Raw genomic sequence first — 56,508 nt, forward strand, 5'->3', positions numbered from 1 at the left:
CTTCCAGGTTTAGTCTCACCGCATTCCCCCCGTGTATAAAAAAACTCAACAAGATGGCAAAAATTCTGCGCTATCTTTGAAATTGCCCCCTGTCTACCCTGCATTTTATCGGCTTTGCATTACAGCGGTTAATTCGCAGTAGGATTGGGAAAGTAAATCATGTCTGAATTTCAATTACTTGATAAAGATAACTCCGCGCTGATTTTTATCGACCACCAGCCGCAGATGACCTTTGGCGAGGCTAATATTGATCGTCGGCTACTGAAAAACAACGTTGTCGGTTTGGCCAAAGCCGGCAAGATCTTTAACGTTCCGACGCTGTTCAGCGCGGTCGAAACCGAGCGTTTCAGCGGCGCTATTTGGCCGGAACTGCTGGCGGTTCGCCCTGAGATCGCCCCCGTTAAGCGCACCACGATGAATGTCTGGGAAGATGCCGCTTTTGTCAGGGCCGTCGAGGCCATCGGCCGCAAGAAGCTGGTGATTTCCGCGCTGTGGAACGAGGTCTCTCTGACCTGTCCGGCATTGATGGCACTGGAAGCCGGTTATGAAGTTTATGTGGTTACCGACACTTCCGGCGGCAGTTCGGTCAATGTGCATGATCGCACTATCGATCCCATGGTCCAGGCCGGTGCCACCCCGGTAACCTGGCAGCAGGTACTGTTGGAATATCAACGTAACTGGGCGCACAAAGAAACCTACGACGCGGTGATGGCGCTGGTGCGTGAGCACGGCGGCACTTACGACATGGGCGTTGACGACGCAGCCTCTCTGACGCCCCTTGCACCGCTGCGAGTGATGAAATAATTGCCCGCCCCGGCCGCGCCGGGGTCTTTTTTGGAGTCGACTTAATGGTTCATCAGCAGCACGTCACGTTAGTGATCACTCATCGTCTGGCACCGGGTCAAGAGCAGACCTACGAGGCTTGGCTGAAACGCATTATGCCGGAAGCCGCCGGCTTCGCCGGCCACCTGGGCGTTAACGTGATCCGCCCGACCGGCAGCGAGCAGGTCTATACGATATTGGTGCGTTTCGACAGCATCGACAATTTGAACCAGTGGAACAACTCGCCACTGCGCAAGAAATACATCGAAGAAGTGGCGCCGCTGTTGCTGGAAGACGACCACGTAGATATTCGCCCCGGCGCGGAATTCTGGTTCACGCCGCCGAGCGCCACGACCCGGCCACCCGCCAAGTGGAAACAGTTTTTGATCACCCTGCTGGTGATCTTCCCCTCCACCAATCTGGTGCCCTGGTTCTGGGGCAAGCTGCTGCCGCAATTGGTCGGCACGCTGCCCGGCCATTTTCTCAATGACGCTACCGTGGTCGCCCTGGTGGTTTTCCTCTGGATGCCGATCGTGACCCGCGTCTTTCATCAATGGCTTATCCGCCACTAGGCCGTCCGGCAGGAGAGCAGCGAATGGGCATTAGCCCGGATTGACATTGAGGGGGGGGGTTACGCCGTCGGCGGCTTGGGGCGCGTTCGGTTGTTCATGCCCGGCGTTTCAATCATATCAAACTACCAACTTAATAGCTTATTAAGTTAGTAGCTTATGAAGTTGGTAGCTGATTAACATCCTAAGCTATGGCGCCTTCAGCCTGAGTGCGCCATAACCCGCCGCCTAGTCGCGATTGATATCGAGCCAGCGGCGCTGCTCGGCGGAGGCGGCTATCGCATCCAGCACGCAGGACACTTTCCAGCCTTCCTCGAAATCCGGCCACATGCGATCGCCGGCGGCAATGCCGTTGACCAGATCGCGGATCTCCACGGTTTTCTGATCGTTAAAACCGATGCCGTGCCCGGCGCTGATGCAAAACGCCGCGTAGTCCGGGTGCTTCGGCCCCACCAGCAGCGTTTTGAAGCCCTGCCGCTCTGCCGGTTCGTCATGACGATACAGCTTCAGTTCCGCCATCCGCTCCTGGGTGTAGCTGAGCGTGCCTTTGGTGCCGGTCACCACGTAGGTCAGCCCCATCTTGCGCCCGCAGGCAATGCGCGAGGTTTCGATAGTGCCCATGGCGCCGCCGGCAAAACGCACCAGCGCACTGGCCTGATCTTCGTTTTCCACGTCGTGCATCACCGTCGGGTCTTTGGCATCCGGCCGCCGTTTGATGATGGTCTGCATGTCGCCGGAGACCGCCACGATATCGCCCACCAGGTAATGAGCCATGTTGACGATGTGCGCCGCCAGATCCCCCAGCGCGCCCAATCCGGCGCTGGCCTTGCGGCAGTGCCAGTCTATCGGGGTGCGCGGATCGGCGAGATAGTCCTCATTGTGGGTGCCGTAGAAATGCACCACCTCGCCAATCTCGCCGTTGGCGATAATTTCGCGCGCCAGCTGGCTGGTCGGGTTCTTCATGTAGTTGAAACCCACCAGCGTTTTAACCCCTTTGGCGCGGGCGGCCTGCACCATTTCGGCGGCATCATTGGCGTCCAGCGCCAGCGGTTTTTCGGAATAAACATGCTTGCCGTGGCGGATCGCCTCCAGCGCCATCTCCTTGTGCAGGAAGTTTGGCGCGCAGATATCCACCACATCAATGGCCGGATCCGCCACCAACTGCCGCCAGTCGCCGGTAGAGCGTGAGAAACCAAATTCGGCGGCGCGCTGTTGCGCCAACTCCGGCGTCACTTCCGCCAGCATTTCCAGCACCAGTTCGCCTTTCAGTGGAAATACCGTGGCCGCCTGCGCATAAGCAATGGCGTGGCACCGCCCAATGTAGCCGGTGCCGATTAACCCAACGCGTACCTGTTTCATCACTTTCTCCCCTGCCGATATCCATAATATGACCGGCGCGCCGCTCAATGAAACGCACCATCTGATACAAGGTTATATGGAATATAAATTTCAATAACAAGTCAGGAGAAAAATAAAACTCATATCCGTGATGCCGTTCATGAAACCCTGCAGGCCATGATGCAACGGCGCGACGATCGCGATACGCTGCACCCGGCAGTGAAGAACGCACGAATAAAATGGATATTTTATTTCATATCACGGTAAACCGTTGGCGCCATACAGCAAGAACCCCGGCCGTTGCTTAAGCCGTTGCAGATACGCATTCAGCCCCGGGTAATCCGGGCGCGAGAACGGCGTCATCAACCAGCGGTTCAACGACAGCCCGATCACCACGTCCGCCAGGCTAAAAGCCGCACCGGCCATATAAGCCTGGCCCTGCGTCAGGTGCTGCTCCAGTATGCCCATCAGCCGGTTCCACTCCCTTTCGGCGTCCGCCAATCGGGCCTGATCCTGATAAGCGGCATCCTGGCGCACCCGCGACATGAACACGTAGCGCCAGGCGTTGTTCAGATCGGTAGCCTGCCAGTCCATCCACATCTCGACCCCGGCACGCGCACCCGGCTCCAACGGCAGCAGATCCTGGCGCCCTTCGCGGCCCACCAGGTAGCGGCAAATCGTATTGGATTCCCACAACACCCGCTCGCCGTCGATCAGTACCGGCACCAGCCCGTTGGGATTCAACGCCAAAAACGCCGGTTCCTGGGTGGAGCGAAAACCGCTGCCCCAATCCTCCCGCTGTAATGCCACCTCCAGTTCATGGCAGGTCCACAGCACCTTGCGCACGTTAATCGATGACGCCTTACCCAATAACTTCAGCATGCCGTTTCCTTTTATTCCAGCCAAAAAGGTTTACGCCCTTCCCGCCGCGCATCGGCGCGCGTCAGACCGACATCCGCCAACTGCACATCGTCCAGCAGCAACAGCGATTTACGCGTACGGTGGCGTTGCAGGTACAAACGCCAACGGAAAAAGAGTAACCGGCTCCGCGCCGGCGCGCCATCTGCAAACAGGGTCATCATTACGTTCTCCTTCGGTTTAGCCTCGACGTTAATGATGCGACGCGGGGGTAAAGCGGTACAGATTCAAGACGGTGGTATTTTTTCCATACAAAAGCTGTCTCTGCGTATCTGAATGGTCTAATTTAATCCCATCTGTGCCGGTATTTTTCTCATTCACTCTCATTTTGGGTATCTGTATGACACGCTATGCCACGCTGGCCGCCATCCTCAGCCAACGCATCGAACAGGGGCTTTATCCGGCCGGCGATCGCCTGCCGTCGGTACGTACGCTGAGCCAGGAACACGGCGTCAGCATCAGCACGGTGCAGCAGGCTTATCGCCTGTTGGAAGAGAGCCAACTGGTGGAAGCGCGGCCGAAATCGGGCTACTTCGTGCGGGGCTTGCACACCTTAGCCGAACTGCCTGCCGTCACCCGCCCGGTGCAGCGGCCGGTGGACATTTCGCAGTGGGAACAGGTGCTGGAACTGATCCGCACCAAACCGCGTGAAGACTTGGTACAGCTGGGGCGGGGCATGCCGGATATCAGCGAACCGACGCTGAAACCGCTGGTGAAGGTGCTGGGGCATATGGGCCGCCACGGCGATCTGCGCAGCCTGTATTACGACAATATTCAGGGCGTGATGGGATTGCGTGAGCAAATCGCCCGCCTGCTGCTGGATTCCGGCTGCCAGATAAGCGCAGATCAGTTGGTGATCACCACAGGTTGCCATGAGGCGCTGTCCGCCGGGCTGCGCGCCGTGTGCCAGCCGGGGGACATTGTGGCGGTGGACTCCCCTTGTTTTCACGGCACCATGCAAACGCTGAAAGGGCTGGGCATGAAAGCGCTGGAAGTCCCTACCGATCCGCTGACCGGCATCAGCCTGGAAGCGTTGGAAATGGCGCTGGACCAGTGGCCGATCAAGGCAATTCTGCTGACGCCCAACTGCAACAACCCGCTGGGCTACATCATGCCCGAGGCGCGCAAGCAACGGTTGCTGACGCTGGCGCAGCGCCATGATGTGGCGATCATCGAAGATGACGTCTACGGCGACATCGCTTATCAGTATCCGCGGCCGCGCACCATCAAGTCCTTCGACGACGATGGCCGCGTGCTGTTGTGCAGTTCCTTTTCCAAAACGCTGGCGCCCGGCCTGCGTATCGGCTGGATTGCCCCCGGCCGTTATCTGGAGCGCGTGCTGCACATGAAATATATCGGCACCGGCTCCACCGCCACTCAACCGCAGTTGGCGATTGCCGACTTTATCCGCCACGGCCATTACCTGCAGCATCTGCGGCGCATGCGTACCCGCTATCAGCAAAACCGCGATCGGATGACCGGTTGGATCATGAAATATTTCCCGCCCGGCACCCGCGTCAGCCAGCCGCGCGGCGGTTTTATGCTGTGGATTGAACTGGACGACGAATTTGATACCCTGCGGCTGAACCGCTATCTGGAGCAACAGGGCGTGCAGATTGCCGTCGGCAGCATTTTTTCCGCCTCCGGCAAATACCGTAACTGCCTGCGCATTAACTACGCCCCGAAACTGACGCCAGAGATTGAACAGGCGGTTAGCCGGGTCGGCAAGACCATCCAAAGGCTACTGTTGGCGCCGGTAGCCGACATCGAAAGCGCCCAGGCGCTGCGGGATTAAAGCTTGTCGCAATCGGATTATCCGTGCCTGCCCTAACCTTTTACACTGGAACCTTTCTCAACAGGCAGCCAAAGGAATCATCATGAGCAGCGATCAAATTCCGGTTTCCGGCGCGCTGGCGGTTCGCTTCGCGGCGCTGGGGGTGGATATTGAACAGGTTAGCCAATTGGCCGGCCTTCCCGGCGGGTTGCTCAGCGACGGACGCGAAAAAGCCAGGCTTTCCACCCACCAGTATTTTGAAATCTGGCGCGCGCTCGCCAAACTGACCAATGATGCCGCATTCGGTTTACGCCTCGGCGGCGACGTGGCCCCGGAGCACTACGATATCGCCTCGGTCGCGGCGCTGCATTCCGCCACCTTGGGGGAAGCCTTGCAGAAGGTGGCCCGCTATAAGCGGCTGGTGTGCCCGGAGGAGCTGGTGCTGACGGAACACGGCCACGGCGTACGGCTGCATACCCGCTGGCTTATGGCCGAAGGCCACGCCCCCGATCTGCTGATTGACACCATGTTTGCCTACATCACTACCCTGTGCCGCCGTGGTACCGGCATGGCGATCCAGCCCCGGGCGATCGAGCTGACGCGCCGCCAGGATCCCGCGTCCCCGCTGCTGCGCTATTTTTCCTGCCCGATCCATTTCAACGCGCCGCTGGACGTGCTGGTGTTCGACCGCGCGCTGATGAAGCAGCCGTTTATTACCTATAACCAGGACAGTCTGGCCGTTTTGCTGCCCGGCCTGGAAGCCGAGCTTGCCAGGGCGCAGCAGGATGACAGCCTGCCCGCACAGGTGATGGCGATCCTCGCCCGCAGCATGCGTGGGCAACGGCCCAGCGTGAACAGCGTGGCCGCCGAACTGTACATCAGCCCGCGCACCCTGCAACGACGGCTGCAACAACAGGGCTACAGCTATCAGCAATTGCTGGACAAAACCCGCCACCGTACCGCCTGCCACCTGCTGTCAGACACCGATCTGGAGCCGGGCGAGATTGCCTTCGTGCTGGGATTTGAAGAGTTGAATTCGTTCAGCCGCGCCTTTATGCAGTGGGAATCGCAAACGCCTAACCGTTGGCGCAGCCGGCGCGTGAGCGCCCGTCAGGAGAACAGATGATGAGAGTGATAATTTTCGGTGCCAGCGGTATGGTCGGCCAGGGTGCGTTGCGCGAATGTCTGCTCGACCCGCAGGTCACAGAAGTGTTCAGCGTCGGCCGCAGCCCGCTGGCGCAAAGCCACGCCAAACTCCGGCAGTTGACGACGCCCGCCCTCAACGACCTGTCGGCGCTGGAACCGCAGTTCGCCGGCTATGACGCCTGTTTGTTTTGCCTCGGCGTCTCGTCCTTCGGCATGAGCGAAGCCGACTATCGCGCGGTGACCTACGATCTGACGCTGGCCGCCGCCCGTCCACTGGCGCGGCTGAACCCGGCCATGACTTTTATCTACGTTTCCGGCGCCGGAACCGACAGCAGCGAACAGGGCCGCAGCATGTGGGCCAGGGTCAAGGGGGCGACCGAAAACGCCCTGCTGGCGCTGCCGTTCCATGCGGTGATGTTCCGCCCCGGCGCTATCATTCCGTTACACGGCATCCGTTCCAAAACCCGTGCTTACCATTTGCTGTATACGCTGTTTAAACCGCTGTGGCTGGGTGCCTTGCGGCTGTTCCCCAATCAGGTCACCACGACCGAAAGGATCGGGCTGGCGATGCTGGCGGTTGCGAGGCATACGACGCCGCTGCCAATCATCGAACCGGCAGAGATTAACCGGTTGGCGCTGCCATCGGCAGTATGATTCTGCTATGTTAAAGCCGCGCGTGCGGGCTGTTTGCCCGCGCTTTCGCCCCTGTGACAGAAGACAGAGCTCATGCCGTCAAAGATTTTATTCAGCGCCTGCCTGGCCGGTTTTAAAGTTCGCTATAACGGCTCCGACAAACCGCTGGTCAACGCGATCCTGCAACGCTGGCAGCGCGAAGGCCGCCTGGTGGTTTGCTGCCCGGAGTTGGCCGCCGGTTTTTCCACCCCGCGCCCCAACGCAGAAATTACCCCGGCCGCCAATGGCGCCACCGTGCTCGCCCAGCAGGGGCGAGTGATGGAGGCCGGCGGCGGCGACGTCACCGACAGCTATCTGCTTGGTGCCCATCTGGCGCTGGAAACCGCGCGGCGGCACGGCTGTCGCTTTGCGCTGCTCACCGACGGCAGCCCGTCCTGCGGCAGCCAGTTCATCTACGACGGGTCTTTCAGCGGCCAGACCAAACCCGGCAGCGGCGTTACCGCCGAGTTGCTGCGCCGGCATGGCATTGAAGTGTTTTCCGATCGCCAGCTCGCGGCGCTGATCGCCCGGGTTGAGGCGGTGGAACAGAGCTAGCGGCGCAGATACGCCGCCAGCCGCTGCTGCAGGTGCGAAATGCCCTGCGGATGCTCGATAAAGCGGTCGATGGCCATCATCTGCCAGCATTGCCCCTCATCGCCAAAGCGGATGGAGGCAATTTGCGCCGGCGTGATTTCGCCCACCATAAACCAGGTGGGCGGATAGCCGGCCAGAATACCCTCATAGCGCTGTTGCCGCCTCACCTGCCGAGCGGCAATACGCAGGCCAAATTCCTCGAAGGTTTCGCGTTGCACGCATTGCAGCGGCGTTTCATCGCCCTCACGCCCGCCGCCGGGCAGATCCCAGCAGCCGGGCCAGGGGATACCGGTTTTGTCGTCACGCCGATAGGTCAGCAGGCTATCGCCGCACAGCAGCGCGATTTTGGCGCCGCCGAAGCTGTTGTTCTCCATTAGGCCTCATGATTATCCGCCCCGTTTGCCAATCATCTTACCTCATCCTCCCGCCCTCTGGTGTATAGTGAAAATCCGTTTTCACAACAGGCGAACAATAGCGATGAACTCTCCGTTTCTGGTTACTCCACAATGGCTTGCGCAGCATATCAACGATGAAGATCTGGTGGTGGTTGATGTCAGGATGTCCCCGGTCGGCCTGGTGCCGAAAAAGGATATGATCGCCGAGTTTGAACGCGGCCATATACCGGGTGCGGTGTACTTCGATATCGACGACGTAGCCGACAAAAACACCGCCCTGCCGCACATGTTGCCGACGGCGGAAGCATTCAGCGCGGCGGCAGGCAAGCTGGGCATCAACGATAAGCACACCATCGTGTTTTATGACGAGGGCAATCAGTTTTCCGCACCGCGCGGCTGGTGGACCTTCCGTAACTTTGGCGCGCAGCAGGTTTACGTGCTGGACGAAGGCCTGAACGGCTGGAGCGCATTGGGCCAGGCGCTGGAAACCGGCCCGGCACGGCCTGAACCTCAAACCTTTAACGCCCGCTTCAACGCCGACGCCGTCGTGAATATGCAACAGGTGGAGCAGGCGCTGAACACGGAAGTACAGATTTTGGACGCCCGCGCCGCGCCGCGTTTTTACGCCCAAGCGCCAGAACCGCGCCCAGGACTGCACCGCGGCCATATCCCCGGCAGCATCAATATTCCTTATGGCGAGCTGCTGGAAAACGGCCGCTTCAAATCGCTGGAAGCGCTGAAGAAAACCTTCAGCGATAAAGGGGTGGACATCAACGGACCGATCGTCACCAGCTGCGGCTCCGGCGTCACCGCCGCGGTGCTGGCATTTGGCCTGCTGTCGCTCGATGCCCCGCAGGTGAAGCTGTATGACGGCGCCTGGACCGAATGGGGTGCGTTGAGCGGCAACCAACCGATCGAACAGGACTAACCGTCGATCCGTTCGGCCACGATCTGCGCCAGCCGTCCAATCGCCGCAGAGGGGTTTTCTTCGGCGCGGTGCAATACCACGCCGATGTGACTGAGCGCCGGCAAAGCGCCGGGTGCCAGGCGGAGTAATCCCGAAGGCAGCCCGGCGTCGGTACGTACCGTGACCCCCAGCCCGGCGCTGACCGCCGCCCAGACGCCGTTCAGGCTGCGGCTGGTGAAGGCGATGCGCCACGCGATACCGGCACGATCCAGCGCGTTGGTCGCCACACTGCGCATCAGGCAGGGGGCGTCGAACATCACCAGCGGCAAGGGTTCATCACCGCCCTGCCACTGGCTCAAATCGAAGTTCGGCGAGGCGATCCAGTGCATCATGCGGCGGCCCAAATCCTGCTGAAACGGCGTGCTGATGCCGCCGTCCCACGCCAGCGACAAATCCAGCTGCCCTTTCAGCACCCAGTCGATCAATTCGGCGTTGCGGGCGATGCGCGCCTCTATGCGCACCTTCGGATGGGCGCGGGTAAAACTGCCCAGCACCTGGGGCAAAAAGGTTTCACCGAAATCTTCCTGCAGCCCAAGCCGCACGGTTCCTTGCAAATCCAGCCCACGCACCGCCGCGGCAGCCTCGTCGTTCAGTTCCAGCAGCCGGCGGGCATAGCCCAGCAGCGTTTCACCGGCCTCGGTCATCACCATACCGCGCCCGGATTTTCGCAAGATCGGCGCGCCGATCTGCTGCTCCAGTTTTTTCAGGTGCGCGCTGACCGCCGAGGTCGATCGCCCCAACCGTTCCGCCGCCCTGGCGAAGCTGCCCAACTCAATGCCGGTAACGTAACTGCGCAGATCGTCGAGATCGAAGGTGACTCGCCCCATACTGACCATCCCGTTTTCAAGAACCATTAATCAAAATAATGCCGATTTTACTGATAAAGATGGCGTGTCATGCTCGCCGGGTCAATGCCTTTCAGGAGAATCATCATGCTTGCCATGCAATACAACTTCGCTCTGCCCGCCGATTACGATATGGCGATTATCCGCGACCGCATCGCCCGTTTTGGTCACCTGCTCGATAACTGCCCGCAGTTATTGATTAAAGCCTATCTCTATGCGCAGAAAGGCGAGCACAGCGGCGAAAATCTCTATGCGCCGTTTTATCTGTGGAACAGCAGCGCCGGCATGAGCGATTTTCTGACCGGCGACGGCTTCAGGGGCGTAAGCCAGGCCTTTGGCTGGCCGCAGGTGACCCATTGGTTGCCGTGGCTGGCGCATTTTGACCGCCAAAGGCTCGCCGAAGCCACCTGCGCCACGCGTCAAACGCTGCCGATTGCGCCTTACAGCGATCTGGCTGCGTTGCGCCGCCAGCAGCAGGCCGATCCCGCCGCCCTGGCCAGTATAGTGGCGTTTGATCCCGCTGCCTGGCAGCTGGTGCGGCTGCATCTGTGGCGGGAACTGCCGCTGGCGCCGGAACCCGGCACCCAATGCTACCGGGTTGGCCACCTTTCCGCCCCCTTTGACCACACAGTACTGCGGGTTGACAGCCAGACTTGATATTGATAATCATTATCAAATAAAGTCATTCAATTACGATCCGCAGGATGCGGATCGTCAGGGCCAACCGCTATGTCACAGTCGCCTATCACACCTTACGCCACCTCTTGCTGCATTGTCGGCGGTGGCCCCGCCGGGCTGATGCTCGGCTACCTGCTGGCGCGGGCGGGGATTAACGTAACGGTGCTGGAAAAACACGCCGATTTCCTGCGAGATTTTCGCGGCGATACCCTTCACCCTTCCACGCTGGAAATCATGCATCAGCTTGGCCTGCTCGATGAGCTGCTGGCGTTGCCGCACCAACGCGCGGAGACGCTGCAGGCCGAGATCGCCGGGCGCGATATCACGCTGGCAAACTTCACCCGGCTGCCGACGCGCTGCAAATTTATCGCGTTCATGCCGCAGTGGGAGTTTCTCAATTTTCTGGCGGAAAAGGCGGCGGCCTTTCCTGAATTCACGCTGATCAAATCGGCGCAGGCGCACCAGTTGCTGTACGATCGCGGTCAGGTATGCGGCGTGCTGGCGGATACGCCTGAAGGCCCGATCCGCGTGCACTGTCAGTTGGTGGTCGGTACCGACGGGCGCAACTCGGTGGTGCGCGAACAGGCGGCGCTCGGCAGCCGCGCGTTTGGCACGCCGCGCGATGTGCTGTGGCTGAAGCTCGATAAAAAGCCCGGCGACCCGGCCTGGTCCATGGGCCACACCGGCCCGAAGCAGAACTTCATCATGATCGACCGGGGCGAATATTGGCAGTGCGGATATTCCATCGATAAAGGCAGTTTCGAGGCAATTCAGCAAGACGGCCTGGAGAGGTTTTTGCTGCACATCGCCGAAGTGGCGCCGTTTCAGGACGATCGCCTGCAGGACATCCAGAGCTGGCAACAGGTAAAGCTATTGAGCATTCGTATCGACAGACTCGATAGCTGGGCCAAACCCGGCGTGCTGTGCATCGGTGACGCCGCACACGCCATGTCGCCGATTGGCGGTGTCGGGGTGAATCTGGCGATTCAGGATGCGGTCGCCACTGCCAACAGCATCATTCCTCCGCTGCGCAGCCACAGCCTGCAACTGAAACACCTGCAGCAGGTACAGCGCCGGCGCAATTTCCCCACCAAAGCCACCCAATTCCTGCAGATCAAGATGAGCCAACGCAGGCCGAAAAAACGCCGCACCGGCGGCAGTTCCAGCCTGATGATCCGCATCGGCAACAGCCGCTGGCTGCCGCACCTGTTCGGCCGTATTATCGGGCTGGGGTTCCGCCGGGAAACGCCGAAGCATCTTGACGGGTGAATCACTACTGCGGGCTGGAAACTTGACGAAAATGGACGACAGAACGCATTACTCTACAGATCCGGCGGATTGTGCCAAGTCTGGGTTACGTCAATCCTCTTCCAGAAGGGTAATCCCCATTTGATCCGCCAATTGCAGGAGATGTATTACCACTTTTCTATCCGTTACAGGCAGGGTTTCCCCCACAATAGATAATGCGTTTTCGCTCAAGCGATCGCCAAAAAACACGTATGCATTGCCAGGATGCTGTTTTGATGGCCAGACCAACCCCTGGACTTCTTTATGCTGTTTGTGAATAGCCTCAGCCCATTGGCGGGTAACGCCATACTGTGCAGCATCGCAATGGGTTACCTTTTTTGATGCCCGCATCTTGGCTAAACCGGGTTGATCCAGTTCGGCCAATTCCAATGCCTTATTGACCACCAGTTCGGTGTGAACCAGCCCTGCAAGCCGTGCAGTAGCGAACTCAACTTTTACTTGAGAAAAATCAACATCGTGTAACGGGACTTCACAAAAGGCTACCTTGGTGCTGTCACCGGCATAAGCCGTGGCAATAACTCTGCTGTCCTCATTAACTATCGGGCTGAATCGCGCGTCTCCTTGTCTGCTGTCATTAAAGGCGTCACCGGCATATTTTTCCCTGTGAATACGATAAAGCGGCGTCCCTGCCTTTAAAATACGCTTATTGATATTGATCTTTGCAGCCGGTGGCACCAAATCATCAGCCATGCTGTGCCCCCTCCTTCTCTTTACGAGCGGCATGCAAAACGGCTGCGGGATCTTTCTGCAAGAGGTCTTTAGGTTTTTTCCCGTCAAGCCAGGTGTTTGCCGTCCCCATCCAACTTGCCATTGACCACGGACTTCTTGTTCCCTCAAAAACGCTCAATATCTCTTTAAGGACTTTTAGCGGCTGATAAGCCTCATCAAGAGCGTAAGCAGGATAACGATCATGGCCTTCAACGTTGATCGCGAAAATTTTTCCGCGCTGCTTCCACCCGTTCGGGCCGGCACTGCGATTACGGTTGCTGAACCCGGCCTTATCGGAAAGATCGGATGAGGTCAGCCAGGTGGCATCTGCTAGTATGTACTGGCGAAGATCCTGTTTTCTGACTTCATTTCTGCCACGGAATGCTTCAAAACCATCAAAAATACTGGCTTTTGATCCTCCACCAGGAGTAGACGTCTCAACAGGCTCTTCTGCTACTGGCCGTTTCATCCCCATCTCCCTAGCAATCTCCAACATTTGCATTGCCGCGCTGGGATCCAGGGTGGGGTCGTTTACAATGGCTACTAATTTTTCCCGCAAGGCCGCATTCCGGGCGGTATCCTTATCACCGCGTTTTGCTTTATTGTTCCCGGCATCGACTTCAATAACCAAATACCGAGTCGTGTGCTTACCCGGTTTAAAATGTTGTAACTGATCGGCAGTCAGCATTTGCATTGAAACGCGCTGGCCTGAACGGCGATAAGTCTGTTCTTTAGTCGTCATATTGCCCCCATATACAGATATTGAGTATATTGAGTATATCTCGTATGGAATTGAGTGTCTAAATTTCCACCACTAACCTATCGCCAGTATTTTGGCCATAACCCACAATGAGGCCCCCTATGTTCACTATCCGCCAGGCTTTGATCGGTGATTTATTGCTGGTTCGCGATGTCGGCATTCGTACCTATCAGGCGCATTTCGGCGAACTTTGGCACTATAAAGAGGAGCTGGACGCTTTTTTGGCGCAAGACTTTGCGGTTGAGGCGTTAGAAAAAACGCTGCAGGATCCGGAAGTTTGCTGGTTGCTGGGTTATGAAGGCGAGGATCTGGTGGGCTATGCGCGGCTGAATTTCAACAGCCTGCTGGCGCCGACGCAAACCACCGGGGCAGAGCTGCAGAAAATCTATTTTCTGCCGGAATACGCCGGCCGGGGTTACGGCCAACTTTTCTTTGAGCAGGTACAGCAACGGGCTGTAGAAAGGCAACAACCCATGCTGTGGCTGGAGGTGTTGCAACGCAATACCAGCGCCCAGCGTTTTTATCAGCGCCAGGGGTTGAGCCTTTGCGGCGAGACCTGCTACACCAGCGCGCAAGGTTCCATCGGCATCTGGTATATGAACAAAGCGCTGTAAACACAGCGCTTGCCCCGCCCTATCAGGCCGGAAACTCCAGCGCGTCGGTCAAATCCCCCAGCGGTTTTTGGCCGCGTGCCGCCATCGCTTTATCGCGTTCAACCAATCCTTCCAGCGTAGGCAGATCGAATACCCGGCTGATCAAGCGCAGGATCGAGCCGGTATCGTATACCTTGTGATCGACATAGCCTTTACGGGCGAACGGCGAGACGATCAACGCCGGAATGCGCGATCCCGGCCCCCAACGATCGCCCTGCGGCGGCGCAACGTGATCCCACCAGCCACCGTTTTCGTCGAAGGTGATCACCACCACGCTGTTGTTCCACTGCGGGCCGTTACGCAGGCTGTTGATGATATGGGCGATATGACGATCGCCGGCTTCCACATCGGAATAGCCGGCATGCATATTGAGGTTGCCTTGCGGCTTGTAGAAAGTTACCGGCGGCAGCGTGCCTGCCTCTACCGCCGCCAAAAAAGCGTTGGTGGCCGGTGAGTCGCCAATGCCGCCGTCGCGTAAATGGGCTTCGCGGGCCTGTGGGTTGCCCGGCCCCAGATTTTCAAAGTAATTGAACGGCTGATGGTGATACTGGAAGTCCGGCGCGCCGGGGAAATCGCCCTGATCCTTGCGGTTGTCCAGCGCATACTGCCAACCGCCGGCGTACCACGCCCAGTCTACGCCCTTCTGATTGAGCAAGTCGCCGATGTGCAGGTGCTTTTGCGGCGGCAACACATTGGGCTGGGCGGCATCCGCCAGCGTAGGGTCTTTTTCATCCCGGGTCCACGACGGCCAATACGGCGGCGCCATGGTGTTTACCGCATAGCCGTCCGGCGTCAGCAGGCTCTTGCCAAACAGCGGGATGCCGAACGACGCGCTGACCGGCGAATCGCCCAGCGGCTTCAGGCGCGGGTCGGCCGCGTCATCGCTTTCAAGCTGGGCAATGCCCTCTTTGGCGATGGAGTTTTGTACGTCGGGGTAAAACGGCGGGCGGGCGCAGACCAGATACTGATGATTAAGGAAGGAGCCGCCAAAGGCGCCCTGGAAAAAGTTGTCGCACAGGGTAAATTCCTGCGCCAGCGTCCACAGCCGCAGGTTATAGGCGCCGTCACCGTAGTAGCCCATGGTCAGCGCGCCGGAATCCGCCCAGGCGACAAACTTGTCGTTTTTGCCGCCGTTGATCTGCATCTGGTTTTGATAGAACACGTGCCACAGATCACGCGTCACCACGCCGTGCGGCAGGTTCTCCCCTTGCGGCCCGGTCAAGACAAACGGCTGATTCGGCAACTGATTGGTGAATACCGCATCCTCGCCAATGCTGTAATTAACGTGCCCGACTTCCTGCGCCTTCGGTACCAACCCTTTCCAGATTGGCGGCAACGTATCCAGCAGCCGATCGTCGCGGTCACGCTGCTGGTACTCTTCGGGCTTGAGCGCCGACAGCGGTTTTTCCACGCCGGGGAAATTGGCGAACAGGTTATTGAAGCTGCGGTTCTCGGCATAGATCACCACCACGTTTTTCACATGGCGGCGCAGCAGCGGGTTTTGCGCACCTTCCGGCAGGCCGCTCAACAGCAGTTTCTTATTGCCTTCACCGGCAGCATTGGCCAGCGGCGCAAGGGTGGCGCCGACGCTCAACGCCGTCGCCCCCGCCAGAAAACGGCGGCGCGCCGGGTTAGCGGGTTGTTGCTCGTTGTCGCCCGCAGCCGGCGGCAGATCGTTATGCGGTTTATCGCTCATGTGCCTTCCCTCTAAAATTTTAACCTGTTGATTTGTTATAAATTTATTTAAGAGACATTATGCTAGGGCACAGTTATGAACGAAATGTGACAGTGGGCGACAGGTTAGCATTTGGCAACAATTTCGCGAGGATTGCCGCAGTTTAATCACTCGCCCGCCTGGCTGCCGGCTCAGCGCGCGTCCCGTTGCACCATCAGCAGCATCAACGCCAGCGCGTTGGGCAGCATATACAGCAAGGCGCCCAACTGCACCGCCAGCGGGTTGTCCCTGGCCTGCCAGGCCATAAACCAGTCGCCGGCCACCACCATAAAACCGAGGCCCCACACCGCGATCGCGCAAAGCGCACCCAGCATCGCCCAGGCCTTGCCTTTGGCAAACGCCGCATAAGGGTGGCCCAGGTGTTTCACCATCAATACCATGCCAAAGGATGCCGTTATGCCGGCCAGGGATTCCAGCAGGGTAATCAGCGCCAACCCGACCACCCCGGCCCAGGGTGCGGTAATGGCGCGCCACATCAGCCCAGGCACCTGATAGGTATCCTGCATACTGAGCAGCGGCGCTACGGCATGCCGGGCGGTTCCGGCAAAATCCGCCGTATTGTTCAACAGGCTGAAAATGCCCCACAGGGCCGGGAACAGCGACAGGACGATGCAAGACAGGCGTGACACCGTGATTTCGTTCATAATTATCCTTAGATCTCCTTTTCAAAGGGTATATTAAGAACCCATCTTACCTTAGGCCACAATATCGGAATGGGGAGAACTCCCCTCCTTGCTAAAACCCTCACAGCCCATTATTTAGATCGCCACCAGCCCGCGCACCCCGTTCTGCTCCATCGCGCTGCCGGCCCCGCGCTGTACGATGCTGCCGCGCGACATCACCAGATAGCTGTCTGCCAGCTCGGCGGCGAAGTCGTAGAATTGCTCCACCAGCAGGATCGCCATATCGCCGCGCGCCGCCAGCTGTTTGATCACCGCGCCAATCTCTTTGATCACCGAAGGCTGGATCCCCTCCGTCGGCTCATCGAGGATCAACAGCTGCGGCCGGCAGGCCAATGCGCGGCCAATCGCCAATTGCTGTTGCTGCCCGCCGGAGAGATCGCCGCCGCGCCGATCCTTCATCTGCCGCAGTACCGGGAACAGCTCATAGATGTTCTCCGGCACCCTGCGTGCTTCGGCGCCGGAAAAGCGCGCCAATCCCATCAGCAGATTCTCCTCCACCGTCAGACGTGGAAAGATCTCCCGTCCCTGCGGCACATAGGCCATGCCCGCCTGCACCCGCTGATGCGGTTTTTTGCCGTTGATCACGCTGCCCTGCCAATGGATGGTGCCGCTCTTGGCCGGGATCAGCCCCATCAGGCATTTCAGCAGCGTGGTCTTGCCCACGCCGTTGCGCCCCAGCAGGCAGGTCACTTCGCCGATATTGGCCTCAAACGACAGGCCGCGCAGAATGTGGCTGCCGCCGTAGTATTGATTCAGTTCGTTTACTTGCAACATAGTGATTCCTCAGCGTCCCAGATACACGTCGATCACCTGCTCATTGGCCTGCACCTGCGCCAGTGAACCTTCCGCCAGCACCTGGCCCTGATGCAGCACGGTGACGTGGTCGGCGATGGTTTCGACAAACCCCATATCGTGCTCCACCACCATCAGCGAATGCTTGCCCGCCAGCGAGCGAAACAGCTCGGCGGTGTACTCGGTTTCCGCATCGGTCATGCCTGCCGCCGGCTCGTCGAGCAGCAGCAAATGCGGCTCCTGCACCAGCAGCATGCCGATCTCGAGAAACTGCTTCTGCCCGTGGGACAGCAGCCCGGCAGGCCGGTGCCGTTCATGGCTCAGCCGCAGGGTTTGCAACATTTCATCGATACGATCGCGCTGTTCGCTGCTCAGCCTGGCGCGCAGGCAGGCCCACACCGACTTCTGGGTTTTCTGCGCGATCTCCAGGTTCTCGAACACCGTCAGCGCTTCGAACACCGTCGGTTTCTGGAACTTGCGGCCAATGCCGGCCTGGGCTATCTGCATCGGATCCAGCGCGGTCAGATCGACGGTTTGATCGTAAAACACGCTGCCGCTGTCCGGCCGGGTTTTGCCGGTGATCACATCCATCAGGGTGGTTTTGCCCGCGCCATTGGGCCCGATCACGCAGCGCAGCTCACCCACGCCGATCTGCAGTGAAAGATCGCTCAGCGCGCGAAAGCCGTCGAAGCTGACGTTGATGTTATCGAGCACCAGCACCGGGTCGGTTTGTTGGCGATGCTTGTCGGCAGGCAGCGGCTGGGTAAACAGATCGTCGGTCATTTGCAGCGAATTCATTGCGATTTCCCCTTGCGCAACAGGCCGATAACTCCTTTCGGCAGGAACAGCGTGACGAGGATAAACATCAGGCCAAGGAAGAATTGCCAGTATTCCGGGATCGCCACGGTGAACCAGCTCTTGGCGCCGTTGACGATACCGGCGCCGAGCAGCGGGCCCACCAGCGTGCCGCGGCCGCCCAGCGCCACCCAGATAGCGGCCTCGATCGAGTTGGTCGGCGACATCTCGCCCGGGTTGATAATGCCCACCTGCGGCACATACAGCGCCCCGGCCAGCCCGCACAGCACCGCCGACAGCGTCCAGACAAACAGCTTGAAGCCTTTGGGATCGTAACCGCAGAACGTCAGGCGGTTTTCCGCATCGCGCACGGCGGTCAGCACCCGGCCGAACTTGCTGCGCGCCAGGGCAAAACCGATAGCCAGGCTGACGGCCAGCAGCAGCACCGTCGCCAGAAACAGCGCCACCCGCGTGCCGGTAGCGGTAATCGGGAATCCCAGGAGCGTGGTAAAACCGGTAAAGCCGTTGTTGCCGCCAAAGCCGGTTTCGTTACGGAAGAACAGCAGCATGCCGGCGTAGGTCAGCGCCTGGGTCATGATCGAGAAATAGACGCCCTTGATTTTTGAACGGAAAGCGAAGTAGCCAAAGACAAAGGCCAGCACGCCGGGCACCAATATCATCAGGCACAGCGCCCAGGCGAAATACTGGGTGCCGCTCCAGAACCAGGGCAGCTCGCTCCACGACAGAAATGACATGAACGCCGGCAGGCCGTCTCCCGCCGCCTGGCGCATCAGATACATGCCCATCGCATAGCCGCCGAGAGCGAAAAACAGCCCGTGCCCCAGCGACAGCAACCCGGCATAGCCCCACACCAAATCGAGCGCCACCGCCACCACGGCGTAGCACAGGATTTTGCCCGCCAGCGTCAGGGTATAGGTGGAGATCGCCAACGGATGGTCCGCCGGCAACAGTGCGAGAAACGGCATGATTAACAGCGCCAGCAACGCCAGCCCGCCGATGCCCAGCGCCAATCGGGGTGCCTTCTGCACGCCGGTGAGAGTTAATGGTTGGCTCATCAGTCGATCACCCTGCCCTTGAAGGCGAACAGCCCCTGAGGACGTTTTTGAATAAACAGAACAATCAGCGCCAGGATCAGGATTTTACCCAGCACGGCGCCAATCTGCGGTTCAAGAATTTTGTTGACGATGCCGAGGCCAAAGGCCGCCACCACGGTGCCGGCCAGTTGCCCCACGCCGCCGAGCACCACCACCAGGAACGAGTCGATGATATAGCCCTGGCCCAGCTCCGGCCCCACATTGCCCAGTTGCGACAACGCCACCCCGCCCAGCCCGGCGATGCCGGATCCCAGACCGAACGCCAGCATGTCGACACGCCCGGTGGGCACGCCGCAACAGGCGGCCATCGCACGGTTCTGCGTCACGGCGCGCACGTTCATGCCAAGCCGGGTTTTGTTCAGCAGCAACCAGGTGAGCGCCAGCACCAGCACCACAAACACGATCACCGCGATGCGGTTCCACGGCAGCACCAGGTTAGGCAGCAGTTGAATGCCGCCCGACAGCCAGGCCGGGTTGGCAACCTCCAGGTTTTGCGCACCGAACAGCACCCTCACCCCCTGGATCAGCACCAGGCTGATGCCCCAGGTCGCCAGCAGGGTTTCCAGCGGCCGGCCGTACAGGTGACGGATCACCGTGCGCTCCAGCGCCATGCCGATGCAGGCGGTAATGGCGAACGCCACCGGCAGCGCCACCAGCGGATACAGCGCCAGCCACTGCGGCGCAAACTGTTGAAACAGCCCCTGAACCAGGTAGGCCGAGTAGGCGCCCAGCATCAGCATTTCGCCGTGCGCCATGTTAATCACCCCCAGCAGCCCATAGGTAATCGCCAACCCGAGCGCCGCCAGCAGCAGGATCGAACCGAGCGAAAGGCCGGTAAACGCCTGGCCGATCAGATCGCCAATCATCAGCCGGTGTTTCACGCTGGTCAGGCTTTTCAAGGCTTCGGCACGCACTGCGGCGTCCGGTTCGTGGGCGGCGTCGGTCAATGCCTGTAACCTTGGCTGCGTCTCAGGCGAGCCCGAGCTGCCCAGCAGCCGCACGGCGTTGAGGCGCACCTGCGGGTTGGCGTCGGCCAATTGCAGATTCGCCAGCGCAATGCTCAACGCATCATGCACCTGGGTGTTTTTTTCCTGCGCCAGCCGCCGGGCCAGCAGCGGCAGTTGATCGCTTTGCGCCTCGCGTTGCAGGGCCTGCGCCGCCTGTAAACGCACCGCAGGATCGTCGCTAACCAGCCGATGCGCCGACAGTGCGTTGGCGATCAGAATGCGCAGCCGGTTGTTCAACCACACTTTTTTCGGTGTGCCGACCGGCGGGGCAACGCCATCCAGCGGGCGATAAGCTTCGCCCTGCTGGATAAAGGCATGTTTGGCCTCGTCGATCACCACGTTTTCCTGCTTCAGCCCCTGCAATAACGGCAGGCGCGCAGCGTCCGGCGCGGTCGCCCACGCCTGCAACAACTTGGCCTGCTGGGTGCGGTTGGCCGCAGCAAAGTCATCGGCCGGCCCCGCCTGCGCGAACATCGGCAGGCAGCACAGCAACCAAAACCAGGAGCGGAAATGGAACAAGAATGGGGATTGCATCAGCGGCCTCCTCTGTAGGGGCCGGGTATGCCCGGCCCCTACCGTTACGACGGGCGCAGCCTGCGGCGCCCCTACGGGAATGCGACGGTTACTTGCCGCCTTTTACCGGGTGATCCGGTTTTTTGTCGTTGCCGGCGATGAACGGGCTCCACGGCTGCGCGCGCACCGGGGCGTCGGTCTGCCACACCACGTTGAACTGGCCGTTGCCTTCAATCTCACCGATCATCACCGGTTTGTGCAGGTGGTGGTTGGTGGCGTCCATGGTCAGGGTGAAGCCCGACGGTGCGGCAAAGGTCTGCCCTGCCATCGCCGCACGTACCTTGTCGACGTCGGTAGTGCCGGCTTTCTCCACCGCCTGTGCCCACATATGGATGCCGACATAGGTGGCTTCCATCGGGTCGTTGGTTACGGCAGTGGCGTAGTTCGGCAGGTTGTGCGCCTTGGCGTAGGCTTTCCATTCGCTGACGAACTGCTTGTTGGTTGGGTTATCCACCGACTCGAAGTAGTTCCAGGCCGCCAGGTTGCCCACCAGCGGTTTGGTGTCGATGCCGCGCAGTTCTTCCTCACCCACCGAGAAGGCGATCACCGGCACGTCGGTCGCCTTGATGCCCTGATTGGCCAGCTCTTTGTAGAAGGGTACGTTGGAGTCGCCGTTGATGGTGGAGATCACCGCAGTTTTGCCGCCGGCGGAGAATTTCTTGATGTTGGCGACGATGGTCTGATAATCGCTGTAGCCGAACGGCGTATAGACCTCTTCGATGTCCTTGTCCTGGATCCCTTTGGTGTGCAGGAAGGCGCGCAGGATCTTGTTGGTGGTGCGCGGATACACATAGTCGGTACCCAGCAGGAAGAAGCGCTTGGCCGAGCCGCCGTCTTCGCTCAGCAGGTATTCCACCGCCGGGATCGCCTGCTGGTTAGGGGCGGCGCCGGTGTAGAACACGTTTGGCGACATCTCTTCCCCTTCGTATTGCACCGGGTAGAACAGCAACCCGTTCAGTTCCTCAAACACCGGCAACACCGATTTGCGCGAGACCGACGTCCAGCAACCGAACACCGCCGCCACTTTGTCCTGGGTCAGCAACTGGCGCGCCTTTTCGGCGAACAGCGGCCAGTTGGAAGCGGGGTCCACCACCACCGGCTCGAGTTTTTTGCCCAGCACGCCGCCCTTGGCGTTGATGTCATCGATGGTCATCAGCGCCACGTCTTTCAGCGGCGTTTCAGAGATGGCCATGGTGCCCGACAGCGAGCTCAGAATGCCGACTTTAATGGTATCGGCCGCCTGCGCGCTCCAGGTCATACCCATGCCGATCACGGTGGCGGACAACGCAAAAGCTTTTATAAAGTGACGACGTTGCATAATTAAAACTCCTGATGTGTGTTGGAAAACAGGTTCAGAAAAATTCACGCAGGGCTGTCCGGGGTATGAAGACGCGCCTGGTGCAACATATGCAGGGTTATTTTCCGTACTTCCGCCTTACTGACGGCAATGTGGTTGCTGAGCAGCGTTTGCGCCTCCTCGGTCTGGTGTTGCAAGATCGCCCGCAGAATGGCGGCGTGTTCGTTGTAGGTGGCCTCGACACGGGTTCCCTGGGTGAAGTCCAGCCGGCGAATGATGCGGATCTTCTCGGTCAGGTCGCGATGAATGCGCGCCATTTCCCCATTGCCCGCCGCCTCCACCAGCGTCATATGGAACTGCTCGTCGTGCAGCGAGACGGTTTTGCCGTCCTCCAGCCGCGGCTCGTCGATCCAGAAGCCGTTGAGCGCCGCCAGTGGCGGCGGCACCTCTCCCGCCGGGCGCGCGCACAGCCGTTTAACCGCTTCGCACTCCAGCACGATGCGCAGATCGTAGAGTTGCTCGAAGTAGTCGAAATCGAAGGGGCGCACCTGCCAGCCGCTGCGAAAATGCACTTCGACGTAGCCCTCGCGCTCCAGCCAGAACAGCGCCTGACGCACCGGCGTACGGCTGACGTCCATGCGCAGCGCCACTTCGTTTTCGCTGAAGCGATCGCCCGGCAGCAGATGAAAATCAAAGATGTCATCCTTGAGCTGGAGGTAGATACGCTCCGCCAGCCCCTCCGGCCGCGCCTTGCTGCGGTTATTGGTGATTTGCATAGTGTTCCTCTTGCCGGGCGCAGCATGCGGCGCCCTGCGTTAAATTCTGAAACAGGCTGAACCCACGATGCTCAACTGGCGTGTTCCAGCCACAGCAAAGCGTCGCCTGGCCCCACCGGCCGCCCTTGCTGGCAACCGATGCGTTTGATGATCCCGGCGCGCGGCGCGGTGACCGCCAGTTCCATTTTCATCGCCTCGACCACAATCAGCGGTTGGCCGGCTTCCACCGCCTGCCCCGGTTCCACCAGGATCTTCCACACGTTGCCGTTCAGATCGGCGCTGACCAGATAACCGTCGACCTCTTCCTCATCATTCTGCGGCGGCAGCAATTGCGCCTCGGCCTCGCTCTCTTGCGCCTGCCAGAGCGTCACTTCATGGCTGAATGCCTGCTGCTGGCGCTGCTGGAATGCGGCAATGTCTTCGGCGTTGTCCGCCAGGAAACGGGTGTACTCGGCAAAGTCGAATTCGCTGTTTTCGATGCGGACCTGCGCGCGCCCTTCACGGAACGCCTCGCGCTGCTCATCCAGTTCCTGCTCGCTGACCGGGTAAAAACGCACCTGATCGAAGAAGTGCAGCAACCAAGGCTCTCCGGCGTTGAACTGCGGGTTTTTAAGGAATTTGTTCCAGATCGGCAGCGTACGCCCGACCAGCTGATAGCCGCCCGGCGAGTCCATGCCATAAATGCACATGTACATGCCGCCGATACCGACCGTGCCTTCGGCGGTGTGGGTGCGCGCCGGGTTGTATTTGGAGCTGAGCAGCCGATGACGCGGATCAATCGGCACCGCGCACGGCGCGCCGAGATAGACATCGCCCAACCCGAGGATCAAATAGCTGGCGTCGAAGATAATGTCGCGCACCTGTTCGCGGTGGCTGAGGCCATTGATGCGCTGGATAAAATCGACGTTGTTCGGCAGCCAGGGCGCAGAGCTGCGTACCGTTTGGCTATAGCGTTCCACCGCGCCCAGGGTGGCGGAGTCTTCAAACGCCATCGGCAGGTAAACCGTGCGCGTCGGCACTTTCAGGCAGCTGACGTCGCCCAGTGCCTGTTCACGCGCCAGCAGGCGCTGGAGCAAATCGGCCTGGCCGATAGTGCGGCTGTCGTAACGGATCTGCAGCGAACGCACGCCCGGAGCCAGTTCCTCAACGCCGGGGATCGCGTCCTGTTTGAGCGATTGCATCAGCAGATGAATACGCAGACGCAACGCCAGATCGAGCAGGTTGTCGCCGTACTCCATCAAAATGTAGCCGTCCCCGGCCTGGCGATAGACCACCGAGAGGCGGCCGTCTCCGGCCGGCAACGCGGCGACGATAGCCGCAGAAGCCGTGGCGCCCGGCGTCAGATCCGGCGTCGGCAGGGTTATCGCCTTCACCGCCGCCAGCGCTTCGATACTGCCAAGCTGCGCCTGCTCCAGCGATTGCGCCTGTTTGAAACCGATAGGATGGAAGCGAATGCGGTCGCCAGGCTTCACCTGGCCCACCTTCCACAATTCGGCTTTGGCGATGGTCACCGGGCAGACAAAACCACCGAGGCTCGGCCCGTCACGGGTGAGGATCACCGGGAAATCGCCGGTGAAATTAATCGAGCCGATGGCGTACTCGCAGTCATGTACGTTAGAAGGATGCAGCCCGGCTTCACCGCCGTCCTGCCGCGCCCAGCCGGGTTTCGGCCCCGACAGGCGCACGCCCAGCCGATTGGAGTTGTAGTGCACCTGCCATTCGGCGGCAAAGAAGGTGTCGATCGACTCCGGGGTAAAGAAGTCCGGCGCGCCGTGCGGGCCATAAAGCACGCCGATGTTCCACAGGCTGCCGTATTGCGGGATCAGGCTGTCGTCCATCGCCTGCGGCGCCGCGATGGGCGCCGGGGTGGTGCTGGTAGCCAGCGCAGGCTGGGATACCGCCAGCATATCGGCAACCCGCAGGGTGCGCCCGGCGTGGCCGCCAAACTGTCCGAGGGCGAAAGTCGAGCGGCTACCCAGGTACACCGGCACGTCGAACCCATTACGCACCGCCAGATAGGTGCGGCAACCGTGCGTAGCGCGGCCCAAGCTCAGAACCTGCCCGGCGCGAACCGCCACCGGCTGCCAATAGGCTACCGCTTCGCCATCCAGGTTCGCCGGGCAGTCGGCGCCGGTCAGGGCGATGGTCGCGTCGCAGTGGAAGCGCAAGGTCGGCCCCTGCAAAGTAAACTCCAGCCCGGCGGCGCTCGGGTGATTGCCGACAATGCGGTTGGCCAGCCGGAAAGCGAAATCGTCCATCGGCCCGGAAGGCGGCACGCCGATATCCCAATAGCCAAGACGGCCCGGATAATCCTGCACGCTGCTGTAGGTGCCCGGTTGCAGCACTTCAATGCTGCTGGGCTGGAAACGGAAGCTGTCCAGCATGCGGGTCCAGACTTCGCCGCTCTGAAATTGCGCCGTGGCGATCACCTGACGCAGGTAATCGAGGTTGGTGGCGATGCCGTGCAAACGGGTAGCGCCGAGCACCGCGCGCATTTTCTCCAGCGCCTGTTGGCGATCTTCGCCGTGGACGATCAGTTTGGCGATCATCGGGTCGTAAAATGCCGACACTTCACTGCCGGTCGCCACCCAGCCGTCGACGCGCACGTTATCCGGGAAATGCACCTCGGTCAGCACGCCGGGGCTGGGTTGGAAGTTCTTCAGCGGATCTTCGGCATAGATGCGCACCTCGATCGAGGCCCCCTGCGGTGCGCGTTGCAGCGCCGCCCAGTCCAACGCATCACCCGCCGCCACCTGCAACATGCACTCGATCAGATCCAGCCCGGTCACCATTTCGGTCACCGGATGTTCCACCTGCAAGCGAGTGTTTACCTCGAGGAAATAGAACTCGTCGCGCGCGCCGTCGTAGATAAACTCCACGGTGCCGGCGCTGCGGTAATTCACCGATTCACCCAGCGCTACCGCCGCCTGATGCAGCGCCTGACGGGTCGCCGCCGGCAGGTTCGGCGCCGGGGTTTCTTCCACCACCTTCTGGTTACGGCGCTGCAACGAGCAATCGCGTTCGCCAAGCGCCACCACCCGGCCCTGACCATCGCCAAAGATTTGTACTTCCACATGACGCGCCTGATCGACAAAACGCTCGATAAAAGCCCCGGAGTCGCGGAAGAACTGCTCACCCAGCCGCTTTACGCTGTCGTAAGCTTCGCGCAGCGCCGTTTCGTCGTCACAGCGCGTCAGACCAATGCCGCCACCGCCGGCGGTGCTTTTCAACATGACCGGGTAGCCAATCCGCGCGGCGGCAGTGACCGCTTCCTCAATGCTGTCCAGCAGGCCGGTGCCCGGCGTCATCGGCACCTGCGCTACCGCCGCCAGTTCGCGTGCCCGGTGCTTCAGGCCGAACTCACGGATCTGCGCCGCCGTCGGCCCGATAAAGGCGATGCCCGCCGCTTCGCAAGCATCGGCGAATTCGGCGCTCTCGGAGAGAAAACCGTAGCCGGGATAGATCGCCTGCGCGCCGGTTTCCACTGCGGCGGCGAGGATTTTATCAATGCACAGGTAGCTGTCGGCGGCCTTTTCGCCGCCGAGCGCCACCGCCAGATCGGCCTCGGTGACATGTGGCGCATTGCGGTCGGCATCGGAATAGACCGCCACGCTGGTCACGCCCAGGCGTTTCAGGGTACGGATCGCGCGGCAGGCAATTTCGCCGCGGTTAGCGATTAATACAGTGGTAAACATATGCAATCCTCATAGAACGATACCCAATAGCTTTCAGGCTGTGGCCAGGCGGCAAGCAGGCACATCACTCAGGTAAGTGACTGGGGTGAGTCTGTGCAGCCAACAACGCCAGGGTCGGAAAGATGACGGGTATAGTTGCGCCAGCCGCCAAACTCAGTGATGTCCAATGCGCCTTCCAGCCCCCAGGGTTCGCAGATAAAACCTTTTACCCGGCGGCCATCCGCCAGCAGCAGCGTGCCGATGCCTAGCGGCGCCGGGATCTCCGCCACAAATTCGCCGAAACGCGCCAGCGGGATGTCCCACAGCTCAACGCTGATGGCGGCCCCCTGCCCGGTTTTGACCAGCCCCGGTTTGGGCGGCTGAGTATTGGCCAGGGCGTAGAGCCGGTAGCACGGCGCGGTAGCGGTTTGCTCCACCCATACCGCGTCGCGCTGGGTAAGCTGGGCATTCAGCGGCATACCGCTGAGGTGAGCGCCCACCACCGCCACCCGCACATGTTCCACCGATGGCGTCAGCGGCGCCGGCGGCGGCAGCGCGCGGCCGGTGGCGCCGAGCGGCAGGTTCTGAGCCTGTTGCCAGCGCAGGCCGAAGGCCGCCAATGCACGATCGTGCCAGGCCGGCGCGATCAGCGTGATGCCGGCAGGCAGGCCGTCGTCGCGCATCGGCGCAGGCAAGGCCAGCGCACTCAGATCGGCCAGGTTGGTAAAGTTGGTGTAGGTACCGAATTGCGAATTGAACAACACCGGCTCCTGCTCCATTTCCGCCAAGGTGCGCAGCGTCGGTGAAGTCGGCACCACCAGCGCGTCGTACTGCGCCAGTTGTTGGCCAATTTCCCGCGCCAGCTCGGCACGCAGGTATTCCGCCTTGTAGGCGTCGCAAGCGCTGTACTTAAGGCCGTTATTGAGGATGCCGCGCACCACCGGGTTGATGGCCTGAGGATTGCTGTTCAGCATCGCCTCGACCGCCACGGTACGCTCCGCGACCCAGGGGCCGTAATAGAGCTGCTCGGCCAGTTGGTGAAAGGGGGTGAAATCTATGGGTTCAAGCGCGACACCGCAGCCTTGCAACTGCGCCAGCGCTCGTTGAAACGCCTGCTCGGCCTGTGTGTCGCCGAAAAACTCGGGCTGCGCGGGGACCGCAAACCGCGGCGCGGCGGGCAAATCCGCCGGAGCGGTGCGCGGGTTGATGCACGAATAGGCATCGGCCGCGTCATAACCGCCGGCCATCTCGGCCACCAGAGCGGCATCCGCCACCGTCAGGGCAAATACCGAGACGCTGTCGTTCAGGCGGCACGCGGGCACCACGCCACGGTTCGACAACCAGCCTTTGGTCGGTTTGAGACCGACGATATTGTTGAACCCCGCGGGAACGCGCCCTGAACCTGCGGTATCGGTCCCCAGCGAGAACGGCGTCAGGCCGCGCGCCACCACCGAGGCCGAACCGGAACTGGAGCCGCCGCTGACGTAGCGGCTGTCAAAGCTGTTGACCACCGCACCGTGCGGTGAACGGGTGCCGACCAGGCCGGTGGCGAACTGATCGAGGTTGGTTTTACCGATAACGATGGCGCCGGCGATGCGCAGATTGGCGACGACCCTGGCATCCTCTGCGGCCTGGTAGGTGAATTCCGGGCAGGCGGCGCTGGTCGGCCAACCGCCGACGTCGATATTGTCTTTAACAGCAAAGGGCACGCCGAACAGCGGCAGGCGGCTGATATCCCCGGCGACCGCGTCCAGTTGCTGTGCCAGCTGTCGGCACTGCGCTTCCAGCTGCGCGGCGGTGGCAAGGTAAAGCCAGGCGTTGTCGTCCAGGCTCAGGCCCGACGTCAGCGCCTCCAGCGTGGCGCGCACGCAGGCCATGCGCTCGCCGGCCGGCCTGGTGTGATAATGGTGCTGCCATTCACTGAGGGTGAAACCGCGTTGTTTAACTGGCTGGGTCATCGTCTGAATTCCATCTAGTACACAAGATGGGATTCAATAGAGCAACCGGCGTGCCAATTTTTAATCCACTGATTTCAATAAATTATAATTAAAACTTATGACGGGAGAGTAAAAAACCTGCACCAGTGGCGCGCAATCGTCGGACAAAAAAGGTGCAAAAAATGGGAGAAAGCAGCGATCGCCGCTTGGAAACGCAGAATAATATTGTCACATCATGCTCGCTCAAATTTACCGCTGGCGCTGGGAGCTCTACGCCAGCGGCGCGCCTATGCTGCGCCAATCACTATCAATTCCTGTTCTTTGGTTGAGATCACGATACCTATAAAATAGTGCATTACACGAAAAAATAATTCACGTCCTCGTAAATGCACAATACCCAGTGAATTGATGTTGTGCCATACACAACACAAAATGAGAATAATTATCATCTATTGACACCAACATGTTTGCTCGACAGAGTGAAAATACTGTATATAAACACAGTTAAATATAGTATTTCTTATCAAGGAGAGAGAATATGAGTGGTGGAGATGGGAAAGACGCTCGTGGCCCAACCGGTGGCGTGAATGGGGGACCAACTGGTCTTGGTGGCGGGCCTAATGTCGGCCACGGTGGTACGCTAACAGACACGATCAACGGTGTGACGATGACCTTTGAGGGGGTTCATGCTATTGATTCTGGCAGCGGCATTCAATGGGGCGGTGGTGACTCAGGCAAGGGCAACAATGGCGGGTCGAAGAGTGGTGCCTCTGGCAGGAATGCTCTTAGGTCCATACCTGGACACCCTAACGTTGTCGATGGCGGACAACTCACGGGTGATAACAGGGATAAACATCTGTACTATTCTCGCACAGAAAATTTTGTTTATTCAGTGAGTATTGACCGAAACGGTAATGAAAAAGGAGCGTTTCAAGTCTCAAGACCAAAGACGAATGAGAGTGATACCCGCACATCATGGGCAAAAGGTGAAGAATACCGAAAAAGTGTGGCTCGGGAGCAGGTAAGGAATTATCTGAATGATGAGAAAAATGTGCTCATGGAAGCCAGCGGTATTATCGCTGATGCGGGTGAGAAAATCAGTAATCATATCAGTGGCCAGTATAAGCGATATGCTGGAGAAATTGCGAATAACCTTCGTAATTTCCAGGGGAAGACGATAAGAAATTATAACGATGCCTTAGCCTCATTGAATAATATCATGTCAAACCCCTCGATGAAGGTAAAGCAAGGTGACAAACAAGCACTTATTAGCGCGATGAAAAGCGTTAAGGCTAGTGATTTGGCAAGTCGGTTTGGTCACTTTGGAAAATTCTTCAAGGCAGCAGACCTCGCCATCAAGGCTGACAAGATCCGTGATAAGGCTATTGAGGGATATAATACAGGTAACTGGGCACCCTTGGCATATGAGATTGAGGCGATGGTACTTAGCGGTATCGTAGGCGCTGTGGCATTAGGGTTGGTCACTGGGATTTTGTCTCTGCTTGCATTGTCTGCGCTCTTCACCGCAACAATAACGATTGCTGCTGCCGCCTTGATTGCCTATGCGACCTCTTATATTGATGCGGCTCTTGCCGAACGGTTTAATAACGAGGTTGTTCGCCCAACCAATTAACCCCATCATTTTATCCTGGTCGTATTAGGATGAGAGAGATTTTAAGAACCTCTGTCTGAGGCTCTATTTATTTTATTTTTATTTAATAAGCCATAAATAGATAAGTTTAACCAACATGGCGAGTAAAAAGGTCAATGCGTACAATCCAGAGAACACTACAAAATAATAGAACAAGATATAAAAATCATTGGAGGCAGTCGCCTTCAACAACCTATTTCCGTTATTTATGTCGAATGCACTTATCACAAATATATAAAAAATCACTGCATAAACCGCCAAAAACCCAAATAAATAAAATATCAATGATGCCTTGTCTTCGGTTTTAGGGTTTGATTTGACATATTTTAAGTACTTTACTGCAAAATAGATCGAGAACAAGGGTGCCAGTTTGCAATACATACCCAATGGTTTTGTAAGTGCCAGATTGGTTGATGAGATATTGGTACTGATGTTTTTAGTCAGTTCCAGGAAATAATACAAAGCTGGACTCTCTGGCACAGCCTTGAAAAAAACAAATATTAGTATTAATGGTAGTATGCCGATTAAGCCAATCTTGATGAATTTCTTCCATGCATACAAGTCGTTACTCATGATAAGTCCCTGATTGTTTCCTATGAATTCATTATTGGCTATCTGTGAATCAGTGTCCAGTCATGGTGTGAGGGCTATTATCGTTTATCGCACATCACATTATCTGTGCTTCACTCCACTTCATCCTGTTGCCTGATTGGGCTTTTATCACGTTATGCAACAGTATAGATCAGGAAGGCACGCGCCGGTTTGGGCAGAAGTGGTGGGACAATCCGGCCTTACACTGCTGGAACCGTAAACAAGGCACAAATTTCTACAACAAAATAACACAGGACATCGACAAGCTGAACTCGGACTGGCAACAGGAACAACGTCTGAAGGGCATCCGAAATCCTGGCCCCCCTACCTGGTCGCATGATCAGATCATTGCCGCCACCGATTTCAGCGCCTGGCATTTCATTCTGAAGGATAAATTTAGCGCGCCACCAGGGCGAAACATGGGTAATCACCAGGATTACTTATTACCCGTATCATTCAGTCAGTGTTTCAAGAACTATGCTTCGTTTTCACGACGCGGTGCCGATTCTCGTCAAAAACTGCAGAACCGACTCGTCGACCTGAGAAAATACCGTTATCGGCTGATGGCTGCCCCCGGAAATCTCAAAATGTGTGTGGAACTAAAACGGGTGTACTGACACGACCACCATCTGATGCGGATGGCTGGCGGCCCATACAACAGTATGCTGCGGGGACATGACTAGTCCTGATATAGGTTGACACTTTTCAGCCTTATAACGCCCGATGAACTTCATCGGGCGTTTTGTATTTCAGCGACAGGTGCGGCCGCCGCGTGTTATAGAGGTTCACCGACTCCCTGACCATCTTTCTTGCCTGCGTGATATCTTCTGGCCTGCCGAGTAGGTATTCCGTTTTAAGTATCCCGTTTATCCGTTCCGCCAGCGCGTTCTGATAACAGTCATACCCGTCCGTCATCGAGCAGGTGACGCCATATCTCTGATGTAACGCCTGATATTCCTGTGAGCAGTACTGGATACCCCTGTCCGAGTGGTGCACCAACGGCAACGCCGTGCGTCTGCCGGCCAGTGCCATTTTGAACGCGCAGGCGACATGCCGGGTATGCAGACTGTCATGTACGTGATACCCCACGATTTTTCTCGACCAGGCATCCGTTACCAGGCTGACATACGCCGTTCCTGTTCTCAGCGGCAGGTAGGTGATATCCGCCACCCAGACGTGTTCCGGACGGCTGGCTATGACCTGATTGTCCCCCGCCTTCAGCAGGTTGGGATGACGATAAAAACGATGATGACTGTGCGTCGTCTTGTGATATGCCCGTTTAGGCATCACCAGTAACCGCGCGCAACGCAGGATACTGAACAGCCGGTCGCGCCCCACATGCAACGCCGGTTCGGGGCGTTGCCGCAACAGGTGATGCAGCTTACGTGTCCCCAGTCGGGGCTGGTGCAAGCGGATGGCTGTCACCTGTTCGACGAGATGCCGGGCCTGCCCCTCTTTGTCTGCTTCACGCTGCAGGGACTGATACCACGCTTGTCGGCTGATGCCCATCCATCGGCAGGCCCGCGTTACTGTGAGTCCCGGTACTTGTGTTTGCGCGATAAGGCGGTTAGCTGCTTTTTTGTCAGCGTGGCGCCAAAGTCGGTGTTCATCACTTTGACGACAGCTTCGAAGAACTGGGCTTTGACTTCAGATTCAGCCAGTTGCTGCTCAAGTTCTTTAATACGCTGTTCGGGCGTCAGGGGGAGTTTGGGCATGTTATCTCCGCACGTTCTGGTGGAAGGAGAAGTTCGCCAGTCAAGCTGACCGTATTTGCGCAGCCAGTTCATGACAGTCTGGCTGCCCTGGATACCGTAGCGATCTTGCGCCTGGCGGTATGTCATCTCACCTTTTTCGACCTGTTCGACGACGGCCAGTTTAAAGGATAGAGAGTAATCGCGTTGTGTGCGTTTAATATACTGGTTCATCACATTTTCCTCTGTGCGTGAGTAAAATGTGTCAACGCTATTCAGGACGGGTCAATGCAAAGAAAAAGGTCGGGCTGAGCCCGACCTTTTTTTATGCCTGCCGCGGCTGGCCGGCGAAATTTTATGCCGGTTGCTGCTGTGTTTTACGCGTCACCATACGGCGCAGGGTAACGTAGAACACCGGCGTCAGGAATAACCCGAACAACGTCACGCCCAGCATGCCGGCAAACACCGTGATACCGGTCACTCCGCGCACTTCGGCGCCGGCGCCGTGGCCCAGAATCAACGGGATAGTACCGGCAATAAAGGCGATGGAGGTCATTACGATCGGTCGTAACCGCAGGCGGCAGGCTTCCAGCGCCGCTTCCATAATGCTTTTGCCCTGCAACTCAAGCTCGCGGGCGAACTCGACGATCAAAATGGCGTTCTTACAGGCCAGCCCCATCAACACCACCAGCCCCACCTGCACGAACACGTTATTGTCACCGCCGGTCAGCCAGACGCCAAACAGCGCCGACAACATGGTCATAGGTACGATGAGGATCACCGCCAGCGGCAGCGTCCAGCTTTCGTACAGCGCGGCCAGCGCCAGGAACGCCAGCAGCACGGCTACCGGGAACACGATAATCGCCGCATTGCCCTGGGTCGACTGCTGGTAGCTCAGATCGGTCCACTGGATGTTCATGCCGTTCGGCAACAGCTTGGCGGCCATCGCCGTCAGTTCGCTCATGGCCTGCGTAGACGACAGGATGCGCGGATCGGCATCGCCAATCAGGTCCGCCGCCGGGAAGCCGTTATAACGGATCACCGGGTCTGGCCCGTAGGTGGTACTGATGTTGACCATGCTGCCAATCGGCACCATTTCACCCTTGTCGTTGCGGGTGCGCAGGTTGGCGATATCCTCCACGCTGTCGCGGAATTGACCGTCGGCCTGCGCGATGACTTGCCAGGTGCGGCCATAGCGGTTGAAGTCATTGATGTAAGACGAACCCAAATAAGTCTGCAGCGTGCCGAACAGCGCGTTGAGCGGCACGCCCTGCGCCTTGGCCTTATCGCGGTCGATTTTCGCTTCCAGCTGCGGCACGTTGGCCTGATAAGACGAGATCGGGAAACTCATGCCCGGCGTTTGCATGATACTGCCCGACAGGGTATTGATCGCGGTTTGCAGCGCGCCATATCCGAGACCGGCGCGATCCTGGACATACAGCGAATAACCGGAACCCTGTCCGATGCCGAGGATTGGCGGCGGCATGATCGAGAAGGCGAACCCTTCCTGAATCTGCGAGATGCGCGCATTGATCTCGGCGTTGATCTGCGCCGCGCTGCGAGTGCGGGTGCTTAAAGATTCAAGCGCGAAGAACACGGTGCCGGTATTGGGCGTATTGGTAAATTGCAATGCATTCAGGCCCGGGAAGGCTACCGCGTCCGTCACCCCGTCGACGCTCAGGCCGATGGCGCTCATTTTACGGATCACCGCATCGGTGCGTTCCAGCGACGCCCCCTCCGGCATTTTCACCCCGCCAATCAGATAAAGCTTATCCTGCGTCGGGATAAATCCGCCAGGCACGGTTTTAAACATTACGCCCGCGGCGCACAACAACAGTACGTACACCACGAATACCGCGCCGCGTTTGCCGAGCGCACGGGAAACCCCGCGCTGATAGCGCTGTGAGCTGTTGGCAAAGAAGCGGTTGAACGGGCGGAACAGCCAACCGAACAGCCGGTCGATCAGGCGCGATGGCATGTCCTTCGGTGCGCCGTGCGGTTTCAGCAGCAATGCCGCCAGCGCCGGCGACAGGGTCAGCGAGTTGATGGCCGAAATCACGGTCGAAATGGCGATGGTGACGGCGAACTGCTTATAAAACTGGCCGGTGACGCCGGACAAAAATGCCATCGGCACGAACACCGCGCACAGTACCACCGCGATGGCGATGATCGGCCCGGACACTTCGCGCATCGCCTGATGCGCCGCCGCCAGCGGCGATAAACCTTCCTCGATATTACGCTCGACGTTTTCCACCACCACGATGGCGTCATCGACCACGATACCGATCGCCAGCACCAGCCCGAACAGGCTGAGCGTATTGAGCGAGAAGCCCAGCAGGTACAGCGCGGCGAAGGTACCGACGATGGAAATAGGCACCGCCAGCAGCGGAATGATCGAGGCACGCCAGGTTTGCAGGAACAGGATCACCACCAGCACCACCAGCAGCACCGCTTCGAGCAGGGTATCTACCACCGCGCGGATCGAATCGCGGACGAACACCGTCGGGTCGTACGGCGATTTCCAGCTCATGCCATCCGGGAAGCGGGTCGACAGTTCGGCCATTTTGGCCCGTACCGCATCGGACAGCTCGATGGCGTTAGCGCCCGGTGCCTGGAAAATACCGATCCCGACGGCATCCTTATTATTGAGTTGGGCGCGCAACGCATAGCTGCCGGACCCCATTTCAATGCGCGCCACGTCGCGCAGGCGCACTATCTCGCCGTTGTCGCCGCTCTTGAGGATAATATTGCCGAACTCTTCCTCGGTTTGCAGGCGGCCCTGGGCGTTAATGGAAAGCAGATAATCGCTGCGGTTCGGCATTGGCTCTGCGCCCAGTTGGCCGGCGGAAACCTGCACGTTCTGCTCCTGCATGGCGGTGACCACGTCAGAAGCGGTCAGCCCGCGCGAGGCGACCTTATTCGGATCCAGCCAGACGCGCATGGCGTATTCACCGGCGCCGAAAATCTGCACCTGGCCGACGCCCGGCAGGCGGGCCAACTCATCTTTGACCTTCAGGGTGGCGTAGTTACGCAGATACAGTGAATCGTATTTACCGGAAGGGGAAACCAGATGCACCACCAGCGTCAGGGCCGGGGACTGCTTCTGCGTGGTTACCCCTTGGCGGCGCACGTCTTCAGGCAGGCGCGCCTCTGCTTGCGCGACGCGGTTTTGCACCTGCACCTGCGCCTGATCGGGGTCGGTTCCCGGGCGGAAGGTAACGGTGGTTACCAGCACGCCGTCAGAGCCGGCCACCGATTTCATGTACATCATGTGTTCGACGCCGTTGATTGCCTCTTCCAGCGGCGTGGCCACCGTTTCGGCAATCTCTTTCGGGTTGGCGCCTGGGTACTGGGCGCGCACTTGCACGCTTGGGGGCACTACGTCCGGGTATTCGCTGATCGGCAATAGCGGGATCGCAATAACGCCACCGACGAAAATCAGGATCGACAGCACCGCGGCAAAGATCGGCCGGTCGATGAAAAAGCGGGAAAAATCCATGGGTCAGGGTTCTCTGCTGGTGGCTTAGTTGACTGCGGAAACGGGAGCGTTGGCTGCCATCACGACGGTTTTCGCATTGACCGGCATCCCTGACATAAACACTTTCTGCATGCCGTCGACGATCACCCGATCGCCCGCCGCCAGGCCTTTCTGCACGATGCGCAATCCATCCGCCACCCGGCCCACTTCGATATCGCGCCGCTGCGCCTTGCCGTCCTTGTCGACGACATAAACGAATTTGCGGTCCTGATCGGTCATCACCGATTTATCGTCGATCAGCATGGCGTTGAACTCGGCGCTGCCGGGCATCTGCACCCGCGCAAACAGCCCTGGAGTGAAACGGCGCTCGTGATTTTCGAGCTGGGCGCGCATGCGAATGGTGCCGGTGCCGGCATTCAGCTGGTTGTCGGTGAAATCGACAACGCCCTGATGCGGATAACCTTCTTCACCCACCAGGCCGACCTTGACCGGTAACTTCGCCTGCGGATCCTGGCTGCGTTGGCCATCGCGCGCCATATTCTGGTAACGCAGGAAAGTGGCTTCGTCGACGTCGAAATAAACATAAACTTTATCTAGCGACACCAGCGTAGTGAGCACGCTGGCGCTGTCCCCGGTGGTGACCAGGTTACCTGCGGTGATCATGGCGCGGCTGGCACGCCCGTCGATCGGCGCGGTCACGCGGGTAAAATCGAGATTCAGCTGCGCGATATCGAGCTGGGCCTGGGCCGCCAGCACGTTGCTTTGTGCCTGTGCGGCGGAGGAGCGGCGTTGTTCCCATACCTCGGTCGAGATCGCCTGGGTGCCGATCAGTTTTTCGGTACGGCTGGATTCACTGCGGGCCAACGCCGCCTGATTACGTGCCCGGACCAGCTCGGCTTGAGCCTGTTCGCGGGCGGCGCGGTAGGTGCGATCGTCAATGGTGAACAGCACCTGGCCTTTTTTAACCTCATCGCCTTCGGTGTAATTCACCTTATCGATATAGCCGGAAACCCGCGGGCGTAGCTGAACGCTTTGCACCGCTTCGATCCGGCCGTTAAAGGCATCCCACTGGCTGATGGGTTTTATTACCACGTTAGCGGCGCTGACGGCCGGTGGCGGGGGAGCTGCATTTTGAGCGACGCTGTTGTCGCAACCAGCAAGCAAGGCGACCAGCAGCGCTACTGCTGAAAGACGCGCGCTGAAACCGATGCTGTGAGCGTTAAACAATGAGTTTGGCTGGCTTGGCATTATTTTTATTCCATGGGTGAGCGCGGTCAGGCCATACACCCGGCCCTGTTATCCGGGTAACGTCCCTGGCCTGTGACCGGCGGCAGAGCGGTTGCGTCGTTCATCGGCACAACGTTAGTTTTTGAAACACATTGTTGTCACATTAATGTATTAATATCGGTTACATTAACCGGATGGATTATAGAAGCGCCTGTCGAATAAATGCAATAATAAAAATTGCATTTAATGCGAAACTGCTGCAACGTAGTGACATCGGGCAGCGGATTTACCTGCCAATGTCATGGGAGCGTCAGCATGAACAGCACGGGTTTTATTACCGATTTGATTGAGTGGATTGACAACAATCTGGAAGAGAAGCTGGATATCAACACCGTAGCGGACCGCGCGGGGTATTCCAAATGGCACCTGCAGCGCATGTTCAAACGCCAGACCGGCTACGCGTTGGGGGAGTATATCCGCATGCAGAAACTGAAAGTTTCCGCAGAGCGCCTGGCCAACAGCGGCGAGCCTATCGTCAGCGTGGCGATATCACTCGGCTTTGACTCGCAGCAATCCTTCAATCGCAGTTTTAAACGCCAATTCGGCCAGACTCCAGGCGACTGGCGCCGCGCCGTGATGCAGCCGCATATCGCCGCCAGTCGCGCACACTGAGGCGGATTGCAGACAGCAAAAAAGCCTGGACGCGAATCCAGGCTTTCTCTTCAGAATATGGCGGTGAGGGAGGGGTTCGAACCCTCGATACACTTACGCGTATACACACTTTCCAGGCGTGCTCCTTCAGCCACTCAGACACCTCACCGTATTTTTTCGTTGCGTACTCTCTGGTGCAACGGGGCGCTACTATAGGGAGTGGGGGCGAACCGGTCAAGCAGAATTTCTGCGTTTCGGCGCGTCCGCTCACGTGCTGCTCAGTTTGTCGAAAACTGCGGCGAACCCTGTGGACCCTTAGACCTGCTGGCGTTTTCCCTGTCTTGCAGACAACAAAAAAGCCTGGACGTTAATCCAGGCTTTCTCTTTAGAATATGGCGGTGAGAGAGGGCTTGATTCGCTGCGCTCACCCTACGGGCCGCCTTTGGCGGTCCAAAACGCATGCGTTTTGTCAAACCCTGTCGAGGCTTCTCACCCCTCTCTGCGGGGATTTATAAAAGCAAAAAAGCCTGGACGCGAATCCAGGCTTTCTCTTTAGAATATGGCGGTGAGAGAGGGGTTCGAACCCTCGATACACTTACGCGTATACACACTTTCCAGGCGTGCTCCTTCAGCCACTCAGACACCTCACCGTTTTGTAGCATCGCTAACGCATTGCGCTGTCGACGGGCGCTAATGTAGGAGAATCTGATCCCAGCGTCAACCCTCTTGTGACATAACAATGACTGTTTAGCTAAAGTTGCAGCAATTTGCTGATTTCCCGAGCGATAAACCGTTGCCCGATGCGTACCCGAGGGATAGTAACGATGCTAAATTATCTCACAGACTAATGTTTGAGTGTATTGGTATACAACAGCTCAATATACCAGCAGAGAAGTCTTGGGCTGCGCTGTTATATGCATTAATACTGGATTATTAGTCATATGTGTCGCTAAATAGATCGCTGCTGACGCGGAGGATTTGGCAAGGAATATCACTCCGCCGCGCAGGTTGCCGGGCCGTACGCCGGCGATAACGCAGACAGGGACTGATCAATTAAAATAACGGACTCGACGAATTTCAACGGGCAGCCAGCGGCGCTGCGGCTTGAAATACGACGGGCATCATGCAGCAGAGGTTCACTTTGACTCCATCGGACTCCATGCCGGCGGCGCATCAGCGTCACGCCATCCCCCCGGGCGCCGGGGCACTGTTTTTTATCCAAATCTTCGCCACGCTGGGTTTTGCCGTGCTCTACTCCACGCTGGTGCTCTACGCCACCAAACGCCTGGGCTTCAGCGAGGGCAGCGCTAACGCCATGATGGGCGTGTTCGGCGCCTTCAACTATGGGCTGCATATGTTCGGCGGCTACCTGGGCGGGCGCTTTCTGAGTAACCGGAACCTGTTCGTACTGGGTATGGTGCTGCAGGTGATCGGCTGCGCACTGATTGCCGTGGCGGGCGTTTGGGGTCTGTACTGGGGGTTGGCGATGTTCCTGACCGGCAGCGGGCTGAACGTCACCTGCATCAATATGATGCTCACCCAGCGCTTCAAGCCGGATGACGATCGGCGCGAATCGGCGTTTTTGTGGAACTATGCCGGGATGAACCTCGGCTTCTTTGTCGGTTTTACCGTGGCCGGCTATTTCCAGTTGAGCGAAAACTACCGCGCGCTGTTCCTGTTCGCCACGCTGGGCAATGCGGCGGCGATTATCGTCGCCGTCAGCCGTTGGCGCATTCTGGCCGATCTCAACACGCCGTTGCATGACGCCAGCCGCGCGCAATACCGCTGGCGTATGCTGGTCGGACTGGCAGTATTGGTGGCGCTGGTGCCCATTATCCGGGTGATGCTGACCCATGCGGAATTCAGCGGGCATTTTGTGATTGGCCTCGGCGTACTGATTTTCCTGATGCTGTGCGTGGTCACACTGCGTCACCACCCGCGCACAGAGCGCCGTCGCATGGTGGCCTATCTGATTCTGGCGCTGGGCTCATTGGTATTCTGGGCGCTGTACCAGTTGGCGCCTATGGGGCTGATGCTGTTCTCCGAGCACAATATCAACCTGAACGTCTACGGTATTCAGGTCGCTCCGCAGTGGATCCAGAATATCAACACGCTGGTGATCGTCGTGGGCGGGCCGCTGATGGCCTGGTGGTTTAACCGCTTGCGAGCCCGTGGCTGCAATATCGATATCCCGTTGCAATTCTCCGGCTCGTTGTTTTGCATCGGGTTGGGCATGCTGGTGTTGCCGTTGGGCATCAGCCTGGCCGGCGGCGACGGGCTGGTGGCGTTTAAATGGATCGCAATCAGCTACATACTGCAAAGCATTGGCGAACTTATGATCTCCCCGATCGGCTACGCGATGATCGGCAAGCTGGCGCCACCGCGTTATCAGGGCGTCATGATGGGCTGCTGGATGATGGTCACCGGCGTCGCTTCGGTGTTGGCGGGCTATGTCTCCGGCCTGATGCCGGAAAACAGCGGCAGCACTCCGGCGCTGACCAACCCCGGCTACAGCGAAATATTCAGTGCGCTGGGCTGGGGGGCTGCGGGCGTTGGCGTGGTGATGTTGATCCTGATCCCGCTGTTGCGCCGGCTGATAAGGCACGACGCCCCCGTCGCCGCCTGAGATCTCTGCAGGATAAAAAAACAGCCCCACTGGTCGGGGCTGTTTGCGTTTTTGGCTTTAGCGCTTGCATCTGTCGGCGAATCGCGGAAATCTGGATGAAAATGCATAAAAAACAGACGGAGTCTGACCGATGAACATCATTTATTACCACCCCTTATTTAACGCCCAGGATTGGTTGGCAGGCATCAAACAGCGTCTGCCGCAGGCCAACGTTCGCGAATGGCAACCCGGCGACGATCGCCCGGCGGATTATGCGCTGGCGTGGCGTCCGCCGCAGGAGATGCTGGCTAACCGCCGGCAACTGAAAGGGGTGTTCGCCCTGGGGGCGGGCGTCGATGCCATTCTCGAGCAAGAGCGCCAACATCCCGGCACGCTGCCGGCGGGTGTCCCGCTGCTGCGCCTGGAGGACACCGGCATGGCGCAGCAGATGCAGGAATATGCGTTGAGCTACGTACTGCGTTACTTTCGTCGTTTCGACGAGTATCACTTGCTGCAACAGCAGCAAAAATGGCAGCCGCTCGATCCCCACCAACAGGATAATTTCACCATTGGCATCCTCGGGGCAGGCGTTCTGGGGAAAAGCGTGGCGCAAAAGTTGGTGGAGTTCGGTTTTAACGTACGTTGCTGGAGCCGTAGCCCGAAGCAGATCGATGGCGTTGAGAGTTTTGCCGGCGCAGAGCAGCGCACTGCGTTTCTCAAGGGCACTCGATTGCTGATCAACTTGCTGCCCAATACGACGGAAACCGCCGGTATCCTCAATCGCCACCTGTTCGCGCATTTGGTGCCGGGAGCCTATCTGATCAACATCGCCCGCGGCGCGCATCTGGTTGAGGACGATCTCTTGCAGGCGCTGGAGCAGGGGCAGATTGCCGCCGCCACCCTGGATGTGTTCGTCAACGAGCCGCTGCCGCAGGCACACCCGTTCTGGCGTCATCCGCGTGTCACCATTACCCCGCATATTGCTGCCATCACCTTGCCGGAACAGGCGATGGACCAGATAGCCGCCAACATCCGCACTTTAGAGACCGGGCAAACGCCGGCAGGGGTGGTGGATGTGCAACTTGGTTACTGACCTTTCGGTGACTCACCTGCTAAGCTAATAAGAAACCCGGCCTGCCGCCGTCCCTTTGGCAGGCCGCCAGAAGGAGAAATAATGTACCCTGTTGATTTGCATATGCACACCGTTGCCAGCACTCACGCCTACAGTACGCTGCATGATTACATCGTCGAAGCCCATCAAAAGGGCATCAAACTGTTCGCCATCACCGATCACGGCCCGGATATGGCCGATGCGCCGCATTACTGGCACTTTATGAACATGCGCGTCTGGCCGCGTCTGGTGGATGGCGTAGGGATCCTGCGCGGTATCGAGGCCAACATCAAAAACCTGCAGGGCGATATCGACTGCACCGGACCGATGTTGAACGAAGTCGACGTGATTATCGCCGGCTTCCACGAGCCGGTGTTTGCGCCGCAGGACAAGGCGGCCAATACCGAAGCGATGATCGCCGCGATGGCGCAAGGGGATGTGCACATTATCAGCCATCCCGGCAACCCAAGGTATCCTATCGACATCGCGGCGGTCGCCGCAGCGGCCGCGAAGTATGAAGTGGCGCTGGAGCTGAATAACTCGTCATTCACCCATTCACGCAAGGGCAGCGAGGACAATTGCCGGGCAATTGCCGCCGCGGTGCGTGATGCAGGCGGTTGGTTGGCGCTGGGGTCGGATTCGCATATTGCTTTCTCACTCGGCGGCTTCGAGCACTGTGAACGCATCATCGCTGAAGTGGAATTTCCGCAGGAACGGATCCTCAACGTCAGCCCACGGCGCCTGCTGGACTTTCTCGAGCGGCGCGGCAAGCCGGCGATTGCGGAATTGGCCGATTTGTGACATCGTCCCGGCAAATTTTCCGTATTGTATAAGGCATTATCATGAATGAATTTTCCGTTGTTTGCCGCGTGCTGGGTACGCTGTTTTACCGTCAGCCGCAAGATCCGTTGTTGGTGCCGCTGTTCACGCTGATTAAAGAGGGCAAGCTGCAGCAACACTGGCCGCTGGAGCAGGACGAACTGCTGACGCGCTTGCAGCAGGGATGCGATGTGAACCTGCTTTCCGCCGATTTCAACGCGATGTTTGTCGGCAGCGAATGCAGCGTGTCGCCGTTCCGTTCCGCTTATGTGGAAGGCGCAACGGAGGCGGAAATTCGCACTTTCCTGCAACAACGCGGCATGCCGCTTGGCGAAGCGCCGGCCGATCACTTCGGTTCTCTGTTGCTGGCTGCCTCCTGGCTGGAAGATCAATCGCAGGAAGACGAAGTGCAGGCGCAAATCACCCTGTTTGACGAATACCTGCTGCCTTGGTGCGGCCGTTTCCTCGGTAAAGTGGAGGCGCATGCCACCACCGGTTTTTACCGTACGTTGGCGCTGCTGGCCCGTGAGTCGATTCAGGCGATGCGTGACGAACTGGCGGAATATGAGCAGGACGAAGAACAGCCGGGCGAAGAAGGCTGAAGCACTAAAAATGACGGGCCTGCCTGGCCCGTCATCGTTTTCTCTGCGCTAAACACAGGTTTTCATCCTCCATACGTAAGTTGACAAAAAATCCCCTAATCTGACGGTTCATCGGCGGTTGGCTTTTCCGTGCCTGCGCGCCTTGTTTCCTCACGCAAAGGGTAGAGCATGAAAAATAACTGGATGCAGCAGATTCAATCGATGATTGGGCAAAAGGCCGGTTCCATCGGTGGGGCGGAAGGCATTGGCAAACTGCTGGCCCCGACCGCGTTGGGGGGCCTGGTGGGCGTTTTGCTGGCGAACAAATCTTCGCGCAAGCTGGTGGGCAAGTTCGGTAAAAACGCCTTGATTATCGGTGGCAGCGCGGCCGTTGGCGCGGTGTTGTGGAATAAATACAAGCAGCGGGTGAAAGAAACCCATCAGGGCGAACCGCAGTTTGGCTTGCAAACTACACCGGTGGATCTGCGCGCCAAACGGTTGGTGCAGGCGCTGGTGTTTGCCGCCAAGAGCGACGGCCATATCGATGCGGAAGAAAAACGCGCGATCGACCACAGCCTGGAACAGCTGCAGGTGGGCGAGGAAGCGCAAAAATGGGTGCAGGAGGCGATCGACCAACCCTTAAACCCGGAGCTGATCGCCCAGAGCGTGAAAAACGAAGACGAGGCGCTTGAGGTGTATTACCTGAGCTGCATGGTGATCGACGTCGATCACTTTATGGAACGCGGCTATCTCGATGCGCTGACGCAGTCGTTGAAGATCCCTGCGGACGTCAAGCAGGGCATTGAAAACGACGTCAACGAGAAAAAACGCGAGCTGGCGTAGCGCCGCTTGGCAAGCCGGGGGGAATCGTGTCACTCTTGCCTTAATCAAGGTAAGCGGATGATTTAGCAATGATGACACCCCCTAAGGCAGAAAAACGACCTTATCCCATCACCATCCACGGCGATACGCGCGTGGATGACTACTATTGGCTGCGCGACGACGAGCGGGCAGACCCTCAAGTGCTGGACTATCTGCAGGCGGAAAACGCCTTTACCGATGCGATGCTGAAACCGCAGCAGGCGTTGCGTGAGACGCTGTATGAAGAGATGGTGGCGCGTATCCCCCAGCAGGAGCACTCGGTGCCTTATGTCAGGCACGGTTACCGTTATCAGACCCGTTTCGAGCCGGGCAACGAATACGCGATTTATGTTCGTCAGCCACAGGCGGAAAGTGAACGCTGGGATACGCTGATCGACGGCAATCAGCGCGCCGAAAAACGCGAGTTTTACACTCTGGGCGGTTTGGAAGTCAGCCCCGACAACCAGAAACTGGCGGTAGCGGAGGATTTCCTGTCACGCCGGCAGTATGACATTCGTTTCAAAAATCTGAACGACGACAGTTGGGCCGACGAAGTGCTGGAAAACACCTCCGGCAGTTTCGAATGGGCGAACGACTCCGCCACCGTTTATTACGTGCGCAAACATGCCAAAACGCTGCTGCCCTATCAGGTGTATCGCCACGTGGTAGGCACAGATCCGCAGCACGACCAACTGATCTACGAAGAGCTGGACGACACCTTCTACGTCGGGCTGGAAAAAACCACCTCCGAACGCTTTATCCTGATCCACCTGAGCAGCACCACCACTTCGGAGATTTTGCTGTTGGACGCCGATCGCGCCGACAGCACGCCCCAGATGTTTGTGCCGCGCCGCAAGGATCATGAATACGGCATCGATCACTACCATCAGCATTTCTATATCCGCTCCAACAAGGACGGCAAGAACTTCGGCCTGTATCAGAGCGAGCAGGCGGATGAAGCGCAGTGGCAGGAGCTTATCGCTCCGCGTATCGAGGTGATGCTTGAAGGCTTCAGCCTGTTCCGTGACTGGTTGGTGGTGGAGGAGCGCAGCGAAGGCCTGACCCAACTGCGCCAGATCCACTGGCAGAGCGGCGAAGTGAAACGCATCGCTTTTGACGATCCGACCTATACCACCTGGCTGGCCTACAATCCTGAGCCGGAAACCGAACTGCTGCGCTACGGCTACTCTTCGATGACCACGCCGACCACGCTGTATGAGCTTAATCTCGACAGCGGCGAGCGCGTGATGCTCAAGCAGCAGGAAGTGAAAAACTTCACGCCGGAAAATTACCGCAGCGAACGGGTATGGGTGAAAGCGCGGGATGGCGTCGAGGTGCCGGTCTCGCTGGTTTACCGCCAGGATCGCTTTATCCGGGGCAGCAATCCGTTGATGGTTTATGGCTACGGCTCTTACGGCAGCAGCATGGATCCGGCCTTCAGCGCCAGCCGTTTGAGCCTGCTGGATCGCGGTTTCGTCTTCGTCCTGGCGCACATTCGCGGTGGCGGCGAGCTGGGGCAGCTGTGGTATGAGGACGGCAAGCTGTTCAAGAAGCAAAATACTTTCAACGATTTTATCGACGTGACCGAAACGCTGATCGCGCAGGGTTATGGCGACGCCAAACGGGTCTTCGCCATGGGCGGCAGCGCCGGCGGCCTGTTGATGGGGGCGGTGATCAATCAGGCACCGCAGCTGTTTAACGGCATAGTGGCGCAGGTGCCGTTTGTCGATGTGGTCACCACCATGCTGGATGAGTCTATTCCGCTGACCACCGGCGAATACGACGAATGGGGCAACCCGAACGAGCCGGCGTATTACGACTACATCAAGCAATACAGCCCGTACGATCAGGTGAAAGCGCAAGATTATCCGCACATGCTGGTGACCACCGGGCTGCACGATTCGCAGGTACAGTACTGGGAACCGGCCAAGTGGGTGGCGAAGCTGCGCGAGTTGAAAACCGACGATCGTCAGCTGCTGCTGTATACCGATATGGATTCTGGCCACGGCGGCAAGTCCGGGCGTTTCAAAGCCTATGAGGACATTGCGCTGGAGTACGCCTTTATTCTGGCGCTGGCGGAGTAATTTGCAGGCGGGCGGCGATTGCTGCCCGCTTTTTTAGCCGATCAGATAGTATTTCAACGTATGCTTCATGTCCGGGCTGAGATCCTCGATGGACTTCAACATCCAGCGCAGATAGCCGGGATCTTCCTGCGCAATGCGATCGATTTCCTGCCCGCGATACTTGCCGAATTTGAATTTCTTCAGCAGCACCGGCTGTTCGGTGATTTGCGCCATTTGTTCCGGCGTCCAACCCGAATCCTTGACGATACGTTGCAGCAGCGCGGCGGTGACGTAGCAATCGTACAGCGCCCGGTGCGGGTACAGCGTGGTGTCTTGCGGCAGTTGCACCTCGAGATTCAACGCATAGCGCAGATACTGGTTGCCGTATTTGATGTCCGGGTACAGGGTGCGCGCCAGCTTCATGGTGCATATCCAGGCACCGCGCATTTCCGGCAGCACGCCGCGATCAAACGCTGCGTTGTGCGCCACATAGTAAGGGCTACCCAGATAGCGGCCGATCGCCACCGCGATGCGCGGTTTACCCTCGACCATCTGTTCGGTGATGTGATGGATAGCCATCGCATCAATGCTGATGGGCCGATCGGGGCTGACCAAGTCGCTCATTGGATTGGCAATGTGGCCGTCGATCAGGTCGACGGAGGCGACTTCCACCACGCCGCCGTCCAGCCCGCAGGTTTCAGTGTCTATTACGCGTAAAATCATGGTTTCCTCAGGGGCAACAGCACAGCGTTAGCTTAACCGGCAGTAGCGCCCGTGCCAACCGTTGGGGCGGTTTTCTGCAATCAGCAACCCCTGGCTGCTATCTGGTACGCTGGCTACCTGCCGGCCTGTTTCATCCCATATTGCGCTTCTACCGGCAGGGATCCAGCCACCGGTAGGGCCGGCATGGTTAGCCATCAAGGTGACAATGCCATGTTGTTGCGCATAACTCGCCAAATTAGAGCTGTCGGTGGAGTAACCGGCTTGAGAAACCAACACGCCGGCGGCGTAGATCTCGGCACCGGCTATTGCGGCATCGGTGGCATGCTCTGGGTGCGCGGTGTCAGCGCAAATCGCCAGGGCGATCCGTCGTTGGCTTACCGTCAACAGAGGGCCGCCATTGCCGGAACGAAATATCTCTTTTTCCGCACCGTGCAGATGTTGCTTGGTGTAGGTATTTCGGCCGCCGTCGGGGCTGAACGTGAATGCGCCTATAAACAACCCAGTGCCATCGTTGAGCGGAGCGCCGACAACAAGCGTCATCTGTTGTTGTTTAGCCGCATCGGCTAGCGGCTGCAAACGTGGATCGTCAAGCGTAAGGGCTAAACGACTGGCAGCATTGAGCTCGTAACCGGTCAGCGAAAGTTCAGGAAAAATCAGCAACTGCACATGCTGTTCTGCGGCCTGACGGATGAATGTCAGATGGTGGTCCAAATTGCGGTCAATATCAGCGGCCACGGCGTGGTACTGAGCGGCGGCGATAGTCAAGCGGGGCATCGGTATTCACTCCGGTAATTTCAGACAACAAAAAACCCGCCTCGGCGGGTTTAATTACGGTTAGAAGTTCGCTTACTCGCCGGACGTTTGCCCTTTTTTGGCGCGTTTGCCTGCGCGTTTCTCTGCAGGGGTTTTCAACGGCTTCTTCTTCGCATTTTTCTTGCTATCCATTCCCTTACTCATGTTGGCCTCTCAGTTACCTATGGGTGGGTGGTTTGCTAAGCTATTAACCACCTTACACCGGTTGGTTGCAAGCATGAAAACGTATGTTTTAGTCAATCGCTTGTTAAGCGTGAGTATTTTGTTTTTTGTGAAAGGCTGCTTAATTGTTTTGTTATGTTATAATGTAACAAACAAATTATCGCGGGAGAGCGCAATGACCGTCGTTTCCTTGTTAAACCCACAGCAACTCCTGGCCATGCCGGAGTCTGATTATATGAACCCGGCACAGCAGGCTTTTTTTCGCCAACGCCTGCTGGAGGAGCAGCAAAAATTGCTGCTGCACATCGATGCGTTGAAACGCGATATCGACGGCGGTGAAGTCTCCGGTGATGAAGCGGATAAAGCCGCGCGTGAAGAAGACCTGCGATTACTGTTCCGCCAGTTGGACCGCGAAAGCCGCTTGTTGCCGAAAATCGCGGCGGCGTTGTCGCGGCTTCACAACGGAGAGTTCGGCTATTGTCTCGAAACCGGGGAGCCCATTGGCCTGCCGCGTCTGCTGCTGCGGCCTACGGCAGAACTGGGCATCGAGGCGAAAACCGCTCAGGAAATGCGTGAGCCGCACTTGCGCAAAAGAGGCTGACCCGGGCGCTGGGTATGCTCGTTTAGGCTGACCTGGCCGGTATTTTGCGGTCATTTTAAGCAAACGCACGCTAACTTGCCGGGGAGTGTGGGAGTTTTCAGGTTTTACCGTTGACCTGATGGGCCGCTTCGGCTTTTATGAGGGTATGACCACAGAGACGGAAGCGCCATGGAACAATTACGAGGTTTGTACCCGCCGTTAGCAGCGTATGACAGCGGTTGGCTGGACACAGGGGATGGCCACCGGATCTACTGGGAACTGAGCGGTAACCCTAAGGGTAAGCCGGCAGTCTTTATTCATGGCGGGCCGGGCGGGGGGATATCCTCCTATCACCGCCAACTGTTCGATCCACAGCGCTACAAGGTGCTGCTGTTCGATCAGCGCGGCTGCGGGCGCTCCAAACCGCATGCCAGCCTGGACAACAACACCACCTGGCATCTGGTGCAGGACATTGAACGCCTGCGCGAAATGGCCGGCGTGGAGCAATGGCTGGTGTTTGGCGGCTCATGGGGATCGACGCTGGCGTTGGCCTATGCGCAAACCCATCCGCAGCGCGTTAGCGAAATGGTGTTGCGCGGCATCTTCACGTTGCGTAAGCAGGAATTGAGCTGGTATTACCAGGACGGCGCTTCGCGCTTCTTCCCGGAGAAATGGGAGCGTGTGCTGTCGATTCTTTCAGAGGAAGAGCGTAAGGACGTGATCGCGGCCTACCGCCAGCGCCTGACCTCAAAGGATCTGCAAGTACAGCTTGAAGCGGCGAAGTTGTGGAGCGTGTGGGAAGGGGAGACGGTAACGCTGTTGCCAAGCACCGAGTCCGCTTCCTTTGGTGAGGATGACTTTGCGCTGGCGTTCGCCCGCATCGAAAACCACTACTTTACCCATTTGGGTTTTCTGGACAGCGACGACCAGCTGCTGCGCAACGTTCCGTTGATTCGCCATATCCCGGCGGTGATTATCCACGGCCGCTACGATATGGCTTGCCAGGTGCAAAACGCCTGGGATCTGGCGAAGGTCTGGCCGGAGGCGGAGCTGCATATCGTAGAGGGTGCCGGGCACTCCTTCGATGAACCGGGTATCCTGCATCAGTTGATGCTGGCCACCGACAGGTTTGCGGCAAAATGATGCAAAACCCGCCATGACGGCGGGTTTTTTTTATCTGGATTTCGGCTCGTACGGCAGGCGCGAATACTTGTGTGATTCGACGCGATAGAACGCCACGCGTTCGCGGAAATAGTCGCGCAGGTGCGCCGGCTGTTCGCGTTCAACCATTTCCGGGATCACCGGCATGTTATAGCGTTCTTTAAACGCCACGCCGGAAGCCGCGAGATCAACGTTCACCTTGTCCATCTCTTCTTTGGAAAGCTCTGCCAGATTGTAACCCACCGTATTCTCCTTACTGTCACCGCATTGGATCAGCGCAGAAGGTAATGCACCCGGCGGCGCTTGGCAAGCCTGAAGCGCAAGGGGAGAAGGGCTGCGGGAATAACGCCAGCCATCAGCGCTTATTTATTATGCCGAAGGTAATGCAATCTATTTGTTTTATTAAATAAGAATGATTCGTTTTTGGGGTAAATGTACAGATGAAAATAGTTATCATAATAATTTAGATGAATAATTAATATTTATTTTAACATATTGATTTTTAATTGATTAAAAATTAAATGACTCATGATGTAAATCAGGTGTTTTTATTTTGTTCTTACCAAGGCATAATACGGAAAAATTAAATCGATACCTGCAAAATAAAAGGGATAATTATGCTGACGCAAGAAATGACCAAAAAGCTGAATGAGCAACTGAATCTGGAATTTTATTCCGCCAACATGTACCTGCAAATGAGCGCATGGTGCAGCGATAAAGGCTTTGAAGGCGCGGCCGCATTTCTTAAAGAGCATTCTCAGGAAGAGATGCAGCACATGCAACGTCTGTTCGATTATCTGAGCGATACCGGCTCCTTGCCGCTGCTGGGCACCATTGCCGCACCGCCGGTTGAGTTCGAATCCCTTGCGGACGTGTTCCAACAGACTTACGAACATGAGCAACTCATTACCCGTCAGATCAACGAGCTGGCGCATGCGGCAATGACCGCTCATGACTACTCTACCTTCAACTTCCTGCAGTGGTATGTCGCTGAGCAGCATGAAGAAGAGAAACTGTTCAAATCCGTGCTGGATAAACTGGCGCTGGTGGGCAATAGCGGCAAGGCTCTGTTCTTCATCGATAAAGATCTGAAGAAAATGGGCGCAGCCGGTGAAAACGGTAACGGCCAGGGTTAAATCTGCGCTGAATAACCGCGCGTCGGGCTTTGCCTGGTGCGCGGTTTTTTTATGCCCTGCATTTAGCATGGTTTAGCAGCGATACGTGCTGCCAGATCGCAGAATGCCAGCGTTCTGCTCGACTTACGGATCGAGTCTCGTTATCATTTAATACGATACGCTACAGGGATGGTAGGGCGTTAAAAACAGCGGGTTAGCCGTTATTCCCGTTCTTCTGTTTACCCGTGGCGCAATCATCTGCGGTGGGTTATGGTCGCCGGCCTTGGCCCTTATCACCCTCGATTATTGCTTTAAGGGATATCACTGTGATCGGTAAAATTCGTTCTTCGTATCGCCTGCTTTCTACTATTTTTGTGTTGTTTGTCGGGTTGTCCTCGCAGCAGGCGCTGGCGCATGCCCATTTGAAAGTGCAGACGCCGGCGGAAGATGCCATCGTCAGCCCGGCACCGAAGGTGCTGACGCTCAATTTCTCCGAAGGCATTGAGCCTAACTTCAGCGGCGTGAAAATCACCGGCCCGAACGACGCCAACGTGAAAACCGGTAAATTGCAGCTCGATGCGAACAACAACACCCAGATCAATTTGCCTATCGAAGACGATCTGGCTGCCGGCAAATATAACGTTAGCTGGCATGTGGTTTCGGTCGACGGCCATAAAACCAAAGGCCAGTACAGCTTCACCGTCAACTAAGCCATGAGTCTGGCGGCCCTGTTTGTTCTGTGTCGCTTTGTGCACTTTGCGGCGGTGATGCTGATGTTTGGCAGCAGCCTGTTCACCGCCTTATTGTCGCCGCAGCGCCTTTCCCCGTATCTCTCCCGTGACGTGCGTCCTCTGCTGGTTTCCAGCACCTGGCTTGCCGGGCTTTCTGCCGTGGCGCTGCTGGCGATTCAGGCCGGGCAGATGGGGGATGGCTGGGCCGATACCTGGCAACCCGATGTTTGGTGGGCGGTGCTGGGCACCACCTTCGGCGAGGTCTGGCGCTGGCATTTGGGGATGTCGCTGCTGGCAGTATTGAGCCTGTGGTTGCCGGATCAACGCCGCACGCAGCTTTTGGCGCTGCTTTCCACGTTGCTGCTGGTCAGCATGGCGTTTATCGGCCATGCGGCAATGCATGGGGGCGCACTCGGCGCGCTGCACCGTTTTAACCATGCGCTGCACCTGGTGGCCGCCGGTTACTGGTTTGGCAGCCTGCTGCCGCTGTTGATCTGCCTGCGCTATCTTGCTCAACCGCAGTGGCGCAGCGACGCGGTGATCACCTTGATACGTTTCTCGCGCTGGGGGCACCTGGCGGTGGCGTTGGTTATCTTGACCGGCGTAATTAACAGTTTGATTATTCTCGGTAACTGGCCGCTGGATGTGGCTTCGCCATATCAGCGCCTGTTGTTGTTCAAAACTGCGCTGGTGGCGCTGATGGTCATGGTGGCGCTGGCCAACCGTTACGCCATCGTACCGGCGATGAGCAGCGTACCCAGGCTGGCACAGCGCGGGTTGGTGCTGGCCTGCTGGATTGAGGTTGTGCTGGGCGCATGCGTACTGCTGCTGGTCAGTTTATTTGCAACCTATGCGCCGGTGTAATATTGCGGCTTGCCGGATGCCTATAAACTGCGGGAAAATTGAATCAAATAGCAACCTTAAGGCCATAACATGAAATCGGTATTACTTGGCATCACGCTGCTGGCCACCGCGACCGGCGCGCTGGCGGCAGACCAACTGGTTAACATCACCAAGCTGGAATACGGCAAGCAGTGGGCGTTCACCAAAGAAGAAGTGACGTTGCAATGCCGCAGCGGCGGCGCGCTGTTTGTACTGAACAACAGCACGCTGATGCAATACCCGCTTAACGCCGCAGCAGAAGCTCAGGTGAAAGCAGGGCAGCAGCGCGCCCAGCCGCTGGATGTGATCCTGCTGGATGACGCTGCCAATCCCGGCAAAAAAATGAGCACAGAGCCATATCGTGAGCGCGCCGAGAAGCTGTGCGCGAACTAATGGCTTGCTCCACAATGGCTTAGCCAGAGGTGAATCGGTGCTGAAAAATTGCGCGGAATTAATTTCAAAACGTAACTGTCACCACCCGTGTGCGAGGCTGGCAAAACTAGCGCGGTAAGCTACTCTTAAAGTGCATGGCTGAACAAGCCCTGCACAAAATGCCAACTTTTAGCGCACGGCTCTCTCCCAAGAGCCATTTCCCTAGACCGAATATAGGAATCGTATTCGGTCTTTTTTTATGCTGTTGATTTATAACGGTTTATTTTGTCTCGTCCGAAAATGTCCGAATGATGTCCGAATTTCTATACTCGGTCTTTTATAGCATCACGTATTCTTTTCCCCTCGTATTGAGGTATTTCAGCGCCATAATCTCGGAAGTATGCCCCAGTAATTTCTGCGCAAAATCCCTCCCTCTTTCCTTCTCATACAGCCGTCCGGCCAGGCTACGGATCTCGTGGAACGTCGGCGGGCTTTCTTCAAAATCCAGTCCAGAAGCTTTTCGCGCGACGTACCTCTTCTGTAGGCTAACGCGGTAATAACTAATAGAAATGAAAATCATTCGCAGATAATTTATATTGTCTGGATAGTTGGCAGCGCCCAACGCTTAACAGACTTTAATAGCATAGAGAAAGAAGGCAATGAATGCTGTTGGCATGATAATCACTCCGCGCGTACTGGTCGTCGATGACCATCGTAAAATCCGTGAGCCGCTGGCCGTTTATCTGCGTCGTCAGGGTTTTGACGTGCGCACCGCCGAAAATGCTGCCGCCATGTGGCTGCTGTTAAAACGGCTCTCTTTTGAAATTATTATTCTTGACGTGATGCTGCCTGACGGCGACGGCATGGAACTATGCCAGCAACTGCAACGACGAACCCACATACCTGTGATTCTGCTGACGGCGCGAGACGCCACCGACGATCGGGTTCGTGGGCTGGATTTCGGTGCGGACGACTATGTGGTCAAACCCTTTGAGCCACGCGAACTGGTGGCACGTATCAACAGCGTACTGCGGCGCAGCGCATTCGGGGCGGTTACCGTTCCTGCCGACGAAGCAGCTGTACTGCTGGCGTATCGCTTTGCCGGGCTGCATTTTTTGCCCTCCACCGGCTTGCTGAGCAGCGATGATGGGTCTGGCATCGCCTTAAGTACGATGGAGGGGCGGCTGCTGGTAGCCTTCCTGAATCACCCCAATACCGTGTTAAGCCGCGACCGCTTAATCGATCTCTGCGTATCACCGGGCAACGATATTTTTGACCGCGCCATCGATCGTCAGGTGAGTCGCCTGCGCGGCAAGCTGGCGCATTTTCTGCGTGACAGAGAGGTGCTGATTACCGTCTGGGGTAGCGGATATCGGTTGGCAGCCGACGTCAGTGAAATGCGCACATGAAATGGCTTAATAATCTGCTGCCGAAACGGATGGCCAATCAACTGACGTTACTGCTGGTGTTGGCACTACTGATCTCCAATGTCATTGCCATAGTTTATATTCAACTGACCGGTGCGCTTATTCATCCGATGTCTCGTGTCAATGCATTGGAGCGTCTCGCTATCGCGTATCAGGCGGTGCAGCATCTGAGCCCAACTGACAGCGAAAAACTGCTGCGAACCATTGATACCAGCGATGCCCATTTTTGGGTCGATACACGACCTGATGTCCCTTATTTCCCGATGCGCAGTGAAGAACAGCGTTTGGTTGCCGACCTTACTCGTTTGGCACCTTCCGCCAGTCATAGTGTGATGCAGTTGGAGCGTACTGATGGAGGGTTGGCGCGTGAGCATTTGTTCCGTTCGACCGGCTGGCAACCGCTACGGCTGCGTACCAGCATCAAGCTGCCGGATGGCCGCTATCTGAATGGCGTTCAACATCCCCAGCAGGCTTATGAGTGGAGCCGCCTGCTAGCCTATGCGCTGCCGGTCACCAGCATGCCGGTGCTCCTGATCGTAATATTCTTTATGCGTCGGGTAGTACAGCCAGTGAAGTCGCTGGCGGAAGCCACTGAACGTGTCAGCCGTGGCGAGTGGATTACGCCGCTACCGCTGCGTGGCCCACAGGAAGCTCGCGAACTTACGCAAGCATTCAACCTGATGCAGGAGCGCCTCGCCCGGCATGTGGAGGGCCGAACCCGCATGCTGGCCGCCGTCAGCCACGATCTCAATACACCGATCACCGAGCTGCGTTTGCAGGTTGAACTGTTGGAGGAGGGGCCGGCGCGCGACGATATGCTGGATAGTTTGCAGGAACTCAGCGCTATGGTCAGCGAGACGCTGAAGTTTGTACGCGGGGATGCCTTGCAGGAAAAAACCGTCAGCATGTCGATTACCCGTTTGCTGGACGATTTAGCCCGCCGCTACCGCACTCTTGGTAAACCGGTTGAATGGCCGGGCGCTGAGCAGATTGAGATCTTATGCCGCCCCTTATCGTTGAAGCGAGCACTGACCAATCTGATCGATAATGCACTGATTTATGCGGGAGAGGCGACTCTCAGTCTGACTCAGGATGCGGACAATGTGCGGATTGAGGTGTTGGATCATGGGGCAGGGATTGCCCTTTCGGAACTGGAACAGGTATTCGAGCCTTTTGTGCAGTTGTCCCACCAGAGTATGCTCGAGGATAAGGGGATTGGCGGCGGGCTGGGGCTGGGGCTGTCCATTGCCCGTGCTACTGTACATGCCCACGGTGGCGAGCTGATCCTTGAGAATCGCCCGCCTGCCGGGTTATGTGCTGTCGTTATACTACCGAAAATTTAGAAGGTAACGGTACTGCCAAACCAGAAAGTCCGGCCATAGTTGACGGTACCGTAGGTTTCATCGTCGAGGCGTTTATCATTCAGGTTGTAAATGGCACCATTCAGTGTTACTGCCTTCGTCAACTGGTATGAAGTGCCTATATCCGCAGTCGTGTAAGCCGGTGCCGGGGTACCATTTACCGTGGTGCCAAACTCTTTGCCGTAATAGTTCATTGCCGCCCAGGTTTGCAGATGTTCATTGATATCCCATTCGCTGCGCAGACTGGCCTTGCGTTTAGGTGTTAATGCCAATGGCGCACCGGTATTGGCGCCACTTTTTTGCTCAGAATCGGTGTAAGTAAAGTTTCCCTTCAACGACACAGACTGCACAATTTGCCAGCGTCCGTTCAGCTCAACGCCTTTAATCACTGCTTTGTCGATATTCACCCGTTCCATAATGATGTATCGGCCCCACATCTGGTCGGTGGTGACAGTGGAGAGCTTATCTTTGAAGTCGTTGTAGAACACCGTTGCACCTGCGGAAAGGTTATCGCGATTGTTCCAGAGTGCTGACAACTCATAGTTGGTGCTGGTTTCTGGCTTCAGGCCGGAATTACCGAACATCACATAGGTGTTGCGGCGCAGAACGGCGTAATCATCGATCACTGCACGTAGCTCGGGGGCTTTAAAGCCGCGTGCAACGCCGCCTTTCAACGTCCACTCGTCACTCACGTGCCAAACACCATATAAGCGTGGGTTGAAGTGGTTACCGTACTGCTCGTGGTGATCGAGACGCAGGCCGGTGGTCAAGGCAAAATTCTCGGTCAGACGCCATTCATCTTCGGCGAATACCGCTTTTTGCACCACATCAAATTTATAGTTTTTCCGATCGCCTGCGGCCTGGTTCCAGTCGGTTAGGGCGCTCTCATTCCACTGTACGCCGCTGGTGATGACGTGGTAATCGGTAGGGACAATCAGTTTGGCATCAAAGACGGTATTTTTTATTTCCGGTTTACGCCCGAGGACGTCCGTTTGCGTACTACTGGCAAGCCCTTCGCGGCTGGTTTTTTCCTGTGACAAACTCAGATTACTGGTGGCCCAGCCCCAGCGTCCTTCGTGTGATGCCGACCAATGATCACGGTTATTTTTTTGTTCGCGTGTCGCCCAGTTGGCGCTGACCCCGTCGCCATTTTTCAGACGGGTCACACCACCTTCCAGCAGAAAATCCTGATTAGGCGTCGGTGTGAAGGACAGCCTCGCAGTGATGTCTTTATGTTTTGCTTTGGTAAAACCATTGGTGGTCTGGACATCATCATCTGCCTGGCGATCGAGATAGCGCCCCCATACCTGTAACCCCAGCA

At 57.7% G+C, this 56,508-nt stretch carries 52 protein-coding genes, 2 tRNA genes, 1 other RNA gene and 2 pseudogenes (2 of these 57 running past the window's edge); 27 read left to right on the top strand and 30 right to left on the bottom strand.

What is annotated here, in order from left to right:
* On the bottom strand, positions 1–19 hold the beginning of the coding sequence (locus ACUTQW_RS02500) for a LysR family transcriptional regulator (RefSeq protein WP_445654796.1). Its footprint begins 890 nt before the window's first position; the window shows 19 of its 909 coding nt (coding positions 1–19); it begins with the start codon at positions 17–19; its stop codon lies beyond the left edge, outside the window.
* A 140-nt stretch (positions 20–159) separates the two neighbouring features.
* Between ACUTQW_RS02500 and ACUTQW_RS02505 the strand changes: the two genes are divergently transcribed.
* Together ACUTQW_RS02505 and ACUTQW_RS02510 are read left to right on the top strand one after the other, a co-directional pair.
* Positions 160–804: an isochorismatase family protein gene (locus tag ACUTQW_RS02505; protein WP_006324296.1), complete on the top strand. Its 645-nt coding sequence runs from the start codon at positions 160–162 to the stop codon at positions 802–804.
* 44 nt (positions 805–848) lie between these two features.
* Positions 849–1,394: an antibiotic biosynthesis monooxygenase gene (locus tag ACUTQW_RS02510; protein ID WP_006324295.1), complete on the top strand. Its 546-nt coding sequence runs from the start codon at positions 849–851 to the stop codon at positions 1,392–1,394.
* Between the two features lie 225 nt (positions 1,395–1,619).
* On the opposite strand, the gene ACUTQW_RS02515 is transcribed toward ACUTQW_RS02510, so the two are convergent.
* The 3 genes from ACUTQW_RS02515 to ACUTQW_RS02525 all read right to left on the bottom strand — a co-directional run bounded on the left by ACUTQW_RS02515 (position 1,620) and on the right by ACUTQW_RS02525 (position 3,811).
* Positions 1,620–2,750, bottom strand: a complete 1,131-nt coding sequence (locus ACUTQW_RS02515; protein ID WP_004942141.1) for a Gfo/Idh/MocA family protein — start codon at positions 2,748–2,750, stop codon at positions 1,620–1,622.
* A 237-nt stretch (positions 2,751–2,987) separates the two neighbouring features.
* The gene (locus tag ACUTQW_RS02520; RefSeq protein WP_006324293.1) at positions 2,988–3,611 is read right to left on the bottom strand and encodes a glutathione S-transferase family protein; all 624 of its coding nucleotides are present in this window, start codon (positions 3,609–3,611) and stop codon (positions 2,988–2,990) included.
* A gap of 11 nt (positions 3,612–3,622) precedes the next feature.
* The gene (locus tag ACUTQW_RS02525; protein WP_445654797.1) at positions 3,623–3,811 is read right to left on the bottom strand and encodes a DUF1127 domain-containing protein; all 189 of its coding nucleotides are present in this window, start codon (positions 3,809–3,811) and stop codon (positions 3,623–3,625) included.
* Positions 3,812–3,987: 176 nt separating this feature from the next.
* Here ACUTQW_RS02525 and ACUTQW_RS02530 point away from each other — a divergent pair, with 176 nt between their 5' ends.
* The 4 genes from ACUTQW_RS02530 (at position 3,988) to ACUTQW_RS02545 (ending at position 7,794) form a co-directional block, all read left to right on the top strand.
* Complete coding sequence (locus ACUTQW_RS02530) at positions 3,988–5,442, top strand: aminotransferase-like domain-containing protein (RefSeq protein WP_037432478.1); 1,455 nt, start codon at positions 3,988–3,990, stop codon at positions 5,440–5,442.
* Between the two features lie 82 nt (positions 5,443–5,524).
* Complete coding sequence (locus ACUTQW_RS02535) at positions 5,525–6,547, top strand: AraC family transcriptional regulator (RefSeq protein WP_004942135.1); 1,023 nt, start codon at positions 5,525–5,527, stop codon at positions 6,545–6,547.
* Positions 6,547–7,221, top strand: coding sequence for a hypothetical protein (locus ACUTQW_RS02540; RefSeq protein WP_064799985.1), 675 nt, complete (start codon positions 6,547–6,549; stop codon positions 7,219–7,221). Before ACUTQW_RS02535 ends, ACUTQW_RS02540 begins: the two co-directional genes overlap by 1 nt.
* A gap of 72 nt (positions 7,222–7,293) precedes the next feature.
* Positions 7,294–7,794, top strand: coding sequence for a DUF523 domain-containing protein (locus ACUTQW_RS02545; protein ID WP_037432474.1), 501 nt, complete (start codon positions 7,294–7,296; stop codon positions 7,792–7,794).
* Here the strand turns inward: ACUTQW_RS02545 and ACUTQW_RS02550 are convergent.
* On the bottom strand, positions 7,791–8,207 hold the full coding sequence (locus tag ACUTQW_RS02550) for an NUDIX hydrolase (protein WP_006324287.1): 417 nt from the start codon (positions 8,205–8,207) through the stop codon (positions 7,791–7,793). The genes ACUTQW_RS02545 and ACUTQW_RS02550 overlap by 4 nt on opposite strands.
* Positions 8,208–8,310: 103 nt before the next feature.
* Between ACUTQW_RS02550 and sseA the strand changes: the two genes are divergently transcribed.
* Positions 8,311–9,156, top strand: coding sequence for a 3-mercaptopyruvate sulfurtransferase (sseA, locus tag ACUTQW_RS02555; RefSeq protein WP_004942126.1), 846 nt, complete (start codon positions 8,311–8,313; stop codon positions 9,154–9,156).
* On the opposite strand, the gene ACUTQW_RS02560 is transcribed toward sseA, so the two are convergent.
* The gene (locus tag ACUTQW_RS02560; protein WP_006324286.1) at positions 9,153–10,022 is read right to left on the bottom strand and encodes a LysR substrate-binding domain-containing protein; all 870 of its coding nucleotides are present in this window, start codon (positions 10,020–10,022) and stop codon (positions 9,153–9,155) included. The genes sseA and ACUTQW_RS02560 overlap by 4 nt on opposite strands.
* Before the next feature lie 105 nt (positions 10,023–10,127).
* Between ACUTQW_RS02560 and ACUTQW_RS02565 the strand changes: the two genes are divergently transcribed.
* Positions 10,128–10,697: a DUF4865 family protein gene (locus ACUTQW_RS02565; protein ID WP_006324285.1), complete on the top strand. Its 570-nt coding sequence runs from the start codon at positions 10,128–10,130 to the stop codon at positions 10,695–10,697.
* A 72-nt stretch (positions 10,698–10,769) separates the two neighbouring features.
* On the top strand, positions 10,770–11,987 hold the full coding sequence (locus ACUTQW_RS02570) for an FAD-dependent oxidoreductase (protein ID WP_006324284.1): 1,218 nt from the start codon (positions 10,770–10,772) through the stop codon (positions 11,985–11,987).
* A 90-nt stretch (positions 11,988–12,077) separates the two neighbouring features.
* On the opposite strand, the gene ACUTQW_RS02575 is transcribed toward ACUTQW_RS02570, so the two are convergent.
* Positions 12,078–12,716 carry an RES family NAD+ phosphorylase gene (locus ACUTQW_RS02575; protein ID WP_020438704.1) on the bottom strand — a complete coding sequence of 213 codons (639 nt, stop codon included), beginning with the start codon at positions 12,714–12,716 and terminating at the stop codon, positions 12,078–12,080.
* Positions 12,709–13,476, bottom strand: a complete 768-nt coding sequence (locus ACUTQW_RS02580) for a hypothetical protein (RefSeq protein ID WP_020438703.1) — start codon at positions 13,474–13,476, stop codon at positions 12,709–12,711. Before ACUTQW_RS02580 ends, ACUTQW_RS02575 begins: the two co-directional genes overlap by 8 nt.
* 119 nt (positions 13,477–13,595) lie before the next feature.
* Between ACUTQW_RS02580 and ACUTQW_RS02585 the strand changes: the two genes are divergently transcribed.
* Positions 13,596–14,108: a GNAT family N-acetyltransferase gene (locus ACUTQW_RS02585; protein ID WP_006324281.1), complete on the top strand. Its 513-nt coding sequence runs from the start codon at positions 13,596–13,598 to the stop codon at positions 14,106–14,108.
* 22 nt (positions 14,109–14,130) lie between these two features.
* Here the strand turns inward: ACUTQW_RS02585 and acpA are convergent, their stop codons facing one another.
* From acpA to atzF, 10 genes are all read right to left on the bottom strand, one after another.
* Complete coding sequence (acpA, locus tag ACUTQW_RS02590; protein ID WP_006324280.1) at positions 14,131–15,843, bottom strand: acid phosphatase; 1,713 nt, start codon at positions 15,841–15,843, stop codon at positions 14,131–14,133.
* Positions 15,844–16,013: 170 nt separating this feature from the next.
* Positions 16,014–16,526 (bottom strand): DUF2165 family protein, encoded by a 513-nt coding sequence (locus tag ACUTQW_RS02595; RefSeq protein WP_006324279.1) that lies wholly within the window; start codon positions 16,524–16,526, stop codon positions 16,014–16,016.
* A 114-nt stretch (positions 16,527–16,640) separates the two neighbouring features.
* Positions 16,641–17,339 carry an urea ABC transporter ATP-binding subunit UrtE gene (gene urtE / locus ACUTQW_RS02600; RefSeq protein WP_006324278.1) on the bottom strand — a complete coding sequence of 233 codons (699 nt, stop codon included), beginning with the start codon at positions 17,337–17,339 and terminating at the stop codon, positions 16,641–16,643.
* Positions 17,340–17,348: 9 nt separating this feature from the next.
* Positions 17,349–18,155, bottom strand: a complete 807-nt coding sequence (gene urtD, locus ACUTQW_RS02605) for an urea ABC transporter ATP-binding protein UrtD (protein ID WP_004942114.1) — start codon at positions 18,153–18,155, stop codon at positions 17,349–17,351.
* A complete protein-coding gene (urtC, locus tag ACUTQW_RS02610) occupies positions 18,152–19,228 on the bottom strand; it encodes an urea ABC transporter permease subunit UrtC (RefSeq protein WP_006324276.1) in 1,077 nt (358 codons plus the stop codon). Before urtC ends, urtD begins: the two co-directional genes overlap by 4 nt.
* On the bottom strand, positions 19,228–20,808 hold the full coding sequence (gene urtB, locus ACUTQW_RS02615; protein ID WP_064798734.1) for an urea ABC transporter permease subunit UrtB: 1,581 nt from the start codon (positions 20,806–20,808) through the stop codon (positions 19,228–19,230). Before urtB ends, urtC begins: the two co-directional genes overlap by 1 nt.
* Before the next feature lie 88 nt (positions 20,809–20,896).
* Positions 20,897–22,165, bottom strand: coding sequence for an urea ABC transporter substrate-binding protein (urtA, locus tag ACUTQW_RS02620; protein ID WP_064798733.1), 1,269 nt, complete (start codon positions 22,163–22,165; stop codon positions 20,897–20,899).
* Between the two features lie 44 nt (positions 22,166–22,209).
* Positions 22,210–22,920, bottom strand: a complete 711-nt coding sequence (locus ACUTQW_RS02625) for a GntR family transcriptional regulator (RefSeq protein ID WP_013812057.1) — start codon at positions 22,918–22,920, stop codon at positions 22,210–22,212.
* Between the two features lie 71 nt (positions 22,921–22,991).
* The gene (gene uca / locus ACUTQW_RS02630) at positions 22,992–26,615 is read right to left on the bottom strand and encodes an urea carboxylase (RefSeq protein ID WP_064798732.1); all 3,624 of its coding nucleotides are present in this window, start codon (positions 26,613–26,615) and stop codon (positions 22,992–22,994) included.
* Between the two features lie 68 nt (positions 26,616–26,683).
* Entirely contained in the window at positions 26,684–28,552 is a 1,869-nt protein-coding gene (gene atzF, locus ACUTQW_RS02635; protein ID WP_006324272.1) for an allophanate hydrolase, read from the bottom strand.
* A gap of 517 nt (positions 28,553–29,069) precedes the next feature.
* On the opposite strand from atzF, the gene ACUTQW_RS02640 reads away from it, so the two are divergent.
* Positions 29,070–30,164: a colicin-like pore-forming protein gene (locus tag ACUTQW_RS02640; RefSeq protein WP_006324270.1), complete on the top strand. Its 1,095-nt coding sequence runs from the start codon at positions 29,070–29,072 to the stop codon at positions 30,162–30,164.
* Positions 30,165–30,242: 78 nt separating this feature from the next.
* On the opposite strand, the gene cui is transcribed toward ACUTQW_RS02640, so the two are convergent.
* Positions 30,243–30,755: a colicin immunity protein Cui gene (gene cui / locus ACUTQW_RS02645; protein ID WP_020438698.1), complete on the bottom strand. Its 513-nt coding sequence runs from the start codon at positions 30,753–30,755 to the stop codon at positions 30,243–30,245.
* A gap of 128 nt (positions 30,756–30,883) precedes the next feature.
* On the opposite strand from cui, the gene ACUTQW_RS02650 reads away from it, so the two are divergent.
* Positions 30,884–31,390 (top strand): hypothetical protein, encoded by a 507-nt coding sequence (locus tag ACUTQW_RS02650; RefSeq protein WP_235196092.1) that lies wholly within the window; start codon positions 30,884–30,886, stop codon positions 31,388–31,390.
* Between the two features lie 62 nt (positions 31,391–31,452).
* Here ACUTQW_RS02650 and ACUTQW_RS02655 read toward each other — a convergent pair.
* The 3 genes and pseudogenes from ACUTQW_RS02655 to ACUTQW_RS02665 form a co-directional block, all read right to left on the bottom strand.
* Positions 31,453–32,698, bottom strand: a pseudogene (locus ACUTQW_RS02655) (IS3 family transposase).
* 121 nt (positions 32,699–32,819) lie between these two features.
* Complete coding sequence (gene sdeB / locus ACUTQW_RS02660; protein WP_006324728.1) at positions 32,820–35,963, bottom strand: multidrug efflux RND transporter permease subunit SdeB; 3,144 nt, start codon at positions 35,961–35,963, stop codon at positions 32,820–32,822.
* 24 nt (positions 35,964–35,987) lie between these two features.
* On the bottom strand, positions 35,988–37,190 hold the full coding sequence (locus ACUTQW_RS02665; RefSeq protein ID WP_004943089.1) for an efflux RND transporter periplasmic adaptor subunit: 1,203 nt from the start codon (positions 37,188–37,190) through the stop codon (positions 35,988–35,990).
* 294 nt (positions 37,191–37,484) lie between these two features.
* On the opposite strand from ACUTQW_RS02665, the gene ACUTQW_RS02670 reads away from it, so the two are divergent.
* On the top strand, positions 37,485–37,841 hold the full coding sequence (locus ACUTQW_RS02670; RefSeq protein ID WP_006324729.1) for a helix-turn-helix domain-containing protein: 357 nt from the start codon (positions 37,485–37,487) through the stop codon (positions 37,839–37,841).
* Positions 37,842–37,899: 58 nt separating this feature from the next.
* Here ACUTQW_RS02670 and ACUTQW_RS02675 read toward each other — a convergent pair.
* The 3 genes from ACUTQW_RS02675 to ACUTQW_RS02685 all read right to left on the bottom strand — a co-directional run bounded on the left by ACUTQW_RS02675 (position 37,900) and on the right by ACUTQW_RS02685 (position 38,470).
* Positions 37,900–37,989: transfer RNA gene (locus ACUTQW_RS02675), tRNA-Ser, on the bottom strand.
* 224 nt (positions 37,990–38,213) lie between these two features.
* Positions 38,214–38,334, bottom strand: a non-coding RNA gene (locus ACUTQW_RS02680) — RtT sRNA.
* Between the two features lie 46 nt (positions 38,335–38,380).
* A tRNA-Ser gene (locus ACUTQW_RS02685) sits at positions 38,381–38,470 on the bottom strand.
* 509 nt (positions 38,471–38,979) lie between these two features.
* Between ACUTQW_RS02685 and ACUTQW_RS02690 the strand changes: the two genes are divergently transcribed.
* The 6 genes from ACUTQW_RS02690 (at position 38,980) to ACUTQW_RS02715 (ending at position 45,881) form a co-directional block, all read left to right on the top strand.
* On the top strand, positions 38,980–40,446 hold the full coding sequence (locus tag ACUTQW_RS02690) for a peptide MFS transporter (protein ID WP_006324731.1): 1,467 nt from the start codon (positions 38,980–38,982) through the stop codon (positions 40,444–40,446).
* 130 nt (positions 40,447–40,576) lie between these two features.
* Positions 40,577–41,518 (top strand): glyoxylate/hydroxypyruvate reductase GhrA, encoded by a 942-nt coding sequence (gene ghrA, locus ACUTQW_RS02695; protein WP_037432683.1) that lies wholly within the window; start codon positions 40,577–40,579, stop codon positions 41,516–41,518.
* Between the two features lie 81 nt (positions 41,519–41,599).
* Positions 41,600–42,337 (top strand): phosphatase, encoded by a 738-nt coding sequence (locus ACUTQW_RS02700; RefSeq protein WP_004943097.1) that lies wholly within the window; start codon positions 41,600–41,602, stop codon positions 42,335–42,337.
* Positions 42,338–42,378: 41 nt separating this feature from the next.
* On the top strand, positions 42,379–42,957 hold the full coding sequence (locus ACUTQW_RS02705; protein ID WP_006324732.1) for a TorD/DmsD family molecular chaperone: 579 nt from the start codon (positions 42,379–42,381) through the stop codon (positions 42,955–42,957).
* Positions 42,958–43,125: 168 nt separating this feature from the next.
* Entirely contained in the window at positions 43,126–43,779 is a 654-nt protein-coding gene (locus tag ACUTQW_RS02710) for a tellurite resistance TerB family protein (RefSeq protein WP_020438852.1), read from the top strand.
* Between the two features lie 68 nt (positions 43,780–43,847).
* Positions 43,848–45,881, top strand: coding sequence for a S9 family peptidase (locus ACUTQW_RS02715; protein ID WP_006324734.1), 2,034 nt, complete (start codon positions 43,848–43,850; stop codon positions 45,879–45,881).
* Positions 45,882–45,914: 33 nt separating this feature from the next.
* Here the strand turns inward: ACUTQW_RS02715 and exoX are convergent, their stop codons facing one another.
* A complete protein-coding gene (gene exoX / locus ACUTQW_RS02720; protein ID WP_006324735.1) occupies positions 45,915–46,583 on the bottom strand; it encodes an exodeoxyribonuclease X in 669 nt (222 codons plus the stop codon).
* A 27-nt stretch (positions 46,584–46,610) separates the two neighbouring features.
* Positions 46,611–47,357 (bottom strand): carbon-nitrogen hydrolase family protein, encoded by a 747-nt coding sequence (locus ACUTQW_RS02725; RefSeq protein ID WP_006324736.1) that lies wholly within the window; start codon positions 47,355–47,357, stop codon positions 46,611–46,613.
* A gap of 376 nt (positions 47,358–47,733) precedes the next feature.
* On the opposite strand from ACUTQW_RS02725, the gene ACUTQW_RS02730 reads away from it, so the two are divergent.
* A complete protein-coding gene (locus ACUTQW_RS02730; RefSeq protein ID WP_004943113.1) occupies positions 47,734–48,159 on the top strand; it encodes a TraR/DksA C4-type zinc finger protein in 426 nt (141 codons plus the stop codon).
* Positions 48,160–48,327: 168 nt separating this feature from the next.
* Positions 48,328–49,281, top strand: coding sequence for a prolyl aminopeptidase (gene pip / locus ACUTQW_RS02735; protein ID WP_006324738.1), 954 nt, complete (start codon positions 48,328–48,330; stop codon positions 49,279–49,281).
* Positions 49,282–49,311: 30 nt separating this feature from the next.
* On the opposite strand, the gene ACUTQW_RS02740 is transcribed toward pip, so the two are convergent.
* Positions 49,312–49,542, bottom strand: a complete 231-nt coding sequence (locus tag ACUTQW_RS02740) for a DNA polymerase III subunit theta (RefSeq protein ID WP_004943118.1) — start codon at positions 49,540–49,542, stop codon at positions 49,312–49,314.
* A 374-nt stretch (positions 49,543–49,916) separates the two neighbouring features.
* Between ACUTQW_RS02740 and ftnA the strand changes: the two genes are divergently transcribed.
* The 4 genes from ftnA (at position 49,917) to ACUTQW_RS02760 (ending at position 52,420) form a co-directional block, all read left to right on the top strand.
* Positions 49,917–50,435 (top strand): non-heme ferritin, encoded by a 519-nt coding sequence (gene ftnA / locus ACUTQW_RS02745; RefSeq protein WP_004943119.1) that lies wholly within the window; start codon positions 49,917–49,919, stop codon positions 50,433–50,435.
* Positions 50,436–50,740: 305 nt separating this feature from the next.
* Positions 50,741–51,124, top strand: coding sequence for a CopC domain-containing protein YobA (yobA, locus tag ACUTQW_RS02750; protein ID WP_004943122.1), 384 nt, complete (start codon positions 50,741–50,743; stop codon positions 51,122–51,124).
* Positions 51,125–51,127: 3 nt separating this feature from the next.
* Complete coding sequence (copD, locus tag ACUTQW_RS02755; RefSeq protein WP_006324741.1) at positions 51,128–52,009, top strand: copper homeostasis membrane protein CopD; 882 nt, start codon at positions 51,128–51,130, stop codon at positions 52,007–52,009.
* A 69-nt stretch (positions 52,010–52,078) separates the two neighbouring features.
* Positions 52,079–52,420, top strand: coding sequence for a YebY family protein (locus tag ACUTQW_RS02760; RefSeq protein WP_004943126.1), 342 nt, complete (start codon positions 52,079–52,081; stop codon positions 52,418–52,420).
* A gap of 316 nt (positions 52,421–52,736) precedes the next feature.
* Here ACUTQW_RS02760 and ACUTQW_RS02765 read toward each other — a convergent pair.
* Positions 52,737–52,943, bottom strand: a pseudogene (locus ACUTQW_RS02765) (tyrosine-type recombinase/integrase); the annotation flags it as partial.
* A 130-nt stretch (positions 52,944–53,073) separates the two neighbouring features.
* Here ACUTQW_RS02765 and ACUTQW_RS02770 point away from each other — a divergent pair.
* Positions 53,074–53,808 (top strand): response regulator transcription factor, encoded by a 735-nt coding sequence (locus ACUTQW_RS02770; RefSeq protein WP_006324742.1) that lies wholly within the window; start codon positions 53,074–53,076, stop codon positions 53,806–53,808.
* Positions 53,805–55,169 carry an ATP-binding protein gene (locus ACUTQW_RS02775; protein ID WP_020438854.1) on the top strand — a complete coding sequence of 455 codons (1,365 nt, stop codon included), beginning with the start codon at positions 53,805–53,807 and terminating at the stop codon, positions 55,167–55,169. Before ACUTQW_RS02770 ends, ACUTQW_RS02775 begins: the two co-directional genes overlap by 4 nt.
* Here the strand turns inward: ACUTQW_RS02775 and ACUTQW_RS02780 are convergent.
* Positions 55,166–56,508: the 3' portion of a TonB-dependent receptor domain-containing protein gene (locus tag ACUTQW_RS02780; protein WP_020438855.1), read on the bottom strand. Its footprint extends 493 nt past the window's final position; only the last 1,343 of its 1,836 coding nucleotides appear in the window; the start codon falls outside the window, past its right edge; it ends in the stop codon at positions 55,166–55,168. The two genes, ACUTQW_RS02775 and ACUTQW_RS02780, sit on opposite strands and share 4 nt — an antisense overlap.

This window comes from Serratia sp. TSA_7 (genome assembly GCF_052692135.1).

Bases quoted from the DNA above. Each gene is read 5' to 3' on its own strand.
- ACUTQW_RS02665 (WP_004943089.1), bottom strand. From the start codon at position 37,190: ATGCCAAGCCAGCCAAACTCATTGTTTAACGCTCACAGCATCGGTTTC.
- ACUTQW_RS02705 (WP_006324732.1), top strand. From the start codon at position 42,379: ATGAATGAATTTTCCGTTGTTTGCCGCGTGCTGGGTACGCTGTTTTAC.
- ACUTQW_RS02640 (WP_006324270.1), top strand. From the start codon at position 29,070: ATGAGTGGTGGAGATGGGAAAGACGCTCGTGGCCCAACCGGTGGCGTG.
- ACUTQW_RS02770 (WP_006324742.1), top strand. From the start codon at position 53,074: ATGATAATCACTCCGCGCGTACTGGTCGTCGATGACCATCGTAAAATC.
- ACUTQW_RS02505 (WP_006324296.1), top strand. From the start codon at position 160: ATGTCTGAATTTCAATTACTTGATAAAGATAACTCCGCGCTGATTTTT.
- exoX (WP_006324735.1), bottom strand. From the start codon at position 46,583: ATGATTTTACGCGTAATAGACACTGAAACCTGCGGGCTGGACGGCGGC.
- ACUTQW_RS02595 (WP_006324279.1), bottom strand. From the start codon at position 16,526: ATGAACGAAATCACGGTGTCACGCCTGTCTTGCATCGTCCTGTCGCTG.
- ACUTQW_RS02535 (WP_004942135.1), top strand. From the start codon at position 5,525: ATGAGCAGCGATCAAATTCCGGTTTCCGGCGCGCTGGCGGTTCGCTTC.
- ACUTQW_RS02525 (WP_445654797.1), bottom strand. From the start codon at position 3,811: ATGATGACCCTGTTTGCAGATGGCGCGCCGGCGCGGAGCCGGTTACTC.
- ACUTQW_RS02515 (WP_004942141.1), bottom strand. From the start codon at position 2,750: ATGAAACAGGTACGCGTTGGGTTAATCGGCACCGGCTACATTGGGCGG.
- ghrA (WP_037432683.1), top strand. From the start codon at position 40,577: ATGAACATCATTTATTACCACCCCTTATTTAACGCCCAGGATTGGTTG.
- ACUTQW_RS02690 (WP_006324731.1), top strand. From the start codon at position 38,980: ATGCCGGCGGCGCATCAGCGTCACGCCATCCCCCCGGGCGCCGGGGCA.
- ACUTQW_RS02710 (WP_020438852.1), top strand. From the start codon at position 43,126: ATGAAAAATAACTGGATGCAGCAGATTCAATCGATGATTGGGCAAAAG.
- ACUTQW_RS02625 (WP_013812057.1), bottom strand. From the start codon at position 22,920: ATGCAAATCACCAATAACCGCAGCAAGGCGCGGCCGGAGGGGCTGGCG.
- ACUTQW_RS02760 (WP_004943126.1), top strand. From the start codon at position 52,079: ATGAAATCGGTATTACTTGGCATCACGCTGCTGGCCACCGCGACCGGC.
- urtA (WP_064798733.1), bottom strand. From the start codon at position 22,165: ATGCAACGTCGTCACTTTATAAAAGCTTTTGCGTTGTCCGCCACCGTG.
- ACUTQW_RS02550 (WP_006324287.1), bottom strand. From the start codon at position 8,207: ATGGAGAACAACAGCTTCGGCGGCGCCAAAATCGCGCTGCTGTGCGGC.
- cui (WP_020438698.1), bottom strand. From the start codon at position 30,755: ATGAGTAACGACTTGTATGCATGGAAGAAATTCATCAAGATTGGCTTA.
- ACUTQW_RS02575 (WP_020438704.1), bottom strand. From the start codon at position 12,716: ATGGCTGATGATTTGGTGCCACCGGCTGCAAAGATCAATATCAATAAG.
- uca (WP_064798732.1), bottom strand. From the start codon at position 26,615: ATGTTTACCACTGTATTAATCGCTAACCGCGGCGAAATTGCCTGCCGC.
- ACUTQW_RS02580 (WP_020438703.1), bottom strand. From the start codon at position 13,476: ATGACGACTAAAGAACAGACTTATCGCCGTTCAGGCCAGCGCGTTTCA.
- ACUTQW_RS02670 (WP_006324729.1), top strand. From the start codon at position 37,485: ATGAACAGCACGGGTTTTATTACCGATTTGATTGAGTGGATTGACAAC.
- atzF (WP_006324272.1), bottom strand. From the start codon at position 28,552: ATGACCCAGCCAGTTAAACAACGCGGTTTCACCCTCAGTGAATGGCAG.
- ftnA (WP_004943119.1), top strand. From the start codon at position 49,917: ATGCTGACGCAAGAAATGACCAAAAAGCTGAATGAGCAACTGAATCTG.
- ACUTQW_RS02730 (WP_004943113.1), top strand. From the start codon at position 47,734: ATGACCGTCGTTTCCTTGTTAAACCCACAGCAACTCCTGGCCATGCCG.
- ACUTQW_RS02700 (WP_004943097.1), top strand. From the start codon at position 41,600: ATGTACCCTGTTGATTTGCATATGCACACCGTTGCCAGCACTCACGCC.
- ACUTQW_RS02715 (WP_006324734.1), top strand. From the start codon at position 43,848: ATGATGACACCCCCTAAGGCAGAAAAACGACCTTATCCCATCACCATC.
- ACUTQW_RS02530 (WP_037432478.1), top strand. From the start codon at position 3,988: ATGACACGCTATGCCACGCTGGCCGCCATCCTCAGCCAACGCATCGAA.
- ACUTQW_RS02560 (WP_006324286.1), bottom strand. From the start codon at position 10,022: ATGGGGCGAGTCACCTTCGATCTCGACGATCTGCGCAGTTACGTTACC.
- copD (WP_006324741.1), top strand. From the start codon at position 51,128: ATGAGTCTGGCGGCCCTGTTTGTTCTGTGTCGCTTTGTGCACTTTGCG.
- acpA (WP_006324280.1), bottom strand. From the start codon at position 15,843: ATGAGCGATAAACCGCATAACGATCTGCCGCCGGCTGCGGGCGACAAC.
- ACUTQW_RS02545 (WP_037432474.1), top strand. From the start codon at position 7,294: ATGCCGTCAAAGATTTTATTCAGCGCCTGCCTGGCCGGTTTTAAAGTT.
- urtE (WP_006324278.1), bottom strand. From the start codon at position 17,339: ATGTTGCAAGTAAACGAACTGAATCAATACTACGGCGGCAGCCACATT.
- ACUTQW_RS02510 (WP_006324295.1), top strand. From the start codon at position 849: ATGGTTCATCAGCAGCACGTCACGTTAGTGATCACTCATCGTCTGGCA.
- ACUTQW_RS02725 (WP_006324736.1), bottom strand. From the start codon at position 47,357: ATGCCCCGCTTGACTATCGCCGCCGCTCAGTACCACGCCGTGGCCGCT.
- ACUTQW_RS02775 (WP_020438854.1), top strand. From the start codon at position 53,805: ATGAAATGGCTTAATAATCTGCTGCCGAAACGGATGGCCAATCAACTG.
- urtB (WP_064798734.1), bottom strand. From the start codon at position 20,808: ATGCAATCCCCATTCTTGTTCCATTTCCGCTCCTGGTTTTGGTTGCTG.
- sdeB (WP_006324728.1), bottom strand. From the start codon at position 35,963: ATGGATTTTTCCCGCTTTTTCATCGACCGGCCGATCTTTGCCGCGGTG.
- urtC (WP_006324276.1), bottom strand. From the start codon at position 19,228: ATGAGCCAACCATTAACTCTCACCGGCGTGCAGAAGGCACCCCGATTG.
- urtD (WP_004942114.1), bottom strand. From the start codon at position 18,155: ATGAATTCGCTGCAAATGACCGACGATCTGTTTACCCAGCCGCTGCCT.
- sseA (WP_004942126.1), top strand. From the start codon at position 8,311: ATGAACTCTCCGTTTCTGGTTACTCCACAATGGCTTGCGCAGCATATC.
- ACUTQW_RS02585 (WP_006324281.1), top strand. From the start codon at position 13,596: ATGTTCACTATCCGCCAGGCTTTGATCGGTGATTTATTGCTGGTTCGC.
- ACUTQW_RS02520 (WP_006324293.1), bottom strand. From the start codon at position 3,611: ATGCTGAAGTTATTGGGTAAGGCGTCATCGATTAACGTGCGCAAGGTG.
- pip (WP_006324738.1), top strand. From the start codon at position 48,328: ATGGAACAATTACGAGGTTTGTACCCGCCGTTAGCAGCGTATGACAGC.
- ACUTQW_RS02540 (WP_064799985.1), top strand. From the start codon at position 6,547: ATGAGAGTGATAATTTTCGGTGCCAGCGGTATGGTCGGCCAGGGTGCG.
- ACUTQW_RS02565 (WP_006324285.1), top strand. From the start codon at position 10,128: ATGCTTGCCATGCAATACAACTTCGCTCTGCCCGCCGATTACGATATG.
- ACUTQW_RS02570 (WP_006324284.1), top strand. From the start codon at position 10,770: ATGTCACAGTCGCCTATCACACCTTACGCCACCTCTTGCTGCATTGTC.